Raw genomic sequence first — 57,102 nt, forward strand, 5'->3', positions numbered from 1 at the left:
CGATAAACAGACGGAAAATCAAACGGACAACCTCGGCGGCTTCCTCGTCGATTATCCAAAAATCCTTGTTGTCCGGGTCTTTGACATAGCCGTAAGGGGCTTCGGTGACTATCGGCTTTCCACTCATGCCTTTGGTCTTAATGCCCGTTTTCACTTTCTTGCTGATGTCCTTTGCGTACCATTCCGACATGATGTTGGAAAACTGGTTGACCGCATCTTTGGTGTTATGGTACAGCCACGCCATTGATCGCACCATTTTGTAATTGGTCAGAGAGGATACCGACCATTTTTCTTCGCCCATGCGGAAACGGAGCATAGAATCCCAGATGAACGGATAGATGTATGTAGCATACTCCGCACCCTTGGCAGGATCATAGTCCATCAGCTTTTGGAGCATTTGCTCCCGGCAGGAGATCTTTATATCGATAAATCGGTCTGTGTCGTACAGATTGCCGCCGTCCACACTGAGAAAGCCTTTGATGCGCTTGTTGAGCTGCGTTTCGTAGTGGTGCAGAAAGAACGAAAAATATAGCAAATTCTTTTCCCGCAAAGCAGACAGGATATATTCATTCAGACTGTCCACCGCTGGCGGTTCCGGTTCCAGTTGGAAGATGCGCTCTGCCACATAGGGGATGATGCCGTCACCGTGTGGATTAACTTGGTGCTTCGGTATGTATCCGGTCATGTTCCACGAAAAATCATTTAGCATAGCGCACCTCCCTTCTAAGTAATCAGCGGGAATAATTAACCATAATTCCAAGTTTGTCTTGCAGCATTTATATTATCCAGAAGAACAGATGCAGGATTTGCCTCGTAATAGTACGTGCTCATATCCAAAATGCCTTCTTCCATTTCACCCCACTCTGCTGTGCGAGAAACAAAGATTCTATAATATACACACCAATCGCATGTGGTGGTGAAAGCAGCAATATCTGCAAAGTCTTTTGGAAATACAATTCTTCTTCCATTTGATGTTGGCTTAAGATAGTTCTCCATTATTTCTTTGAAATTCTTCAGATCATAATCCGTAGCGTTTTCCAAAGCTTTACAGACAATCAATTCTTCGTGCGTGAATTCTGTAAGTGTTTCTAAATGGTTTGCAAGAATTAGACCATAAATAACGCAAACCTTTGGGCATTCTGCATTTACGGTTTGTTTGAACAGATTGGCTACGATAATAGCCTTTTCCGGGCTGGAGTTTACATAGTTGTAAAGCTCGTTCAATCTTCTTTCGAGATTAAAGCCAGATGCAAGACCGTTCAGTAGATGGCCGAGTTTGAAGGTATTGTATTCAGATAGAAGATCATTTCCTATTCCGCCTACAATTCCCGCAACTGGGTTTACTACGCCCAACACACCAATAGAGCCAGAACGGATTATTTTGGTCATAGGATTGTCCATAACCCGGCTAAGCGCATTCCCAATATCAGTTAAATCATATTTCTGTGCCATTACATATTCCTCATTTCGTCCGTAATTTTGCTTCTTTCTTCAAAGCAGCCTGTCCCATCTCTTTTTCGTAATCACCTTTGGCATAAGCGACATTGCTCAGCGCTCGAAGCATTTTATCCTTTGCCAGCTTTTTCATAACCTCTGCAAGATCAGCGTCCAGAGTACCACGCTTCACATAGCGGTTTATGGTGTTCAGCCGTTTCTCATAAATCTGTTTCACCGGATGATCGTCCGCAAGCTCCCGTTGTTCTCTGCCTTTCAGGTTGCCGATCTGTCGGCAAGTGCGGTGCAGCTTGTCCCCCGGTGCATAGCCGCCGCAGTATTTGGTGTGCCTTGCGTTGGTGGTGAGGAACCACTTGCCGCAGATTTTGCATTTTTTCGGGGCATGACCAACACATAAGCCCTCAAAAAGATCAGACCGGAACATCCCTACAAAGGATACATAGTGCATCCGCTTGACCAGCTTCGCAACTTTTTCGCCGGGACGGATGACCGATATATACTGAACGGAATTATTCAAAGTAGACATCCAGGCATTGCCCTCCGTGATAGAGAACTCCGGCGGAAAATAGTCGCCGAACATTTTTGCAAAACCCTCTGCGGTGCGTTCTGCTTCATTGCCGTCTGATTTTTCTGCAAAATCAAGCATGGCCGTTTGGTATTCCCCAAGGGAGTATGCCAGATGCCCGAAAACTGCGGTATAGCGTTGGAGCATCATCGCATCGGCAAAGTTCTGGATTTCTTCAAATTGCAAAGAATTGGTTGCGGCTTTTATGGCAAACTCCACATATTTCAGCGCATTGTCCACAGTAAAGACTTTTTCAATCCGTTCTCTGTGCTTTGAGATATTCATATAGGAGAACGGCGGTGTTTGACTGAGAATATCAAGCATCGTCAGAGCAGCTTCCGTTGCAATAGGACAGAGTGCAGAAGCATCCTGTCCGGCGTTTAATATTCCAAGCAGCAGATTGATTTTCTCGCATTGCTCGTTCATCTTTGCGATGGTATCCGCAGGGACATTCAGCGCATCACAGGCAAGAGCGCCGACAGGAAGTGTTTTTCCCTCATATATGACCGTATCCTGCCAAAAATCCAATGTCATCAGTTCTTGGTTCATGCTTGCCCCTCCTGTCCTGTTTTTTCATTTTCTTAATTCTATCATGCTAATGTAAAGAAATCTACATCTATCCATAAGTTGTCCTGTTTTTTGAAACGGGGTTGTCCTCCGATTAGCCTGTTTTTTGAAAAATCCGGCATAACCATAGTAGAAGGAGCCAAACCCCTGCCAATCACGGCGGGTGTTTCGTGCTTTCTAAATACTATGAACGGAGGTTTTTCTATGACAATCTATGAAATCATCAAGGCGGCAATCAGCGTAAAGCAAGCCGCAAAACACTACGGGCTGAATGTCAACCGCAATGGTATGGCTTGCTGCCCGTTCCACAACGACAGGCATCCGAGCTTGAAGCTGAACGAGGATTATTTCTTCTGCTTCGGCTGCGGAGCCAAGGGGGATGTAATCGACCTTGTGGCAAGACTGTTCGATCTGAGCAGTTATGAAGCAGCGCAAAAGCTGGCTGCGGACTTCGGGCTTGACCCGAAACCGCCCACTGCCGCAGCTATGGTCAAGCCAAAGCGTCCCTATATCCGTCAGTTCCGGGAGAATGAAATGCTGTGTTTCCGGGTGCTGACGGATTATCTGCATCTGCTGGAAGATTGGAAAATACGATACGCACCCAAGACACCGGAAGATGCTCTGGATGACCGTTTTGTGGAAGCCTGCCAGATGCACTGCTATATCGAATATATGGCAGATGTGCTGACGGTGGGTGATCTGGAAGAACGGGTGGCATTGGTGGACAAGCTGATGCAGGACGACAAAATTGCTTTTCTGCAAGAGTATACCGCACGAAAGAAAAAGGAGGTGGCGCACCGTGGCGAAGAACCGGAAAACGCCTAATATGAATTTTCCTGTCTGGTTTGACGGGCAGAACATCAACGAAGCTCTGTTTTGTGAAGAATTTCTGCATGAGCGCAGAATCATCTTCGCAAACGGAGCTTTTTTCACGCCCGATGGTCGAGTGACGGATGACCTTCCTCTGCGTGGGGAGATTTACGACAAGCTGAAATTTTGTGCCGTGAACAACATCCCACGGAAGATCACCAACATTCTGGAAGTGCTGAAACTGGAAGCGCAGGTGTCTGACTTCCCTCCGGAGCAGGATCGCATCCATGTTGCCAACGGTACGCTGCTCTTGAACGGCACTTTCACCGAAGGCAGACCGGCTATCGTGCGAAGCCGTCTGCCTGTCGGCTATAATCCCGATGCTCCTGCACCGGTGATCTGGCTGAACTTTCTGGATGGGTTGCTTTACGCCGAGGACATTCCAACTTTGCAGGAGTTTATCGGCTATTGCCTGATTCCCTCCAACAAGGGGCAGCGCATGATGGTGATTAAAGGCAACGGTGGCGAGGGTAAATCTCAAATCGGTGCGGTGCTGTCCACCATCTTCGGCACGAATATGAAAGACGGCAGCATCGGGAAGATTTCTGAAAACCGTTTTGCCCGTGCCGATCTGGAACACATCCTGCTGTGCGTGGATGATGATATGCGGATGGAAGCTCTGCGTCAGACCAACTATGTAAAATCCATCGTGACTGCACAGGGCAAAATGGACTTGGAACGCAAGGGCAAGCAGAGTTATCAGGGCTGGATGTTTGCCCGGTTGCTGGCATTCAGCAATGGTGATCTGCAAGCCTATATGATCGCAGCGATGGTTTTTACCGCAGACAGCTTGTGCTGACCACCAAAGAAAAGCCCATGGACAGAGCCGATGATCCTGACCTTGCAGAGAAGATGAAAGCTGAAGCCGAGGGTATCTTCCTGTGGGCATTTGAAGGCTTACAGCGGCTTGTTGCCAACAACTTTAAGTTACGGAGAGTGACCGTATCCAGAAAAACCGGGAAGCGGTCAAGCGTGACAACAACAATATCTTTGATTTCATGGAGTCGGAGGGATACATCCGATTGAAAGCGGATGCTTCCATCAGCTCTAAGGATTTCTATGAAATCTACCGGATGTGGTGTGAGGAAAACTCCCTTGCACCGCTGAAAGCCCGTAGCTTCAGCGATGCCATGATTGCCAATGCCGGGAGATTCAATCTGGAGCATTGCAACAACATCACCAACTCTGCCGGACGGCGGGTGTGGGGCTTTATGGGCGTGGAAGCTGTGGCAAGACCTCATATAAATGGATTTTACGATGTTTCGCCGTGTACGTACGTACCGGAGGACTGGCGGGATTGATTTTGCCAGTCATGCTCTGTACGTATGTACGCAGCATTTACCCCTGTTTTCTTCCGTTATAGGAAACAGCAGCTTTCAAAGCTGACCTGTTTTCGGGCATTAAAAATCAATGGTAATGGAAACAGCAAAGTTTTTGACCGCAGGACGAAACTATTTCACGAAATCGTGCTTCTCTGAACCGTGTACCCTGTTCACGGAACAATGGGTGTTTTCACTGTTCCAGACCAAACCACACAAAACGGCAAAGTGGGATATGGTCATATATGGACAGGACATCACAAGCGAAATTCTGAACGGATTTCGGAGATTGCAGATTTTTCACTGTTCGGTGCATCCACTCCACCTTGGAGCGCAGAGGTTGCACCGACACATGAACTGAATTATGGAGGATTTTATCAATATGAATATACGCAACGAAATAAAGGCACAGATCATCCGTGCCGGGATGACCATGCAGGAAGTTGTTGACCTGCTCTCGGACGAGTACGGATGGAGCGACAGCGTTTCCAACCTGTCCGCAAAATTACAGCGGGAAAGTATACGATACAAGGAAGTATTGGAGCTTGCCGCTGTGCTTGGTTACGACATCGTATGGCAGAAAAGACGGGAGAAGTGATACCCCGGCAACAGCCCTCCGCATCTCCCGTCCCCATAGGCGCACCGCAGTGCTGCCCATGGACAGGCAGTGAAAGATACGGTTTTCGCTGCCATCGTCTGCAAGAAATGTTCCGCAGAACAGCTTCATGCAGACGGGCTGACCAAGGTAAAAGGCGCAGACATTTTGCCTTGGTCAGCAGAGGTCACCGCAGTGACCGCATTCCCCCTCGGGAGAGCCCTCGGAGAGCCCACGGCACTTTGTAGCCAGCATGGATGAAAGTGTAATAGTGGGTTATTACACTTTGAAAAAGTGCCGTTCCTCAGCCCTCCGCTGTCTGCAAATCTTAAAGAAAGGACAAAAATCTATGGCAAGAAATGATGGAATTGATCGTACCTTAGCCAGAAATCAGGACTTGGAAACTCCGGATGATGTGACAAAAGTACAGGAACACAATGAGCGTGAAAAAGACCGTTATTCCAATGTGGACATCGTGCCGGAACGTACTGCGCTGAATGTTCACTTCAAGTCTCCCACTGACGATTATGTAAAAATGTTTGAGCAGATGGAGCAGGACAAGATCATCTCCACCAGAGGGCTGAAACCGGATGCCGTCAAATATGGCGAGTTGGTTTTCGATGTGAACTCCGCTTATTTCTACAACCACGGCGGCTATGAGTTTGCAAAACAGTTTTATGCCGATGCCTATAAAGCCGCCGTGGAGATCGTGGGCGGTGAGCAGTATATCCTCTCCGCTGTAATGCATGCCGACGAGCGCAACCGGGCAATGTCGGAAGCTCTGGGTGAGGATGTGTACCACTATCACCTTCATGTGGTTTATATCCCGGTGGTGGAGAAACAAATCCTGTGGTCGAAGCGATGCAAGGATGAATCCCTCCGGGGAACGGTAAAGGAAACGATCACACAGGTCAGCCGCAGTAAGAAGTGGGAATCCAAACCCGTTCTTGATGAAAACGGAAATCCTATGTTGAACGCAAAAGGGAAAAAGATTTTGAAGTCGTCCTACAGTGTGCTGCAGGATGACTTTTTCAATTTCATGCGAAACGCTGGTTATACCGATGTAGAGCGTGGAGAATGTGGCAGCACCGAAGAACATCTGACGGTGACACAGTTCAAGGTACAGGCCGAACAGCAGCGTTTGGAAGCTGTGACCGGACAGGTGGCACAGGCCGAGCAGAGCTTAGCGGATGCCAAAGCTGCCACGGAGAAGCAGAAAAAGAAACTGGAAGCTCTGAAAAAGGAAACTCAGGCTGCTAAGTCTGTTGCTATGACTGCACATGAGATTGAGTCGATGGGCAAGAAAAATCCCATTACGGGAAATGTTACCATGACGGCGGATGAGTGCCGCACGCTAAAGGATTATGCGGTCAGCAGCTTTGCGGAAAAGTCTGAGAAGCTGAAATACAAGCAGAAATTCGAGCAGGCAGATAAAAACGCAAAGATATGGAAAGACCGTTTTGAAAAACTGAACAAAGACTATGAGGAGCTGAAACAAAAAGCCCAGCCTTTCCTGGATGCGATTGAGATTGCATCTGAAAAGGTCTGGGCTTTTATCAATGCCATCCTCGCCAGGGGAAAGGAACTGTATGAACACAAACACCCTGCCCGCAATCGTGGACAGGACATGGAAATTTAAGAAAGGAACTATTTGCCTATGAAGAAAACCGTAGATGAAATTAACAAGATGATTATGGAAGATGCCCCGATGGAAGAAATCAACGATGCCATCGGCTATATTGATATTTGCTCCTGCTTCGATCCGATTTTTGAGCCGCCTATTGATTTTCTGGAAGAATGCCGCAAGCGTTGGGAAGCGGCACAGTCCTCTTTCTGCAAAACCATTGAGTGCAAGATCGGAAACACATGGTATGTGATTGAAACGGAGTGTGATGGAAATGAGCCACTTACCGACAAGGTAAAACGGCTCATTTTTTCTGACAAGGGGGTGATTTGTTAATGACTGCGACACAAAAGCATGATATAATTCCAATATGCACAACGGTACTGTCGGCTGACCAACCACCGAAGGAGGATATTATGTTGGATCAGCAGAAAATTACCATTCTCTATTGCCGTCTGAGCAACGAGGATGCCCAGGAAGGCGAGAGTAACAGTATCGCAAATCAGAGAGAGTATTTAACCCGATATGCCCGTGACCACGGGTATACAAACCTGAAAATTCTGGTGGATGACGGTTATACGGGGACGAACTTCAATCGTCCCGGTGTGCAGGAAGGCTTTGAGCTTGTCAAGCAGGGGCTTGTGGGCTGCTGGCTGGTCAAAGACCTCAGCCGCTTTGGTCGTGACTATCTGACTGTTGGACAATATACGGATATTATCTTTCCGAGTTATGATGTCCGCTTTATCGCTATAAATGATGGCGTAGACAGCAACCGGGGAGACAGCGAGGCTTCGCCGCAATCCGTAATCTGTTCAACGAGTGGTATCCCCGTGATACCAGCAAGAAAGTCCGTGTCAGTTTGCGGCAGAGAGGAACCAGTGGGAAGCACATGGGCAAACCGCCCTACGGATACCGCTGTGACCCGGAGGACAAGGATCACTGGATTCTGGATGAAGAAGCGGCTCCGGTAGTCAAGCTCATCTTCGACCTTTGCATTGACGGCAAAGGCCCGGAGCAGATTGCAAGGATTCTGGAAGAAAAGCAGATTATGACCGCAAAGGCACTCTATGCCAAGCGAAAGAAAAAGCCGATGCCGGAAAGACCGTACCACTGGGGCAACCAGTCCATTGCAGGGATTTTGGAACGGCAGGAGTACACAGGCTGTACCTGCAACTTCAAGACTTATTCCAAGTCCTACAAGCTGAAAAAGCGGATTCCCAATGAGCCGGAGAATATGTTTTATCTGCCGGACACACAGGAAGCGATTGTATCTCAGGCACAGTTTGACAGGGTGCAGGAACTGAGGAAAAACAAACGCCGCCCCGCAAAAGCGGAACGGCAGGGATTGTTCTCCGGGCTTCTGTTTTGTGCCGATTGCGGCGGCAAGCTCCACTTTGCCACAAGCAAAAGCTTTGAGGGCAAGCAGGATCACTACGTCTGCAACAACTACAAGAGCAACCGTGGTACTTGTACTGCCCACTATATCCGGGAAGATGTGCTTCGTGAAATCGTTCTGGAACGCATCCGGGCAGTCAATGAGTATATCCGAAGCGATGTGGACGGTTTTCAGGAGGAATGGCTGCAATGCCGCAGGACTGACCAGGAGCGCAGCATCCGGGATGACAAAAAGAAGCTGGAACAGGCAAAGAAACGCCTTGCCGATCTGGATGTCATCATCGCCCGGCTGTACGAGGACTATGTTCTTGGAAATCTCAATCAGGACAGATACAGAAAGATGTCTGCGGACTATGAAGCGGAGCAGGAACGGTTAAAGCTCGAAATTGAAGTTATCGAAGAATGGGTGGAACAGCGGGAAGAAATGAACGACGGTCTGGATGCCTTTATCGCCCTGACACAGAAATATGTGGATGTGGAGGAGCTGACACAGACCATCGTGAACGAGTATATCAAGAAAATCATCGTCTATGCCCCGGACAAATCCAGCGGCAAGCGCAAGCAGAAAGTGAAGATTTTCTTCAACTTCGTGGACGATGTAGATATTCCCGTTATTTCCGAGCCTATCATCACGCAAACAACCTATGAACACAGAAAAACGGCGTGACCTTCGGGTCACACCGTTCTCTGCGACAAAATAGTTACTTGTCACTATTAATCCTTGATTTTCCGGGCTTTTTGAACCATTTTGATATAGCCTGAGCAGTCGATTATCGCTTGCTGAACTGCGGAGCGCGACGAGCTGCTTTGAGACCGTATTGCGCGAGTTTTTGAGCTGTTTTCCCTTGATATTCCGGGCTTTTCCGGCTTTCTGCCTCTCAGTTATCCGGTGTGCGGACCATAAAAAACGGCCTTTTTTCATTCAGCGACAGGCTGATGAAACGCACCATTTACTACCCCAAACAACTCCTCTGGTTTATTGTACTTCACTTTTGCATAAATGTCCATAGTTGTTTTGCTGTTTTCATGTCCGGCAAGGTATTGTACTGTCTTTGGATCAACGCCCGCATAGAGAAGATTGGTGATGTAAGTGTGCCGTAGCTGATGGGGTGTCACATCGAAGTCCAGCGTATATTTGATTTTGGGTTGATTCTTCTGGGTCATACCCAGCGTTGGAGTAACCGTATATTTGATACTCTCCCCATTTACATACTTATAATAGTTTCGGGGCTTGGTGGAGCGGACAACTACATACTGCCACACTCTTTGAAACTGCGAAGCAGCCAGCGGCTCTCCTTTGCTGTCAGCGATCACATAATCTGATATGGAATTTTCTTTCGCTTCTCTCAGACAATCCACCAAACACTTCGGTATCGGAATATCCCTTTTTGCTGCCGGAGTTTTTAGCACCGTAGAAATCACGGGTCTGTTATGCTCTGTACGCCAAGCCCGCCTTACCGATAGATAAGGTGTATCCTCGTCCAGAAATACACAATCCCATTGCAGTGCAAGAATTTCTTCCCGACGCAGACCGGAATACAAACCGAGCATAATAAACAAATATGGAGGAAGCCCCTTGACTGTATCCAGAAGCACGGCTACCTGCTGATCTGTCAATGCCTCCTTCTTTTTTGTCGGTTTTCCGCCTTTACCGGATATTCCTGCACAGGGGTTGTGTTCAAGAATTTGGTTTCGCTCTGCCGTATAAAAAATGCACTTGAGCAGCATATTGACCTTATTGTATAAGCCTTCTGATTTCTTTGACAATGGAACAAGAGCCAGCCGAATATCGTCAGCAGTCACTTCTTCCATATACATCTCTCCCAGGGGTTTGATGATATAGTTTGTCATATCCCTCGTATAACCTCTGAGTGTAGACGCAGACACCTTTGCCGACTGCATCAGCAGCCACTTCTCGCCATACTCGGCTACTGTCGGGTGCTGCCGGTGAAAGATAATCTCTTCCACCTGCTTCCGGGCCTCTAACTGCTTCTCATACAATTCTTCACAAGTAGCGGCATACAAACTCAACTCTTTGCCATCTGCATCCGTAATCCTGGTTCTGTAATACTGGATTCCTTTCAATGTAATGGTCCCATACTTCGGGATCTGTGCTTTCTTTTTTGCCATCTTTGATCGTCCTTTCTTGATAATGTGTAGTCTCCGTATCTACACTCTCTTTTTATCAGAAAGCCTCGATTTAATCAAAGATACGGCTGATGCAAAACAAAGAGCGAGACATCCTTGCCTCGCTCCTGCTTTACTTCCTATTTTATTATTACTGTGCTGCGTCCCAGCTTGCAAACGCGCAGCTCATTGATCTGACCAGCTCATCTGGTCGGTTGTACTTAACCTTCGCATAAATGTCCATGGTAATCTTGCTGCTTTCATGGCCTGCCAAGTATTGAACCGTTTTGGGATCTACCGACGCATGAATAAGGTTGGTGATGTAAGTATGCCGCAGCTGATGGGGTGTTACCTCAAAGTCCAGGCTGTAAACCACTTTTCCGTTATGAGCGGCCTTTTCTCCCAAGACAGGTGTGACAGTATGCTTTACTCTTTTTCCATCTTCATACCGATAATAGCTCCGCTCCTTGACCGTCCTCGTAACAATATACTGCCACAGCCGCTTAAACTGCGTGTAGGACAACGGTTCGCCATCCCGGTTTGAAACTACATATTCCGAAGTCGAAGTTTCCTTTGCTGCTTTCAAGCACTCGGCCAAACAAACAGGGAGGGGGATATTTCTCCCCGCAGCCTTGGTTTTCAATTCATCTGAGATCACCGGTCTGTTGTGTTCTGTATGCCATGCTCGCCTTACCGTCAGATATGGAGTATCCGTATCCAGATATACTGAATCCCATTGCAGAGCAAGAATTTCTTCCCGGCGTAGACCCGCGTACAAACCGATCATGACAAAGACATAAGGCGGCAAATCTCGGATAGCATCCAAAAGGCGCTCCACCTGTTCATCTGTCAAAGCCTGACGATCCTCTTGAGGAACACCGCCACCTTTTGTTGTCAGATAAATCGTTGGGTTATGGTCAATAATCCTGCTTTCCATCGCTGCGCGAAAGATAGACTTGTAAAGGATTACCACAGATTTATAAACCGATGTAGATTTCTTGGAAACTGGAACAAGGGCAAGCTGAATATCATCCAGCTAACCTCGCCCATCCGTTTATCTCCCAATTCCGCTATAATATGCCGCCTGACCTTTGAGGTGTAATCCGTCAAAGTAGTAGCTCGTACATGAACCGACTGCATCAGCAGCCACTTTTCACAATACTCTGCAACTGTGGGCGTTTTCCGATGAAAAGTAGCATTCTCAATCTGTTCCAACGCAAGCGTTTCTTTGTTATATAGTTCTTCAGGTGTTTTTGCGTAGAGAGCTACGAGCTTTCCATTCGCATCTTTGATTCTGGTCCTATAATATAGGACACCTCTTTTCATAACTGTGCCATATTGAGGAAGCATTATTTTTCTATTTGCCAATTCCTCCACCTCCTAAAAAAGATCTCCAGCGCTGTACCTTTGTTTTATCAAACATCTCTGATTCCATCAAGGATACGGACTGGCTCACGATCTTCCGCTTCGAGGCTTACGGTAAGTTGTGCTTCTCTCAACAGGCTTTGCCCTGTGCGTACATTTTGCGATATACTCCTGGAGACCCGCCGCAGTAAAATACACACAGCCATTCTGAACATACTGCACATAAGAGATCAAGCCGTTGTTACGGGCGGCATCCAGCGTTGCGATGCTGATTCCTAAGATTTCAGCCGCTTCTTTTCGTGTAATGAGTTTTTCCATAGACCATATTCCCTCCAATCTGTCAAGGTTATCATCGTGCTTTCAAAATCACATGAATACGCTGGCAGCCGAAACTGCCAGCGCATGGTATCTGATTTTGAGTAGAAAACGACCAACAAAGAAAGTAATCGCTTCCTATTTTAATATGATTCAATTCTCGTCACATTTGCCACGCAACCCTGACGCTGGGAACATAGCAGGTCTCCGCTGGCGCGGTTGTCATAACTCCGCAGCGTCGTTTTACTCGTGCGCCGCAGGGTTCCCCCCAAGTCTTTAGGAGGCCGTGAGGAAGTATCTTTAAGCCCCCGTGCGGTCCTCGCGCCGGATCTGCCACCATCCGTTTTGTGAAATCGTAGATCGCTCCGAAACAGCGTTGTTCATCACCTCCCTGGCTGCTCCATCTTCGCGGCGTTCCACACTCGCTCGTACACGGGTTATGTACCTGTTATGCTGTCTATGAAATTGTCAAAGTGCTGTTGAAGGGGAAAAACTTGTCCTTCTATTAACTCTGACAAAAAAAGCAAAAAACAGGCGCTTCAAACGAAATTTTATCAAAAATATTTTGCCAGCTGTTTCAAACCGCGCCGGATGCTGTCCCGGACACGGCTTGGGTCTACACCCTCTGCTGCGGCGATCTCTCCTACTCTCATACCCAGATAATACCGGGCATAAATCCGCTTGGCCTGTTTCTCCGGCAGAGCCATTACTGCGGTGTAGAGTTGTTCCCGCAGCTGTTTTTCCTCCAGGAACATTTCCGGCGTCTGGGGCTTCATCAGGACCGCATTTTCAATGCCGTTGTCGCTGTCCAGAGAGTAATGCGCCTTATAGCGATACATTCTCCGGTCATAGGCAGCTTCTGCACGCTCGGTGGCACGGATCGCCTCCAGCACATCTTCTGTTACTTCTACAAAGTGATCATTTTTGTAAACATCGGGATATAAGTCCCTAAGATTGACTTTTTTCATTATATACCTCCATTTCGATTCACGGGCGATTGTCGAGTGAATCGAAAGGAGGCGGAGATCGGCAACGACATACTTCGGGAGCTTTCCCGAAAAATCGACAGCAAAAAGCGCCAGCTCCCCGCAATGGGAAACTGGCGTAGCAAAAACACCTATTATTCTGCTGATTTAGATGGAATGATAATACTGATAGATAGTCATACTCTCCCGGAGGAGGAGCAAGGCTTTTTTTACTTGATGCAGCTCATGGCTATTGCGAATGACGAAAATTGACATGGCGGTATCCTCCTGTGTACCGCCGTGCCTTACACAATGCTAAAGTCCTCGAAGCAAAAAGAAACGGCGGCCTTGATCTACTCAAAACCGCCGTATCCGTCAGTGATACAGGAAAGCGCACGAAATTCTCTGCCCGTCAGCGGTTTTTTTCTTTTCCCCGCTGTGGAGGCAGATGTTTTGATATGTAGGTATGTTTCATGCCGCAAAGGTCAAAACATACCATGTTAGTCAGTCAATTTGAATTAGAGTTCAATTCTTGCTTTCGATGGCTTATCTTCACAATAGGTAACGTTAATCGTTGTTCCCTTGTCAGGGACTTTGTTTCCTGCGCCAATCCATTTTCGGCAGATGTAATCTTTTCCGTCTATCGTATATTTGACATTGATAGTATGCGGAAAGGCTGCGCCATCCATAGCGTGAGCGCGGACAGGTTTACGATTCACTTTTAACCACCATTGTTTTGTAACTGAAATTACAGTTCCCATTGTTTCTTTTTCCATAAGTTACCTCCAATGATATTTTTGATTGATGATACCTATTTTCTGTTCAACCTTTTCTTTGTTTGTAGTAAAAGCGGAACGCTGCTGCGCCGGTGGCCACCAACTGCACCAGAATCAGCACAGCGAACAGGCCGAAGCTCTCATAGTAGAACAATTCATCCCAAAACAGGAGAACATCACAGAGAGCAGTCAAGGCAACCACCCAGCGGATGTGCCGGGCCAGCCATTGCCAGAACACCAGCACAAGGGTAACGGGCGGGACGATCAGCAGCGCCAGATTCAAAATCAATGTCGGAGTCAATTCCATTGCGTCGCCTCCTTGCCTTTGTTGATAAGGGTATTGTAAAACCCAAATGTCCGCAAAATGTTACAGCGACTAAGAAATTTCAATGAAAATCGGGGTGAAATGTTACGATGCTCGGACATTTTTATATTAGTCGGGTCTACTTCATTAGTCTACAATCCGTAATCTCTCAACCAACGGAGTTTTTTGTAAACTGTAAAAAGCGGAAATAGTAATCGTCAAAATAATCAGAACTACCACAATGCAATATACAGTAAACAATGTTAATGGAAATGTATATGACAAATAGAAAATCCCTGCACTTATCAAGCCTTTTATCAATATCTGCCCTAAAATAATTCCCAATATCAGAGTAAGTATCAGGCTCCCTACAGCCAGTACACAACTTTCGCATAGTGCCATTTTTCCTGTTTGTTTCCAAGTCATACCGATGGATTGAAGCATAGCGTATTCTCGCTTTTTTGTTGCCATATTTGTAATAATTGTGTTTGCAAAAGTGATGATACTAAAAAGCAGCAAGAATAGTGTTACTCCTATGATAGATATTCCTACCTGCCTGATAGTAGCTTCTTTTGAAGCAATCGCTTCCTGCATAGTCGTCAGTGTTAATCCATCTGACATATCCACTAATTTCTCTAAAGATATTATGGTGTGCTCCAATCCGGTATCATTTGCCTTTACGATCAACCTGATAGAAACATCAAAAGAAGCCGAATTTTCTGTTATCAATTCAGCAGGCATTAAAAACCAGCCGCCATAAATTGCTGTATTTGAATACAGATCACCATCTAATACGCCTCCCACCGTATAAGTTTTTTGGGTGCCATCCCCAAATGTAAATTCTACTGTATCGCCTTTAGAAATACCTTCTACACCATTTACAGCAACGATCTGGTTAGATTGAACAAGCTGTTGATAATCCAAATCGCCTGATTCTCTGAATTGCTGAATAGAGGCAAAATCATTATCGGTAATAATAGAAAGTTGATCTTTGCCTGTGCTATTTTTCCCTGCCCAACTAATATCTGTTTCAACAACTTGCTTTATATTGCTAATGTTTGGAAGCTCCATTATCTTTTGTTTGAAGTTTTCAATTTCCGAAACTTTCTCACTGTATTTACCAGTAGTATCAATCACAAATTGTCCATACTGGTAGACATCTTTTTTTACAATAGATTCGGGATCAATGGAAGCGGTATATGTTGCAGCTAAGACAAATAAAAGCCCGCTTAGGCCCAAAGAAAGCACAGAAACTAAAATGCTTTTCCAGTGTGATGTTATGCTTATGATTGCCAGCCCCAAAGAAGATAATTTTCGTTTTTCTTTGTTAGTAACCTTACAATCAAAGCGTTCCATCATATATTTGCTGGAAAGGATCGGGGAAATGCTGAGGGCTATTTTTGTAGGTCTATTTAACGATACTTTTACAACGAAATTGATGATAACACTAATGATTATCCCCCAGACTACCGCAGCGATCCAATCCCAACCATCAGGTTGCAACAAATATCCAGCAAGGCCACCAATTAGTAGACCAATCGGAACCCCAATTCTACATAAAAATTTTCTTTCGTAGCGCATGATTTTCTTTGTTTGCTGCTGTGTCATTCCGACAGTACGAAGTTGCCCAAATTGCCGCACCTGATTTACAACAGATAAATAGAAAACATTGTAAATTACTAAAGCACTCACAATTATAATGAAGATTGCCACCCCCATAAGAACCATGTTTTTCTGATTTAATAGTCCTCCGTTGGGCAAACTATCCATGAATAAGTCGTTTCTTGTTACATGATGAATGTCATATTTTGAAGATATATTATCGACCGCAGAAGAAAAACCATATTGCGTCATTTTTGTGGCATCAACAATGGTAATTGAAGCATCATATCCATTTTCTGTTTCAGTTACTTTGATGGATTCGATATTTTCCTCCCAATACAACAACTCGATTTGCTGCTGGGAAAGATCATAAAAAACAACTTGTGGTTGCCCTTCTGCCATTCTATCTTTTGTAGTTTCATATCCGCTTTCAAACATAACCAACATCATGAGTAGTGCTGTTGCAAAGACTATCGTAGTAAGCGAGAAAACTTTTTTAACTCGGTTTTTATCTATATCGTTTTTAGCAATTTTTTTCGTGATCGCACTGGTGTCGTTCTCAAAAGGCCATGTCATAGCTTGCCACCTCCTTACTCCACAATCTTGCCGTCCTCAATGCGGACAATCCAATCTGCAAGGCGGGCAATGTCATCATTGTGGGTAATCATCACTACGGTTTGCCGGAACTCCGCACTGGTGCGCTTGATAAGTCCCAGCACCTCGGCACTGGTCTTGCTGTCAAGGTTGCCGGTCGGCTCGTCAGCCAGCACGATAGCCGGTTTGGTAATCAGGCGCGGGCAATCGCCACACGCTGCTGCTGTCCGCCAGAAAGATTGTTCGGCATATTTTTCAGTTTATCTTCCAGCCCCAGCAGGTGAACGATCTCGTCCAAAAACTTCTGATCCACCGTGTCCCCGTCCAGCTCCACCGGCAGTACAATATTCTCATACACATTCAGGATGGGAACAAGGTTATAGTTCTGGAAGATAAAGCCGATGTTGCGGCGGCGGAAGATGGTAAGCTGTTCATCGTTCTTCTTTGCCAGTTCTTCGCCCCGGACGATCACGGTTCCACTGGTGGGGGTGTCCAGTCCTCCCATCATGTGAAGCAGGGTAGACTTGCCGCTGCCGGAGGTTCCCACAACGGCCACAAATTCGCCGTCCTCCACGGAGAAGTTCACGCCGTCAAGGGCGCGGGTAATGTTCGGCTCTGTGCCGTAATACTTTTTCAGATCAATCGTCTGCAAAACGCTCATACTCAAAACTCCTTTCAAGGCTTTCTGCCTGTTGATAAGGCTATTGTAAAACCCAAATGTCCGCGAAATGTTACAGCGGACAAAAAATTTCATTGAAAATCGGGGTGAAATGTTACAACGCTCGGACATTTCAAAAAATTTACGGCGGGCAGCCGGAAATGGCCGTCCGCCGCGTTCTATTTTGTCGGCAGCATAATAGAAAATTCCGAACCCTTGCCCGGCTCCGAAACCACTTTGATATAGCCGCCCTGCCGCGTTACGATCTCGCGGGCCAGATACAGGCCAATGCCCACGCCCTGCTGTTCGTGTACTTCTTCCTCACGATAAAAGCGCCGGAAGATGGCGGCCTGATTGCTTTCGGAAATGCCCTTGCCAGTGTCGGTCACTTTGATCTCCACATACATTTCCCACAGCACCACCGACACAGCGATTTTGCCGCCTGCCGGGGTGTACTTCACCGCATTGTCCAGCAGGTTAAAGAGGGCTTCCGATGTCCACTTGCTGTCATGGGAAACGGTCAAATCCTCCGGGCAGTCCACGGACACGGCAATTTCCTTTTTCTCCGCTGCATACACGATCCCACTCATGGCCTGTGCCACGGTATCAAAGAGGCGGCCCGGTTTCTTATCCAACTGGATCACGCCCGTTTCCAGCCGGGAGGTTTTCACAAGAGCCTGAAAGAGAAAGTCCAGCTTATCCGTCTGGCTGCGGATTCCCCGGATAAAGTCGGTGCGCTCCGCCTCGGTCATAGGCTTTTCCAGCAGCGTGTCCGTCGCCATTTTCAGATTGCTTACCGGCGTTTTCACCTGATGGGAAATATCCGATACAAGGGTCTGCAACTCCTGCCGTTCCTCGTCCACCCGGCGGCGATTCTCCTGCATGATCTGGTAAAGCCTTGCCAGCCGGTGTCCGATTCTGGCAAGCTGGGTTTCGCTGTCCTCCGGGCGCTGGGGCGCTTCATTTCCGGCAATCATGTGGTCTAAGGTCTGGCACAAGTCAGCGGTAAACTGCGACAGCCGCTTTCCAAACGCCTGCGTCAGTACAAAAATCCCCACAAGGGCGCACAGCAGCAGCGCCCCGCCCGTCAGCAGCACCGCTGTCTGTTTTGTCACAAAAAACAGGGCTATGGTGATCCCGGACATAGAGAGGACAAGCCCTATTGCCACCCGGCCAAACAGCCGCTTTACCGAGAGGTTCTGAAACTTCATTTTGCCTCGCCTCCCGTCCATTGATAGCCCATGCCGTAAACGGTCTTGATGTAGGGCGCGCCGCCGTCGGCTTCAATCTTGCTACGAATCCGGCTGATGGAGGTTGTCAGGGTGTGTTCGTCCACAAACCTTTCGTCTATATCCCACAGCTTTTCCAAAAGCTGCCCACGGGTCAGCACTTGCCGGGGATTTTTACGGAACAGGTTCAGCATTTTGTACTCCATCGGGGATAGGGTCAGGGGCTTGCCGTTTAAGGAAGCCGTCTGCTCCGAGAAGTCCAGAAACAACCGCCCGTCGTCGTAAATGTCCTTGGCCGGTTTGTGGTGTTCCAGCATGGCGAACATGGCTTTGATTTTCCGCTGCAAGGCCCCGATCACAAAGGGCTTTGTGATGTAGTCCACCGCGCCCACCTCATAGCCCCGTATCTGGTCGCTCTCCTGATCGTTGGCAGTCAGGAAAATTACAATGGCGTCCGGGTGCTGGGGCTTGATCAGCTTGCACAGCTCAAAACCGTTCCCATCTGGCAGGTTAATGTCCAGCAGCACAAGATCAAATTCCCGCTGGCGGATAGCGTCGGCTGCGGTTCTGGCATTTAGGGCAGAAGTCACACCGTAGCCATCTGCGGTCAGGTTATAGGCCAACATCTTATTCAAAAAACTGTCGTCCTCGACAATTAAAATCTGCTTCATATCCTCACTTCCTTTGCTTTTTGCAGATAGTATAACAGGCAAATGTCCGCGAAATGTTACAGCGGACGGATTTTTTCAAAAAATCTATCAGCAAATTATAGCTCTATTAAAAAGCAGCACCAAAGAAGATATTTTCATATTCCTCCTGGTGCTGTTTATATATTATTTCAGCTTATCCTTATTGTCTTCTTGTTTCTTTTTATCCCGATATTTCCGTATGAGTTTATTACGGATAGGAACGCCAACACCAATCAAAAGCACAACTGCCAAAATTGTGAAATCCATACAATCACCTCACATTTCCTTTTTCTTCATAACCCGAATGGACAAGAAGATTGAAACCGCATACATCACGACAATAGCAAAAACCGCAAGGAAAACGAGAAGTATCGGAGAAGATTCAACGACTGAAATAATTGAGTTCCCGATAGCTGGCATTTTAGAGAGAAGAAGTAAAGTCACTAAAAAACCGGCCACTGGAATATACATAAATACCCGTCCTTTGATTGAGCCGTACTTGTAATATCCCGGAATCTGGAACACGGTATAGAGTGCAAATAAGAATACTCCTGCAATAGCGGCAGTTACAATATCAAATACGCCAACTGTTTCACCCAGCATTTTCAAGACAAGCGGCTGTGCAATCAAAGAAATAATCAAGGAAAGAAGCCCCATTGCAAGGACGAAAACATAGCGTCCGATCACAAGCTCACTTTTATGAACAGGTAAAATACCAAACAGACGATCCATACTGTTTTTTTCTGTGATGGAAAAGGTATATCCCGTAGTCATGGCAATAAAGCACATAGCAAATGATACCCCTGTCAGCAAAGAACGATTGATTGCGGCAAACACAATCGGCAGAAGCAGGGTGAAACAAATTGTCTTAAAATATGGTTTTACCAATGCAACATCTAATTTTGTGGATTTCAAAATATTACTCATAATCGTCACCTTTCTTGCTTGTAAACACTACAATCTCATCAATGGTGGCAGGCTCAATGGTCAGGTTAGGGAAACCGCTAATATCTTCGGTTTTCATCAGTGCCTCAAATCCCGTAGGGAATGTACGAATACCAGCCGCCTTATTTTTCAGATCATCGGACAGTTCCTCAATTCCACCTTTTACAATGCGGAACATATCTACAAAATCATCTTTGCTGCCAGTAAAGTACAGCTCGCCATAACTGATGTAGGTAATATAATCGGCTGCACGCTCCAAATCACCTGTGATATGGGTGGAGAACAAAACACTATGTTCGCCATCTTCAATATACTCTGAAAGAATTTTCAAAAGTTCATCTCTGGAAACCGGATCAAGTCCACTGGTCGGCTCGTCGAGGATCAGCAGTTTGGCGTCGTATGAAAACGCACAGGCAAGCATTAACTTCATCTGCATACCTTTGGAAAGTTCTTTTACCTTTTTGGTTGGTGCAATGTGAAATTTCCGTAACATATCCGCAAATTTCTGGCTGTCCCAATTTGGATAAAATACCGAAATGGATTTTTCAACCTGCGACACTTTCCAATCATCACTGAAATAATTTGTATCGAAAACAACGCCCAGCTCTGATTTTACTTTTTGTTCTTCTGTGATATTATCCAGCCCCATCACTTTGACTGTGCCGCCGGTGCGCTTGAGCATATTCAAAATCAGTTTGATTGTCGTTGTTTTGCCAGAACCATTCGGGCCAATCAAGCCCATAATATATCCCTTTGGCAAAGTAAAGCTGATATTGTGAAGCTGAAAAGAATCAAAAGATTTTGAAAGATTTGTTACCTCTAAATAATTAGTCATCTGTTTTTACCTCCGTTAAAATGTCCAAAAGGCGATGTAATTCCTCTGTGGATAGATTTGCCATTCTTGCAGCTTTTATTGCTTCAGTGAGATTGTTTTCTACTTTGCAAATAAGCTGCTCCTTAATCAGTTCTGAACCAGACCCCATTACGAAACATCCGCGCCCCTGCACATTTTTGACAAAGCCCTCTTGCTCTAATTCTGTGTATGCCTTTGTCACTGTTAAGACGCTGATCTTTAAGTCTTTGGCAAGTGTTCTAAGGGAGGGCAAAGTTTCTTCGGCTTGAAGCTCGCCAGATAAAATAGCCGCCTTGATCTGCTGTTTAATCTGCTCATATATGGGGACGCCAGATACATTTGAAATAATTAGTTTCATTACTGCATCCTCCGTGTGTTTTAGCTGTTATGGTGTTGTGTATAACAGTATAACATACAGAACTTCAAAAAGCAACATAGTTTAAGAAAAGTTCTTAATAGCAAAATAGACCATCAAGGTCACAAATGAAAGTATTCTATATTTCAAAATCGGCATAATCAAGCCTATCGACCAGCATAATAAGGTTATTCCTTTGTGCAAATCGGCACGATAGAATATACTTGAGGTGAATGATTATGCCGATTGATGATTTGACTGCCTTAGGGCAAAAAATGCGGGAAGCCCGAAAGAAAAAAGACCTGACACAGCAGGAGCTTGCGGATCTGAGCCATGTATCTGTCAAGCAGATTGCCAGCATCGAAAAGGGACAGATAAATCCGTCCTATTTGATTTTGAAGGCATTGGCAAAGGTGCTTCCGATCTCGCTGGACTCTCTGATCAATCCAGATGTTTCTCCAGAAGATGAGGGAGCCAATCAGATGAAGATGCTTTATTGTAGCTGTCCGTCAGAAATGCGTGAAACCCTCTTGCACCATACGCAGGAGACCGCGAAAGAACTAACAGAACTATCCGAGAAATTTGAAACGAATTGAGCCGGTGAGTGAAATTTGACTGTTTCCTCACTGGCTCCTTTCATTTCCGGGTAAAAAGGGGCAAGCAATGCCTGTGTTAATACACACAGGCCCGCAGAGAAGAAAATCCCTCCGTGATTTTCCTCTCCGCTTGCTTGTTGAGGGCAGCGCCCCCAAGCCCCTTTGAACACAGAATTTCATTCTGTGGCTGCGCGTTCTGCGAACGCTTTTGACCAGGACCAGCTTACCGCTGGCCGTGGTCTTTTTCTTTTTCAACATCCTGTTCTACCTCCATTTTCAGCACTCGATCTACATTTGCCTTTGCCGTTAAAAGCTCCCGCATTTCCTCACGGGAACGCCGGTACTCGGCATAGGTCTTTTTCTTTTCTTCCAGCAATTTCGCGTACTCCGTCTGCAACTCTTTGACCGTGGGAAGCTTCTTGACTCCCATCTCATCAAAGGCATTCTTAGCAGCCTGGTGGAGCAGAATTTCTTCCTCATGTTCTTCCCGGAATTTCTTAGAGTAACCCGCCTTGCGGTATGCCACATAGACCTCACGGGTCTTGGCATAATTTACGATGTGAGTACGCAGAACAGCGATCTCTGCCATGCGCTTTTCAGCCGCTTTGATCTGCGCCGAAAGATCATTGTGATGTGCCGTGCAGCCGCAGCCTTTTCTTCCAAAACCGCATACTCCAGCAGATTGTTCTCTGACAGGTAATTCATGGTCTGCGCCATTTGTTTCAGATTAAAAACTTTAGCCCATCGAGCATAGCCAGCACCTTTTCCAGCCTGCAATTTTGCCTGAATGTCCACCAGCAGATTGACCTTCGGCGGCTCTGCCTGTGTGACGCTTTCCTTTCGCGGGGTATGTGCTTTCTTCCCTAAGAGAACTGCCCGCAAATCTTCCAATCCATATCCTTCGCCCAGACTATCCATGCGGGCGGCTTTCTCCCAACCAGAGAGCTTCAGTCGATACGATTTTCCGCGCTTTGAGACTTCACAACCATACTCTTGCAACAGCTTCAGCAGTTCTTCAAAGTCAGCAGGACTTTGTGATAATCGCAAATTTCAAACTCTGCACCTTTCCCAGCAGCCAGATCGCAGCCAGCGGCAGCCCCATCGGGCTAATCAAAAATGCCATAACCAGCAAAATCACACCATTCTGCGGGGAATAGGTAATCAGCACAGCCACGCCAAGCAGAGCAATTACTGTGCTTAGTAGACCAAGCACCAGACCGGATATGTAGATCAGCCCCGTGCAGAGCCAGACAAAAAGCGTCAACACCAAAACGACCGGTGCAGTTACGATCATCAGCAGACATTTCAAAATCTTCATTCCTGTTCCTCCTTCCAACGCTCCAGATGCCGTTTGCACAGGGCATCCGCTTCTCTCTCATCATCTTCCGTCACTTCCCGTTTTCCTTTGGTCAGTTCAATCTCCAGATAAGTCCGGTAATCATCGGCTAAGAGGTCGAACAGTTCCTTGGGAGTATGGCACACCTCGCCAGAGCAATAGTGAAAATCTTGGTCAAATTCAACTCTTACACATCCATGGCGGCTGATATAAACTTCTATGGTCTCGTCTGCGGTCAGGTAATCCGCAAAAATCTCCAGCACCTTTTCAAAGGTCAGCATCTGTTTTCACTCCTTTGCTACGCTTCTTATTCTACTCATATTATCCGGTACGGACAGGCAAAAGACAAGGATACAGACAAAAAGAAAAAGCGGAGGAAGGTGCGGCGAAGAAACGCCGTTCCTCCCTCCGCAAATGGAGTATCTATCCCTGTTATGAAAGTTTGGAGAGTTGGGTAAGGATTTCCTTCACACCCTCCCACAGTTGTTCCTGCCGCTGGGATATATCCTCCAAGTCAGCATTATAAACCCGCCCGGTCTCATGCACTTTGCGGGTCAGCTGGTTCAAGTTGTTGCTGCTTCGGCGCAGCAGGGATACCAGTTCTTTCAGTTCCGGCAAATCCAGCTGCACCACATAGCCGTCCACAGCCATTTTCCGCAGATAGGCGCTCAGGTTTTTTGTCCCAAACTGTGCCATTTTCTGCTGAATCAACTCCATTTCATCAGCGGATACCCAAAACAGAACCGGCACATCCCGCTTGCGCTTGGGGCTGCTCATCGCTCCAGCTCCCGTTTTTTCGGGGCGACAGGCTTGCGGGCAGGCGGTTCCTGCTTGAGCTTTTGCAGGACAGAGCTTTTCTGCTGTTCTTGAGCGACTTTTCGGAACTGTCTGGTGAACAGGTCGGTCAAACCGGGATTGACCCGATCTACCACCAGATAGGCACCGTGGCGGAAAGCGTCGCTGTCCTCCAGCATGGGAATAGTTTTTGCCCAGGCTTTATTGTCCTGAGAGATACGCCCGTCATGGTTCTTGTGCTGGATGGTGTTGGCAAGAATAAACTGTACCCGTTCCGTCCCGAACTTTTCCAGCACATCTTTGACCGCCGCCTCCGTATCCAGCCGATTCTCTGCATAGTGGGCGCTGATGGTCTGCTCAATGGCTTCTTTACAGGCGCTGTTCGCCTGATATGAGAGGTTGTACTGTGCCATTTCCCCATGCTCGGACGCATAGGCAGCAGAATGGGGATAGACCGGTGTTGTTCGCAGTTCCTCTTTGGCTCTGCACACATCGTCAGCACGGTTCTCAATGCTGTCCCGGATCACATCCATGTAGCCGGTCTCCAGCTTTTCAAAATAGCGGTACACATCCGCCAACGGAGAGGGAGATTCCAAAAGTGCCTGTGCCTGGGTGTCGGTCAACTCCAGTTCCTCCATTGCCATCACGATGTCCTCGCGGATGGTGTACTCATAGGCATGGTTTAAGACTTCTTCCGGGGGCTGGCTTTTCAGCCAGTCCCGGAACTTGTCCTGTTCAGCAGTCATCTTTTCATAAAGGGCTGTATTCAGATTGTTGGTATTCATGTTATCGCACCTCCTCATGCTGTTTTGGTTTCTTGTCTGTACTGCGGGCCGGCACCGGGCGCTTCAGGCTGTCCAACACCGAAGTCCGTGTGCTTTTGGCAACAACAGCCTCTGCGTGCGCCTGTCCCTTTCCGTCGATGTTGAGCAAAGTATCCAGCTCCACCAGACGGGCGTTTTTGCTTCTCAGTTCTTCTTCATAAAGGAATGGCTTTCCGACTTCCTCCTTTGCGGCAGCCTGCTGCTGATAGAGGTTATCCAGCTGGGCCTTTGCCGCCTCCAGACGCTGGGGCATCTGGGCGAGGGCATTGTCGATACGGGTAAGATTTCCGCGAGGGTCTGTACCAAGGGTTGCCCGGTGGGTCATCTGTCCTTTCAGCAGGAGCGTATACTCCTGTTTCCAAGCGGAAAATTCCACGGATATGGCATAGCCCGGTAGCTGCCAATCTGCACCGGATCGGAGGTTTTGACCTCCTTGCAGGCATCCAGAAGTGCTGCACCGGCATTCTCCTTATCGGTCAGCAGATCACCTCGGATTTCCATACCAGCAAAACCGTCCTCCGGGTGCGGGTGCGCTGCCAAAACCTCCAGATCGGATTCAAAGCCCTTGATAAAGCCTTTGTGCTTTTCAATCTCCTCCGGGAAGTATTTGAGCAGCTGGTCCTCCAGACGATATTGCTTGCTCTGGTGGTCGGCTTTCATCAGCTTCAGGCGGGATACCTCCACATCCAAATCCATACGCTCCTTGATACGGGGATCTCCGGCACACAGAGCCTTGATCTCGGCAAAGGAAAGTGCTGTTTCGTCCACATCATCGCAGGAGCGCACCGGCGATTTAGAAGTCATGATCTGACTGATGAATTTTTGCTTATTCTCCACCGTCTGCCAGAGGTATGCGTCAAAGGTTCCTTCGGTCACATAGCGGTACACATGGACAAGAGGATTCTGGTTACCCTGGCGCTCGATACGGCCCTTGCGCTGGGCAAGGTCTCCCGGTCTCCACGGACAGTCCAGGTCATGAAGTGCCACCAGACGGTCCTGCACATTGGTGCCTGCGCCCATCTTTGCGGTGCTTCCTAAAAGGACACGAACCTGGCCGGTACGGACTTTAGAGAACAGCTCCTTTTTTCGCACTTCGGTATTGGCTTCATGGATAAAAGCGATCTGGTCGGCAGGCATCCCCTGGGCAATGAGTTTCTGACGAATATCATCATATACCGTAAAGACCGGTTCCTGCTCCGGCAGAGGCACAGAGCCTTCCAATGCGTGAAGCAGTGGATTATCCAGCGTTTTCGCCGCCTTGCTTGCAGGAGCTTTTGCCTGCGGTGTAGAAATGTCGCAGAACACCAGCTGGGTCAGCTTGTCAGCTTTGCCATCCCGCCAGATCTGCATGATGTTGTCCACGCACTGATTGACCTTTGTGCCAGGTTCATCCGGCAGCATCTGGTTGACGATCCTCTGGTCCAGCCCCAGCTTGCGGCCATCCGAGGTAATCTTGAGCATATTGTCCTGGGATGGGTCAACGGTTCCGCTGTGTACCAGCGATGCGCGTTCCGAAAGGGCCTTGACCATTTCCTGCTGATGTTCGGTAGCTGCGCCACGATGTTGTGGTATTCCACCTCCGGGGTGGGCAGGTTCAGTTGGTCGGCGGTCTTGATGTCCGCCACTTCTTTGAACAGGTTCATCAGCTCCGGCAGATTAAAGAACTTGCTGAATCTCGTTCTTGCCCGGTAGCCGGTGCCTTCCGGTGCCAGCTCCAATGCTGTGACGGTCTCTCCAAATCGGGAAGCCCAGCAGTCGAAGTGGGTCATGTTCAGTTCTTGCAGGCGTTCATACTGAAGATAACGCTGCATGGTATAAAGCTCGGTCATGGAGTTGCTGACCGGGGTGCCGGTGGCAAAAATCACGCCACGGTTTCCGGTGATCTCATCCATATAGCGGCACTTGGCAAACATATCGGAGGATTTCTGCGCGTCCGATGTGGATAAACCTGCCACATTCCGCATTTTTGTGTATAGAAACAGGTTTTTATAGTTGTGGGCCTCGTCCACAAACAAACGGTCCACACCCAGCTGCTCAAAAGTCACCACATCGTCTTTTCGTCCCTCGGCTTGCAGCTTTTCCAGTCTGGCTTCCAGAGACTTTCTGGTACGCTCCAGCTGCTTGACGGTAAAACGCTCGCCGCCGCTGGCCTGCACCTCTGCGATACCCTCGGTGATCTCGTCGATCTGCTCATAGAGAAGCCTTTCCTGACGCTCCCGGCTGATGGGGATACGCTCAAACTGGCTGTGTCCCATGATGATGGCATCATAGTCGCCGGTGGCGATCCGGGCGCAGAACTTCTTTCGGTTATGGGTCTCAAAGTCCTTTTTGGTGGTGACTAAGATATTGGCGGAAGGATAGAGGCGCAGAAACTCCGATGCCCACTGCTCAGTCAGGTGGTTGGGAACCACAAAGAGAGATTTCTGGCACAAGCCAGGCGTTTGGCTTCCATCGCAGCGGCCACCATCTCAAAGGTTTTGCCCGCGCCTACTTCGTGTGCCAACAGGGTATTTCCGCCATACAGCACATGGGCGATAGCGCTTTTTTGGTGTTCCCGCAGGGTAATGGCCGGGTTCATGCCGCCAAAAGTGATATGGCTGCCATCATACTCGCGGGGACGGGTAGAGTTCATTTCTTCGTTATACTGGCGCACCAAAGTCTGGCGGCGCTCCGGGTCTCTCCAGATCCAGTCCCTAAAGGCTTCCCGGATAGCTGCTGTTTTTGGGCAGCAGAGTGGTCTCCTTGGCATTCAGCACGCGGCGCTCTTTTCCGTCTGCGTCCTCTATGGTGTCATAGATACGGACATCCCGCAGGTTCAGGCTGTCCTCCAAAATCTTATAAGCATTGGCGCGGCTGGTCCCATAGGTGGTATAAGCTGCCACATCGTTGTAGGATACAGAAGATTTCCCCTTGATCTGCCATTCAGCAGTAAAGGAGGAATAGTTGACCTCAATGCTGCGCTGGAGATAAACCGGGGTGTTGAAGGTCTCGTACATAAACTGCTGGATGTACTCCTTGTCAATCCAGGTAGCGCCCAGACGCACCTCGATCTCCGACGCATTCAGGTCTTTGGGCTGGGCGGCGGTAAGGGCTTCCACATTGACTGCATAAACCGGGTCCTGCTGTGCCGCCCTCTGTGCCTGACGCAGTTTGCGGCGTACATTGCCGGAAAGGTATTCATCAGCAGTCACATAATGGGGCGATCCGTCCTGTTCCAGCTGTCCCGGTACACGGAAGATCACACCTTGCAGTTCTCCGGCCAGTTCTTCTTTTGTTTTTCCGCTAAGCTGGCTCATATAGCCCATATCTACGCAGGCTTTTTCCGAGATGGACACCGCCAGTGCTTCGCTTGCCGTATCCACAGCAGCCACTGCCTGATGGGGCTTGATGGTCCGTTTGGTGAACATATCCGCCTTGCGCTCCAGCTTTCCGTCCTCGTCAATAACTTCCAGCGCACAGAGCAGGTAATAGGAAGAATCGTCTGCATAGGCCAGGCGGTTTGCACGGTCATTGATGAGACCGTATTTGGCAGAAAAGCTGTCATAGAGCCGGTTCAGTTCCGCCTGTTTTTGGGTAATGGTGCTGTCTGGAACCGCTGCATCCATCTGAAGGTCGATCAGTTCCTGCACACAATCACGCAGTCCCACAAGACCTTTCACGCGGGCTTCGGCGGTGGCGTTGAGGTCAGGGCGCACCATGCGGCTGTTTTCCCGGTAGTACACCTGTCCGTCTACAATGGCATAGGAATAGTTCTTCACATTTGGGTCGGCAGGAATGGAGGTGTCAATGGTTTCGCCCTCGCCCAGCTCCGGCAGCTCTGCCTCCTGATAAGTGCCATGAATGTACTTCACAGCATCATGCAGCTGGTCGGAAAGCTCCAGTCCCTCGATGGGGTTCACGGTGTAGTCCATACCATGTGCAGTGCTTACCGGCTCCTGTCTGCCCAGCACCATTTCCGGGTGGTCGATAAAATACCGGTTGATGGCAAACCCGTCCTCCGTCTGTCCGGTCTGGGTCCATTCCGGCACGATGTCCAGCGGGCGATCCCGCTTTTGGAGAAAGATGATGTCGGATACCACCTCGGCACCGGCATTCTTTTTGAACGTGTCATTAGGCAGACGAATAGCTCCCAGCAGCTCGGCACGCTGGGCAAGATAGCGGCGTACGGTGGAATCCTTGGCGTCCATGGTATATCGGGAGGTCACAAAAGCTACCACGCCGCCGGGACGCACCTGATCCAGTGCTTTGGCAAAAAAGTAGTTATGAATACTGAAATTCAGCTTGTTGTAGGCTTTGTCGTTGACCTGATACTGACCGAACGGCACATTGCCGATGGCAAGGTCAAAGAAGTCACGCCTATCGGTGGTCTCAAAGCCTCCTACTGTGATGTCCGCCTTGGGATAGAGCTGCTTTGCGATGCGCCCGGAAACAGGGTCCAGCTCCACGCCGTACAGACGGCTGTTTCGCATTTTCTCCGGCAGCTTACCAAAGAAATTGCCCACACCCATAGACGGCTCCAGAATATTTCCGGTCTCAAATCCCATACGGTCCACCGCTTCATAGATGGCCTGAATGACCGTAGGCTGGTGTAATGGGCGTTGAGGGTAGAGCTTCTGGCGGCGGCATATTCCTCCGGGGGCAGCAGTTCTTTTAGCTGGGCATACTCTAAAGCCCATACCGGTTTCTCCGGGTCAAACGCATCAGAGAGACCGCCCCAGCCCACATATCGAGAAAGAACCTCCTGCTGTTCGGGGCTTGCCTGCTGTCCGGCAGCTTCCAGCTCTTTCAGCAAACGAATCGCATTGACATTTGCCTGGAACTTGGCTTTCGGACCGCCTTCGCCCAAATGCTCATCGGTAATGCGGAAGTTTTTTGCATTGCGGCGCAGGTTAGCCTTGTATTCCTCATAAGATGCTTCCTCGGCAGCTTTGGCATTGGGAAAGGTCTGCCACTGGCCATTGACCTGAATGGAAACCGAGTGTTCATCAAACACTTCCTCAAAGGTTTTCTCCGGCTCAGTCACAGGGGCTGGTGGCTCCGGCTCCTCGATATGCAACCGTTCCACCACCACATCATAAGGTAGATGGTTCTTATCGCCCGGATAGACGGCCACGGTCTCGGAATGAAAGGCTGGGGATTCGGCAGACGGTTGGGGCTGTTCTTGTCCAAAGCCATCCAGCTGACGGGCATACATCCCGCGCAGCAAAGGCGCAACCTCATCCCAGCGGAAATACAGCACAGCCAGACGCTTTTCCTCTGCATCCATGACTTCCAGCTCCATGCCTTGTGTCGTGGTACGGTAATCGGCAATATCGCCGGTCTCCAGATTCAGGGTCTCGATCTCACGGGGATAGTTTCTACTCAGCCAGTAGGCGATCTCGCTGTTGCTCCTGCCGGATTGCAGCAGCGTGAAAACCTGTTTTTTATCTGCTTCATCCATCAGTCCATGGGACAATGCATCCCGCAAGTCTTGATTTGCCTTGTCCGGGTCAATGGGAAGAAACTCGGTATAGTAAGCATTGCGGCGGTCTGCCCGAAGCAGCTGCTCGAACTGTTCTTTGCGCTCTGCCCGATAGATGGGATATACCATGCCGGTAGGCAGAAGCTGCACGGTGTCATCCCGTAGCTCGGTGATCTGATAGGCGTCATCCTCGATATACACGGTATCGCCCACGGCATAAACCGGGGCGGCAGGATCATAGGAGGTTCTTTGCGGAGTCGGGCGGCGAACTGCATCATATTCCTCATCGGAAATGGAAACCTCGGAAGTCTGTTCTGTCTCGGCAGCTGCGATCTGCTCGGCATCCGACATCACCTGTTGGATAAACGGGTCATTGTCCAGTTTTTCCGGGTCTGCCACCTGTCCGTTGACGATCCCTCTTTCCTCCAGGGCTTCCCGGATGGCGATAGGGTCGATATTGTCAAAACGATCCTGTTCTTCTTCGGTATAGAACCGGTCCTCCTGAATCAGCTGGGCAAGCCTGCGCTGTACCTTCGGCCAGGGCAGCTGTGTTTCCTCCGGGCTTCCGGCACGGACAACGAACGGGCTGTTGCTGCCACCGTATTCCTGAGCCAGCCATGCAGCGGTATCCTTCTCTCTTGCATGGTCTTTCATATAACGGACGACAGCGTGTTTACTCTCGATATTGCCGTTCCATGCACAAAGGGCAGTATCAATATCTTCCTGAGAAAGAGGGCGCAGAAGCTCATGGAGCTTTGGATAGGTTTCGTCGATCACTTCCCGGTGCAGGCGCTGGCGGAACTCCGGCACATCAGAATAAAGGCGGATCAGCTCCATATCCTTAGAGCCAAGAACCGCACGGCGCACAGCGGCATTGCCCTCGATGACAGCATTTTCACGGTCGGAATGACCGCAGGCATTTCGATATGCCACATCCTCAGATATGGCGGCAGTCACCACAGGCTTATACTGCTCAAACTGCTCCCGAAGGTAGGCTTTGGCGTTTCTTCCTCTATCTCCGGCTGCTGGGCTTGAATGGCATCTTCTTCTGCCAGATCCTTTTCAGCCTGGATCTTGTCATACTGCGCTTGTTCCTGTTCGGTAAGATAGCGGCCTTTCTGGACAAGTGAGGTAATGCGCTTGGAAACCTTTTCCCAGTTCAAGTGAACATCCGGGCAGTCCTGCTTTTTATAGTGCAGTCCTTTCCCATCGTGATCTTCGCCGCTGTGTGTTGCGCCGGACAGGGCATGAGAGCGTCCGCCAATGCCATACTCGTCTTTAAGGAATCTCACTTTTTCCTTATCCGTATGGTTTTCCATGAAGAACGCATAGATACGGCCTTTTCCTCCGGCAAAACTGCTGCCGCCGGTCATGGCGGTGTCGATCTCATCCTCTGTAATGAAATGCTGGACGGTTGGCACTTGGGAAAGGTCCGAAGAAAAAGTCCTGCGGGGCAGGTCAAGGTCTTTCAGGTTCTCCCAGATTTCCCTTGGCCTATGGTAATGAAAGCGCAACAGGTCACGGTCCTGCTGATAGGCAGTCCAGAAGGCGGCGTATTCTTCCTTGAGTGTCTGGCGGAAAGCCGGGTCATTCAACTGCTCCGTCAGGCGGCGGGTCTCCTCCGGGAACCCATTGCCTCTGATTTCTGACAGGCAAGACAAATATCCTGCTTCTCTGGCTTCCTCGCTGAAATCGTGGTACAGATACCAGAGCTTTTCTGCAAGGAGGGAGCGTTCATAGCCTGCCGCTTCTGCAAGCTCCACATTGGAGGCAAACTGGCCGCTCTCCAAAAGCTCCCCGATACGCTCTGCGGCGCTCTCCCAGGAAATGACCTGGGCAGACCTGTCATAACGGACAGACTTCCCGTGGGAAAGATGGATACCATCCTCGGCATACCATGCGCTCACACTGCCAAGGCCGTTGCCGCCGTGGTACAGCGTTTTCAGTATCTCGCAATCTCAGCGGTGGTTTTTTGCTTTTCAAAGGCAGCAACCACACGCTCTCTCTGGCGGTCTGTATTGCCGCCCAAACGCAGCACATGGTCAATATCATTTTGGGCAAAAGAAAAAGCAGAGGATGTATGCGCTACATTCTCTGCTTCATCTATGGATTGGATCTGCTCCGCTTCGGAGAGGAACAGGTTTAGGGTCAGCTGTTGATAAGCTCCGCCATCAGGATCTCCTCTGCCTGGGCTTTGCAGGTGTTCATCAGGCCCACCCACTTCATGGGATCGCTGGCTTTCAGTTCCTCGGTGGCTCCCGCTTCCTTCGCCAGCTGGGGCATCATCTGTTCCAATCTGCTCTGGGCGGTCTCGTCGATCTCGATGAGGTGCGGGTACAGCTTCTCGCTCAGCAACATCTGGTTGTAGAGGATGGGACGGTGTTCTTTCAGGTAGGTTTTCCTCATCCTGCCGTACTTGCCCAGGGGTTTCTCTGGCTGCTGGCTCAGCTTCAGGTCGGGAATCTGATAGTCTCCGTTCTGGATGTAGGTCATGGGATTGTTCATCTTGCTTGCTCCTTTCTTGGTTGGCTTCGCGCTCTGCATTTCGGACGGTAACGCCGATCTGCCGCAGCACCTGCTGGTTGATCTGGCTGACCGCTGTTCCCAGCGCCCCGATGGTGGACGGGGTGTTGAAATCAAAGATCGCCATGAAATCTTCGTGGTCGAAGTAGCGTTCCGGCTCCAGTCCACAGCGGGACATCAAAGCGTAAGTGATGCTGACGGTGGCGGCTGCCTTGAACTGCACTCCGATGTTATACTCATCATATTCCTCCAAAAAGGAACCGTCAACGATATAGAAGAAGTCCTGCTGATGCTCCGTCCAGTATTCCTCGGCCAGTTTTCCGGCTACCTCCGTGAGCTGTCCGGCAAGGTCATCACCGGAAACATCATAGGTGCGCTCCAGCATGGTCTGCACGGAATCCAGATGGCGCTCCTCCAACTGCCACAGCCAGGGAGTGCGGGAATGTTCACGGGTTCCGGTGTCGGAAATGTCAAAGACATAACGCAGGCGAGGTCTGTCCCCGGAATCATCCACCAGAGCGATTCCCTTGGAACCGCGCCTTACATAACGGCCCATCTTTTCATTCCACAAATCGTACTCCGCACAGGCGGTGGCGTCCGGTCGCTGGGCATAGATCATCAGCTGCTCATGGAACGGGTACTTGTAAAGGCGGGAAGCAGTAGTGAGAAACCCTGCCCATTCCTGCCAGCTCCCCGTGAGCTGTGTTGCCACCTTGTCCGCCATCTGCGCATATAGTTCAGCTTTGGTTGGCATAGTGTTCTGTCCTCCTTTCAATTTTGGGGTAAAAAGGCGGGGTGGCAGATCGCCACCCCATCCCTGCGGTTATGTTGTTTACTGGTCAAAATCCGGGTACAGCTCCAGTTCGGCAAACTTCTCATCGGTCATCGCACAGAGCTTCGTAAGGGCGCTGTCGGTCAACTCTCTCAGCTCCGTTTCCTCCGGCGAAAGCTCGCCGCGCATCTCACGCAAACTGTCAATCAGCCCGGTGCGGCTGCCGGTATTGTAAATGCACATCAGGTTCATTTCCTCAAAAGTAAAGTTTCCCATATCAAATCTCCCTTTCCGCACTCTTTTTGGGTGCTGTCTTTTTGTGTTCTGCCTTGGGCTGGCTTTTCAGCTGCTCCATGACGGACTTTTTCTTTTCCCGTTCCTCCCGATGGGCAGCGGCAGCCAGATCCATCAGGGAAATGGGCTGACCGCTGCGGGCCTGCTGTTCCAGCTCTGCCACCGTAGGCTCTTTTGCGCCATTGTTGATGATACCGTCGATCATGCCGTAATCGTCCTCCACGTCCATCTCCGCATTTTTCAGCGGATTTTCCGGCAGGAATCCGGGGATCTGGGTAAAACCAACACTGTCACAGTAATGACAGGATACCTTACCATCCTGCTTGATCGCAACGATGTCGCTGACACTCATGGAGGGACTGTGAAAGTCCACGGGCTTTTCCAGATTGAATTGCTGATAGAGTTTTTCCAACTGCTCCGGCACCGTGCCAGACGCACTTAGCGGAGCTGTGTAAATGAGGTCATAATTGCTGCGGTCTATGGAAATGTCATGGGACTTTAACCAATCCAGATTCATAAAGCGCACATTCTGCGGATCGTCACGACTTACCTGATAGATGGCAAAGCAATCTCTGTTCTGAGAGAGAAATGCCTGTTCGCGTTCCTGCTGATGTTCCTGACGCTCCATGACCTTTTCGTGGAACTGAGGGCTTTTCTCCCATTCCTCATGGTCCACACCGAAAAGACCGCCATGATCCATGATTTCCTGCGGATCAAACACCATGCTCTCCGTATTGTCCTCATGCAGCACATAGACGGTCAACCCGGCGGCATCCAGTTCCAGCGCCCGTTCTCTGGTAACAGGGAGCATCCCATCATAGGAGTAGCCATATTCCTGCATATCCGGTGTGGAGACCTGCTCATCAGGCATGGGGTATTCATCCAGTGCCTGCTCCTGTGCCTCCGGCAACTGGGAAGAAGCAATCATCTGACTGGTCTCTGCCTGCATTTGCTGATAGGCCGCTTCCTGCAAGGTCTCAATCATGGACATAGGAGCGTGTCTGAGCGAAGTGCTGTCCAGATTGTTGTCATCACAAATCTGGAGAACTGCATTTTTGCGGGAAAGCTCCGGCATATCCAGCTGACCACCATCCAGCTCTTTCATGGATGCAGCATCGTAAAGGGTGTAGTCCCAGCCGCTGTCACAAGGCTGGATATGAAGATAGGTAGTATCGTTGATCAGAAACAAAGCCTCCTGCTGATTGGCGTCCGCCCCCAGCACTTCCATTTCCGGCATTGCCGCAGCCAATTCCTTTACCGCTTTTTGCACCAGAGGATTATCGCGGTAATAGTCGATTGCCTGGATGGTGTCCAGGTCAATGGTCTGGCCGGTCAAAATCGGAAACGGTCCTTCATAGTCGCTTCCATCTTTCAGCTCAAAACCAATGCCCTTGATCCCGTTCATTCGTTCTGCCGGAATCTCCTGATAAATGCGGATTGCTTCCTTCAAAGACAGGTTATCGTGGTATTCTCCGAGGTTTGGAAACTCCATGCACTCTGCTACATAGTAGGTTAGATTGCCGGTCGGCTGCTCTATCGGGGCGGTTTCTGGCTCTGCCTTTGCATTGGGGTCAATTCCACGCTCTTTGCAGATTTCCTTATAGTGGCGCTCAATGTCAGAGATCAAAGTGCCGGAGGTCTTATTGATGGTCTCCAAACTGGCTCTCAGCTCTTTCAGTTCCTTGCCCTGACTCCAGCTTGCAATATAGCCGAAGCTGTTTTCTCCGGTCTCAATGCCAAAATATTTGCAGACCGCATAGGAGATGCTTTCAGCCTCCACTTCCTCCGTGTGGCGGTCTTTCCTCTGTTCTTGCAAAAACTGGGTGAGGGTAGAAAAGCCGCCAACAAAATTCAGCCCTTCTTCCTCGGTCAGGATCAGGCGTCCATCTTCCGCCAGCTCCAGCGGCTCTGTCAGCAGAACGGAACCTGCATGGTTTACAATCACTTGTTCTTCTACACAGACCGGCTCTCCGGGGTCGTAGTCAGAACCGCGCAGGTCATAGCAATAAACGCCCTCCGGCAGATTATCACGGACAATCCGCCCATTGGAGAACAGACCGGATTTATCAAACAGCTCGATTTCCTGATATTGCTCGTCATTGGCAATCTGAATCTTTTTCTGATTGTGGAGCTTGCTGTGGGCAATCTCGTGTACTGTGGCCGAAACCGTCTGCACCTCACTCATGCCCTGACGAATGGCAATTTTCTGATGATCGGCAGAAAAATAGCCGTCCGTATCGGCGGCCATTGCTTCAAAAGTAATCGGCACCGGTGCGCTGCGGCGCAGGGCCTCCATGAATGCCTCATAATTTGGCACATTGCCGGAAAGGGAGGAAGCAAGCTCAGGCAAAGGTTTCCCGTCGGTCTGGCTCACATCAAAGACCTTGACCGGGCGAAACATGGGGATCTCGATTTCTTTTTCCTCTGTGACGATCTTTCCGTCTTTATCCAAAATCGGAGCCTTGGTATCCGGGTCCAGTTTCTGCTCCTCGATTTTCTTCTTATATGGTGTGGGAGCAATGATGGTAATACCATGCTCGCCCTTTTTTACATGACGCTCAAACTGGTCTTTCCACTTATTGTATCCGGCTACCAATGTAGCGTCCGGCTTCTGCATATAGATGAGCATGGTGTTGTTTACCGAATAGCGGTGGAAGCGGGACATGACGGACAGATAGCGCATATACTTTTCACTCTCAAACAGTTCTTTGATCCCCTGCTCGATGCCATCTGTGATTTCCCTTAGCCGCTCTCGGTTGGTGGGTTTGTTCTCAGCCATGATTTTCAATCTCCTTTCCAAGTGTGTGATTTCTGCTGTGTGTTCTGCAATCCATGCCCTTTGTTCTTCTTCACTTTCATACAGAAAAAGGTCCAGCAGGTACTCTACATAGGCTTTTTTCTGGATTGCTTCCACAAAACGGGGGTGCGGTTCTTCCTCCAGTGTCCGGGGAGAATTGTCGGCCTCCCATTTTTTCAGCAGATAGTAGTAATCGGACAGTACGCGATAACACCGCTGCCGGTCCTCCCGAAACTTTTGTGCCTCGGTTTTCTGCCGGACATATCTCCTGCGGGGAGGGGCCTGACTGTCATAGATCAGGCCAAAGTCCTGTGCCAGTTTCTCCGCCGCTTCTTTTGGGGAGAGGTCAAAGAGCTTTGCGGTAAAGTCGATCACATCCCCATCTTCACCGCAGCCAAAGCAGTGGAACCGCTGGTCTACCTTCATGCTGGGGTTCTTATCATCGTGAAAGGGACAGCAGGCCATGCCATTTCGTTTGACCTCGATCCCATAAAACGCTGCCGCATCTCTGGTGCTGACCGACTGCTTGACTGCTTCAAATACATTCTCTGTCATGTGCCTTTAACTGCCGGACTTTCGCATAGGAGGCTGGTATCCGGCGGCTTTCGCACGCTCACTGGCGGCTTTGCGGCGTTCTGCGCTATATGGCTCCCGGACTGATACACACCGCTTTGGGACGGTAAAGTTATGGGCGTCCTTTCGGGTGATCTGGTCGGGGTGCTTTTTTGCCAGCAGTTCCAGCTTCTCCATCAGACGGGGATCGTGGGTGTAGACCTCAGCCATTGGTTCTGCCTGGTTATAAAGGAGAATGGTTTCCCGTTCCACTAAAGAGAGCTTCATCGGCTGCCTCCTTTCCGCTGATCAAATTCCAGCTTAAAGTTGGCGTACTGTCCATCGTCCTCCAAAACCACAGCGGCATCGTAGGTCTTGCCAGTTTTCTCAGAATATAGGCCCGTTACACGGACACGGCCATCTTTCAGCAGTGCAGACACCACAGCCTTGGTCGGCTGTTTTTTCTTGGCAGCCCACCATTTGTTATTTTTCCAGATTGCAAATTTGCAAGAATCATTCTGACAGAAGAAGCCTTTTTGCAGTTCTGCAACTTCACCGCCGCAGCGAGGGCATTTGCCTACCACATCACGGGGCGGGGAGAACAGGTACTCGGTTCCCTTGATGACCTGATAAGTTCCCACCAGATCTTTCAGCATGGTGCTGATCCCGTCCAGAAACTCCTCCGGGGCAAGCTGCCCGCGCTCGATCTCTCCCAGGCGGTACTCCCACTCGGCAGTCAGAAGCGGCGATTGCAGCTGTTCCGGCAAGACTGTTATCAGGGAGACTGCATCGTGGGAAGGGAGAAGCTGCACCGTTTTCCTGTTCTTTTTTCGTTCCAGAAAACCGGCAGATACCAGCTTTTCCAAAATACCGGCACGGGTGGCCGGTGTCCCCAGACCTTTTCGCTCGGCGTCCTCCGGCATATCTTCTTTTCCGGCAGTCTCCATTGCGAACAACAAGGTATCCTCCGTAAAGTGCTGGGGTGGACTGCTTTTGCCTTCTTTGACGATTGCAGCAGCAACCGCAAGGGTCTGTCCTTCAGTCAGCTCCGGCAGGGCTTTCTCTGCACCATCTTTTTTCGGCTCTGCATCTTTCATTTTGGCACGGTAAGCGTCCTCCAGAGCTTTCCATCCGGGGTGCTTCACTGTTTTTCCTTTGGCGGTAAACTCCCCACCACACGCTGCAATCACAACAGTTTCCGAATAGATATGGGGCTGGGCTACGGCGCACAGCAGACGCAGGGCCACCAGCTCCAGCACCGCTTTTTCTCCCGCAGGAAGGGCAGAAAGGTCTGCATCCTTGAGATTTCTGGTAGGGATTACTGCGTGGTGGTCAGTTACTTTCTTATCGTTGATGACCACATGGGGGTCACAGGTAATGGCGATCCCTTTGCGAAACGGCATAGCATTGGCAACCAGATTGACCAGCACCGGCAGGCTGTCTGCCATATCACCGGTCAGATAGCGGCTGTCAGTACGGGGATAGGTGCAGAGCTTCTTTTCATACAGGCTTTGCAGATAGTCCAGGGTCTGCTGGGCTGTAAATCCAAGCAGGCGGTTGGCATCTCTTTGCAGAGTAGTCAGGTCATAGAGGGCAGGCGGCTTTTCGGACTTTTCCTTGCACTCCACCTTTTTGATTGTGGCAGCTGCACCCTGACAGGCTTCTTTCAGCTGCTCGGCAGCAGCCTTATCCGCCATGCGCTCCCCGGATACGGTAAGACCGGGCAGCTCCAGCGCCACGGTATAAAAGGGAACTGGCTTAAAGGTGTCGATCTCAGCTTCTCGCTGGACAATGAGCGCCAGGGTTGGGGACATCACGCGCCCGATGTTGAGGGTGCGGTGGTACAGCACGGAAAACAGCCTTGTGGCATTGATCCCCACCAGCCAGTCGGCCTTAGCGCGGCAAAGAGCAGCATCCCGAAGCCCGTCATAGTCCGCACCGGGGCGCAGGTTTGCAAAGCCTTCCCTTATGGCGGAGTCCTCCATCGAAGAAATCCAGAGGCGTTTCATGGGCTTTTGGCAGCCTGCCAGCTCGTAGACGCTGCGGAAGATCAGCTCGCCCTCGCGTCCGGCATCGCAGGCATTTACTACCTCCGTCACATCCGGGGCGTTCATCAGCTTTTTGAGAATATCAAACTGCTTTTTCTTATCCTTTCCCACCACCATCTGCCAATGCTCCGGCAGAATAGGCAGGTCATCATATCGCCACTTGGCGTACTTGGGGTCATAGCTGTCTGCGTCCGCAAGACCGGCCAGATGGCCCACACACCAGCTGACACGCCAGCCGTTGCCCTCCAGATACCCGTCCTTACGGGCAGTTGCACCGATCACCGCCGCCAAACTCTGGGCAACTGATGGTTTTTCAGCAATCACCAGCTTCATATTCTTCAACCTCCCATTCTTCCCGCACAGGCGTGTGCAGTTTTTTCTCAATGCTGTTTTCCTCATCCAGAAGCAGGTTATAACCAAACCGGTAGTCATAGCGGTACAGTTTCCCCAGCAGGTCATTGATGATGATGCGGCAAGCCAAAATGACACGAGTTTTATCCACCTGCATCAGCTGGTAGCGTTGATAATTGCTGTAATATTCTTCATGGCGGTGGGTATTGCGGACAGCATCTTCAAGCAAACTTTCTACTGCATCCTGACAACCATCCTCTTTTTCACCCTCCATACAGTTCAGAAGTTCCATTACCATAGGAAAGCTCTGTTCATCCATAGGAGCTTCTGCTGCAAGAAAACCGATCAGGGCAGATAAGAGCAGACGGGCTGCTGCCTGTTCCTGGTCCGTCAAAACAGCCATCGTTTTCTCCGCATTTGGCAGAATCTTATCTTCCACAAAATCTGCCGCGTCACCGGAATAAAGCTGACGGACAGAATCTATGGATAATGAAACCATCACGGCATCCTGAGAAAAGTCAAAGGAATCTTCCTGTTTTGCTTTTCTCCGAAGTTTGTTTAACATGGTAGAAAGAATGTCGCCGCCAAAATACACGGCGATCACCAGCAGGTCAAAAACAGCAATCAGCTTGATAAATATAATCAGAACACTCATTTTTTTCGTTTCCTTTCTTTGAGCCATCGTTCCATCTCACGGTGGCAGACACCTACGCAGGGGCTTCCATAATTTCCGCAGCCATAACAGGGGTGGCTTTGGGGCAAAGAGGGAGGACGGGAAGTTTCCTTCCCGCCCTCCGGCCTGCGTGTCATCATGCGTTCATAGGACTGTCTGTGAAACGGGTCATTTCACGCTGTCCTCGTCATCTTCTTCTGCGCTGCCCCCGTCAGCATCCGGCTCGTCCGACTCCTCATCCTCGGTTTCCCATTCCTCGGAATCTTCCTCGCCATAATCATAATCGTCCAGACTGTCATTGCCCTTGGTCTTAGGCTTGTTCTTAACGAGCTTCAAGTAGGCAAATACACCACCTCCACCAAGCAGAGCCAGCAGCAGGATCAGCGCAGCCGGGTTCAGTCCGGCAGGCTTCTCTTTTTCTGGCTTCGGTGTTTCTGCCGGAGGTTCCGGTGCTTTTCCCGTACATTTACTCTTATCCGTTACACAGACCGGACAGGCCGTATTGACTGCCCCTGCTTCACATTTTGTCGTGCAGCTGCACACCGCAGGCGGCTCCTCTTTGGCATTTCCATCTTCCATCAGCGCCATCAGGTCCGCTTCATCCACCTGGTTCAGAAAGTGAACAGCAGTCTTTTTATCCTCATTGGCCCTGTCGATCAGGATATAAAAATAGTTGCCTGCCTTGGTGGTAACGGTAATGAGCTGCTTGTTGCCACCAAAATCATCCACCAGAGCGGCGTTACCCTCCGGGGTCAGCGGAGGTGCTTTTTCGGGTTCTTCCACCACCACATTGCTGTCATTGGTGGTATCCTCTGCCGGGGGCGGCGCTGCGCCCTGGGCAAAAGCGGGAATGGTAAAGCCCGATGCCAGAACCAGCGTCAGGCAAAGGGCGGAAAGTGTTCGGAGCAATCGTTTATTCCTCATAGCTGTTTTCCTCCTGTTCGTTGTTGTCATCCATCATACTGCCGGAAACTGCGCCGCCGGACAGCATGGCGCTCAGCTGGGCAGGGGTCATACGCAGTGCGCGCACCATCTGAACGATCTCCAGATTTTCTGCCTCGGTTTTCTGTGCCTCCAGCGCCTTGAGCTTTTCCTGATACTCTGCGATCTTCTCACGGACCTTTGTAATCTCCTGGTCAATGCGCTCAATTTTGTTCTTTGCCATCGTCTATCACTCCTTCTTAAAAATCTCTGTTACCAGTTCATCAGGCCGTAGCCCTTAATGCTTTGATAATTCAGGTCATAACTTTTGATCTTGCAGGCATCGCCGGAATTTCCCTCCACGGTATAAACACGGCTGCCATCCGTACCGATCACGATACCTACATGGTCTGCTGTCCCATCCAAATCCCAGTCAAAGAAAATGGCATCACCGGGGGCGATGTTCTCATATCCTCGTGCGCCCCACTGTCCATGAGACTGGAACCACGGAACACCCTGCCACTCACAGCCTGCAAAGCGCGGCTCACTTTTTCCTGCCTGGTTATAGCACCAGGATACGAAGCAGGCGCACCATTCCACGCGGCTGTCAAAACCGTACCAGCTCCAGTAGGGATAACCGCCCACATTGCCCACCTGACTTTTCGCCAGTTCCACCAGCTGCGGATTGCCGGGGCGGGTGCCGTTAATGAACTGCACACCGGACAGATCTTCCGAGCCGCTGGTATCAGGGGAACCGCCGCCAAACAACAGCGGCTTATTGCCCATGGTCTGTCGGTAGACCTGATACATTTCCATCTGCTCCGGGGTCAGAAGTTCCGACGCCACAGCGGAAATGGGCTTGCTGGTGAGTTTCACATTCAGAATGTAATACTCATAGGGGACTTCTTCTGAGGTGGTCTCGCCGGTCTCCGGGTCGGTGGAGGTCTCCGTGCGGTAGCGAATCTCCACTTCCTCAGTAAGCGTCAGCTGATACTGTGCTGCAAACACACGCGCCAGCTCTGCCTGAGCGCTCTGCCGGGTGTAGCCTTGCAAGACGGCAGAGAGAAATGCTGCCAGCTCATGAGGGTCATGGCCGATCATACCAAGGTCATAGCGATACTCGTCATACCCTGGGTGACTGCTTTCAATGTTGTCGATTTCCTCCTGCAACTGGGCTTCTCTGGCTGCATAATCTGCCTCCACCGCCAGCATTTCCGGGTCATCCGACGGATAGGTGGTGCCGGAGAGAACGGAACCGATGCTCTGCGCCATCATGGAGCAGGAGGACATGGTATTCATCAGCATACAGGTAATGAGGAACAAAACCCCTGCCATTAGGAAACCCTTCTTGTGGCGCATGACGAATGCCCCTGCCTGCTGTGCCTTTTCTTTTACCGTCCTTGCGGCTTTTCCTGTTTTAGATGCAGCCTGGGCGGTATTTCCAGCAGTCTGACCGGCGTGTTTGGCGGCGGCATACTGCTTTTTGATGGCCTGCTTTTGCTGCCAGCGGGAAAGTGGATTGCTGGCAAACTGGGGATTTTCCTGCAAAGATTTCTGGTACAGAACATTTACATTTGCCTTTTCCAGTTGGCGCTCTGCCTGTGCTGCTTTGCGGTACGGCTTCAGCTTGTGGCTGCGATAGCCTCCCGCACCAGATAAGCGCCGGTCTCCACCGCTTCCTCGGACTTGTGGGCGCTTTCCACGCCCACATTGTCCTGTTCTGTTTCCCGGATCTCTTTGTGGAGTTTGCCCGCAACCAGATGGACGGGAGCTTCCTTGACCCCTTGAGAAAGTTTGGAGGGTGGCTTTTTCTTGTCCTCAAAGGTCAACTTCGAGGTCTTTTTTCCGGTATCCGGGTCGATGACCGTCTGCCTGACCTTTTTCTTTGGGATATTGGCCTGCGCCTTATCTGCTCTGGCCGCAGCTTTCTCCGCTTTACGGATCGGCTTTTCCAGTGCAGGGTCCGACCGTTCCTCATCAGTAAAGCGCAGGCGCGGCTCCTTATTCAAACCATTCTCCCAGCATGAGGGAGGACATCATGTAGTGCAGCTCTGCATAAATGGCCATTCCCACAGGATCGTTGAACATACAACCGGACAGGTAGGCGTAAAACTGTGCCACCACATCAGACAGGATCTTCGCTTCGGTTCCTTCCAGAATCAGACCGCCCATGCCTTCCTTGGCACGGATGGCGCTCCAAATCTCTGCCAGACGGAGAAGCCCCACCTGACCGGTCTCATTCAGTTCGGCTGCCTGATCTGCCGCCGTGCGGCACTCACTTACCGCATCGGCCATGACCGTAAGCAGCTGGCTGCGCTGGGCATTTACCGCCCTGTCAAAAAACATCAACGGGTTTTGATTCAAAATGTTGGGGTTCATCATCATTCATCCTCCTTCTTTTTCAGTTCCTGGGGTTTGGTGGTCATAATGCGGTACAGCTCGGTACTCTTCGGGAAGTGGTCCACGAAAGGCAGAATTGTGGAGCCATAGAACAGCAGGCCCTCGCCCTCACCGGAGTGGGTCACATAGCTAAGCTGGTGCGTGGAAATGCCCAGCTGCTTGGCAAGTATCTGACGGTCTCCGCCTGCCTGGTTGAGCATATACACGAAGTCGGAGTTTTCAAAGATGTTCTCTACCTCGCGGCTGCTCAAAAGGTCTTTGACATTCTGGGTGATACCTGTCGGAATACCACCCCATTTACGGAATCGCTTCCAGATTTCCACTGTATAGGCAGCGGTCTGTTCCTCCTTCAAAAGCAGGTGCATCTCGTCGATGTAGTAGCGGGTAGACTTGTGAGCGGCACGGTTGATGGTAACGCGGTTCCACACCTGATCCTGTACCACCAGCATACCGATTTTCTTGAGCTGCTTGCCCAGTTCCTTGATGTCATAGCAGACAATGCGGTTGTTGATGTCCACATTGCTCTGGTGGTTGAACACATTGAGGGAGCCGGTTACATAGATTTCAAGGGCCGTAGCGATATACTGGGCTTCCTTTTCCTCCTGTTCCCGAAGCAGGTTATATAGGTCCTCCAAAACCGGCATATTCTCCGGGCGCGGGTCATTGAGGTAAGTCTGATAGACCAGGCGCACACAGCGGTCGATGATTGTTTTCTGCACCGGCTGCAAGCCCTCCTTACCGCTCACGATCAGCTCACACAAGCTGAGGATAAAATCAGACTTGAGGGACAGTGGGCTTTCATCATCCGAGTAGTCCAGGTTCAGGTCCATCGGATTGATGTAGTTGGTGGAGGTAGGCGAGATCTTGATGACCTGCCCATGCAGACGCTCAACAAGAGGTGCGTACTCCGCTTCCGGGTCACAGATGATAACATCATCATTGGTAAGCAAAAAGCAGTTGGCGATTTCTCGTTTTGCGCTGAAGGACTTACCGGAACCTGGCGTACCCAAAATCAAGCCGTTGGGGTTTTTCAGCAGCTTTCTGTCTACCATGATGAGGTTGTTGGACAGGGCGTTTATGCCGTAGTACAGAGCTTCTTTGCCGTTCTGGAATAATTCCTGTGTGGTGAACGGTACAAAGATAGCCGTAGAACTGGTGGTCAGTCCTCGCTGGATCTCAATCTGATTGAGTCCCAGGGGCAGACAGCTCATCAGCCCTTCTTCTTGCTGGAAGTCCAGCCTGGTCAGCTGACAGTTATACTTCTGGGCAATGGAGCCTGCCTGAAAGATGTTGTTGCCAAGCTGACGGGGATTGTCCGCTGTGTTCAGCACCAGAAAGGTTAAAAGGAACATTCTCTCGTTGCGGCTCTGCAAATCCTGCAAGAGTTTTTTCGCTTCACTGCCGTAGGTAGCAAGGTCGGATGGAATGATGTCCATGTCGTATCCGGCACGAACTGCTTTTTTCTGTTCCTCGATCTTACTGCGGTCCAGGTCGGTAATCTTGCGCTTTACCGTCTTGATGGCTTTCACCTGATCCACCGACTGAATGTGCATACTCACAATGAGCGAGCTTTCCATATCCAAAAAATCAGCCAGCAGACGGTCATTCAGCTCCGGTGCGAGAATCTGCAAAAAAGAAACAGCCCCGTATTTCTTGCCCATACGGAACTGCTTGCCGGTGCGGAACTCAAAGGAGCTTGGTGCAATAAAATCCTTCGTGGACAGACCGGAAGGAGCCAGCCAGTCCCATTCAAACTGAAATGGGAGCTGTTCATCCATGTGGAATACTGCATGAAGCTGAGAAAGCCTTTCTTTACCGTCCAGCGTTCTGGCAGCTACACCAAGACGCTTGAAGTTATTAAGTATATCGGTCTCAATACGCTCCAGACGGGGCTTGGCAGCTTTGATGCTGTCTGCGTCGATACCAAAAGTCAGGTATTTGGTCTTGATGAGACCGTTGTTACCTCTGGCCAGCTGATTTTGCAGCATTGTGGTGTATTCCTCGCGGATACTGTCAAAGGCATCCCTCTGGGGCGGGATGGAAATGGAGTTAGCAAAGGTCTCCTCCGATGCCGCAAGGTTCAAAAAAGACAGCTGGAAATGAATTGAGCTGTCAAAATAATTGAGGAAATCACACCACCCCTCAAAGATTGCCGTCTTATCTTCGTTTTGGGAGAGCTGATAGTTGATGTCCTGAAACTGGATGGTCTTTGTGTAGTGGCTGTCCGATACTCGGCAGATTCCATCCGGCCACATCCGTTCATAAGGGATACTGTCCTGCGCAGATTTTCCTTTTTTGTCCGTGCGGTTAGCGCGGGCAATGGCCGCTTCGATCTGCTTCTTATCGGCGCGGGACAGCTTTTTCTTTGTCTTTACCGGCTGCACAGTTTTTTTCTCGGTTTTTCCGAACATCCGATGCAGCCATTTTTTTATTGCGGTGAACAATGTCATACACCTCCTTATCGAGCATTTCCTGCCGCTTTAATACGGCATAAAAGTTATTGGTCTGGTAGGGACGCTGCTTTGGACGGATCACAGCTACTTTGAGAATGTTGCCCACGATCTTTTCCAGGGGCTGTCCATGCTTTTCGTACATAGCCAGCAGGAAGAAGGGCATCATGACCAGCATCATACACATGGCAGCCATGCTGTTTCCCGCAGGCTCACGGAGCCACAAGAACAGCGGTACGCCTACAAGCGCCCCGGCGGTAAAGCAGACCAGCTGCCTTCGGGTCAGATTGAACATGACCTTTGTTTTGACTTTTGTTAAGTCCTTGGGTACGGGTACATAAGCCAATGTAGAAACCTCCTTCCGTTTTAGTGCGCCTGAAAGACTGATTTGGCGAGACTGCCGGTTTTGAACAGCGTAAAACATAGCAGTACGGTGTAGCCCACGCAGCTCCAGATTGCCATGATGATGTCATCTTCCAGAGCGATGTTCTGCACCAGCACAGCATAAATTGCCACGCAGACGATAATGAGAAACGCCTGAAAGCCCAGCGCCAGCAGGGATCGGAGGTAATTCTGTCCCATACCGCCCCATTCTTTACCCATCATTGCAGCCATTGGAACGGGAGCCACCGAAGTCACAAGGTAGATTTCGATCATACGGCCATAAATAACGATAAAGATACAGATATATAACGCCCACATAGTAATGCCAATAAAGAGGGATTGGAACCACAGTCCGAACAGCGGTCCCAGATCCATTTCCATCAGCCTCGGTTCCAGATCGGTCATAACTGAGGAAATGTCAATGGACGCATCCGAATTGATAATCCCTGCCGCCTGCGCCACTACGCTCTGCGCCATATCAAAGACGCCCATCACGATATTCCATGTGTTTGTGACAATGAGGATGGCGGCAGCTGATTTGAACACCCACTTGAAAATCATCCAGGTATCCACATCATGCAGGTTGTTCTTGTCTGCAATCATCTGGATCAGGTCTACGGTCATCACGATAGCCAGAATCACACCTGCAATCGGCACCATGATGGAGTTGGACAGATTCTCAATCATGCTGAAAATACTGCCATTCCATCCCTGTGGGGTCTGGCCTACCTGTACGGATATATCCGCGACCTGCTGATTTACACTGTCAAACATCCCCGAAAGGTTGCTCATAATACCGCCCACCAGCATTTCTTTCAGCCAATTTGTCAGGGCTTCAAGTAAGAAATCCATACGGTGTCAACCTCCTTTCCGCCGCCCCCGCAAAGCTGCGGGAGCGGCAAGGATTTCATACGGAGACGCTTAGACAGAGAAAAGCCCGGAGAGCAGAGGTACAAGGACCATGCCGACTACGGCTACACCAGCACCGGCCATGAGCTGCTTCATGCCCTGGCTCTTTGCTGATGTGTGATAAAGAAGTAGTAGAAGTGTAAAAAATTTTGCCGTTCCTATCCGGCGTTTGCGCATTGCGCCGGATAGGTCGGGCGGTCATTCGGGCAGGTCTACCTTGCCAACGAAAGAGTAATAAATATCAATGTCCTGTCTGCGTGTGCCGTTCTCGTCATAGCTGCACTCATGCACAACGATTTTCTCCACAAACTCACGCAAAAGGGTAGGGGTAAGTTCTTCAAAGCTGGTGTACTTGCGGACAACATTCATAAACTTTTCTGCGTTTACCGTGGCTTCCTGCGCTTTGGAAAGCTCTGCCCGGATAGCGGCGGCTCTCTCTTTCAGTTCTTTCTGCTCGGCTTCATAGTCTGCCGACAGCTCCGTGAAACGCTCGTCTGAAATGCGCCCGGTCACGCTGTCCTCATACAGCCGCTTGAAGATAGCGGATAACTCGCTGATACGCTTCTCGGCGGCTTCCAGCTCCTTTTTCCTTGCGGCGTTCCTGCGCTTGCCCCCGTCCTCGTTCTGCTCGATCAGCAGCTTCATAAACCGGGCTTCGTGCTTCGCTGCATAGCTGGTGACTTTCCGCAGATTGTCGGTCACTCCGGCGGTCAACAGGTCGGTGCGGATAAAGTGCGCCGTACAGTCACGGGTACGCTTCTTGTAGCTCCCGCAGATATAACAATCCTGCTTGCGGGTGGCGTTCTGGTAACGCTGCTGGTAAAGGACGCTGCCGCAGTCGGCACAAAAGAGTATGCCGGAGAATAAGCCCACTTCATCATAGCGGTTCGGGCGTTTGCGCTGCTTGCGTAACTCCTGCACACGCTCCCACATCTGGGTGTCAATGATAGGCTCATGGTGGTTCTCGAAAATCGCCTGTTTCTCAATGGGGTTCTCTACGCTGTGCTTGGTCTTGTAGGACGGCTTCTCCGTCTTGAAGTTTACCAGACAGCCCGTGTACTCCCTGTTTTCAAGGATATGTACCACGGTATTGGTCGCCCACTTGCACTCATAGCCGGGGTGGTAGCGGCGGGTGCTTCCCGTCCGACGGTATTCCAGCGTTCCCGGCGTGGGGATCTCCTGCTCTGTGAGCATACGGGCTATCTTGGTCGGCCCGTTCCCGGCAAGGCACAAGCTGTAAATCTGCCGCACAACAGGGGCGGCTTCCCCGTCAATGATAAAATTTTCGTCCTCGTCCATAAAGTAGCCGTATACGGGTTTGCTCGTGACGGGCTTCCCGCTCATACCCTTAGACCGTTTTACTGCTTTGATTTTCTTGCTCGTATCTCTCACCAGCCATTCGTTAAAAATGTTCCGCAGAGGGGCAAAATCATTGTCGCCCTGTGCGCTGTCCACTCCGTCATTGATAGCGATAAAGCGGACGCCTTTCTGTGGGAAAATCATTTCCGTATACATTCCCACTTGCAGATAGTTTCGCCCTAACCGTGACATATCCTTGACGATAACGGTGCCGACTTTTCCGGCTTCAATGTCCGCAAGCATGGCTTGAAAACCGGGTCTTTGGAAGTTCGCCCCAGAATAACCGTCATCTGTGTACCATTGCAGATTGGAAAAGCCGTTCTGCTTCGCATAGGTTTCAAGAATACGCTTCTGGTTTGAAATAGAATTGCTCTCACCTTGCAGCTCGTCCTCGTGGGATAATCTCGGATAAAGGGCGGTAATAAGGTTTCGGGTGGTCTGTCTTAACATAGTGTCCTCCATTTCCGACAGCCAGCCCCACTATTCCGTATGACTATCATACCACACGCCGGGGCTGGCTGTACAGTCCTTTCTGCTTCTTTACGTCCCGTCAAATTGCCGATTTTTGTGTAGCAGCTTCCGCTTCCAGCACTTTCAGCATTTTATCGGCGGCGGTGGCGGTGGTGTCCTGCTTGAAATAGCCGGAAACGACAAGGACAGAATTACCTATGCGGATTTCCGTCACGCAATCCGGGCGGCGGGTGCTGCGGTCATTCTTTGGGGTGTTGGTCATAGGCGGCTCTCCTTTCTGTTCATCAGCTTTTTCAGTTGTCCCATTTTCTCCTGCGCCGTGGCTTTTCGGAAGTTGCTCCCGGTAAAGCGGACAGGAGAACACATTTCAATCAGACGGTCATAAATGCGGGCGTGGGCGGTGTCCTCCGGGTGCTGCAAGTCCTCCAGCGTGAGATTAGTCGTGACGATCAGCGGCCTGCCGCTGCGGTAACGGCTGTCAATCACGTTGTAGACCTGCTCTAAGCCGTATTCCGTTCCCCGTTCCATTCCAAAATCGTCAAGGATAAGCAGCGGGAAGCTGCAAAGTCGGGAGATATATTCATTCCTGCCCTCAAAGCTGGCGGCAAGGTCACCCAATATCAATGCAAAGTTTGTCATGCACACGGGGATTTCACGCTCCATAAGGGCATTTGCGATACAGCCCGCAAAATAGCTCTTGCCTGTGCCAACGCCGCCCCATAGCAGATAGCCAATGTTGCGCTCTTTCATGGTTTCCCAGTTCTCCACATAGAAATGGGCGTGTTCCATTTGCGGGCACTTGCCGTTGTCGTTCTCAAACGTCCAGCCCTGCATAGCCGGGTCTGTAAAGCCCCGCCGCTTCAACCGCTCGACAGTTTCAAGGTGACTGCGCTGTTTCTCTGCGGCTTCCCGTTCCTCACGCTCTGCCCGCTGGCAGTCACATTCTGCCGGGTGGCGGTCACGCCCCAGCCATGCGGCGGTTTCTTTGGGGAAATAGCCCTCTTTGGGCTTGTGGCACTTCCCGCAGTATAAAAGCCCGTCCTCGCCGGTGTAGTCCTCCGGCTCCGGCGTGGTGTCGGTCATATTCAAAATCATTTCATCAAATCCATTCGTCATAAGCTCTCGCCCTCCTTACAGGTATAATCGGGTATGCCCTTTTTCGGGGCTTTCTTGGCTGCGTCCTCCTGCGCCCACTTGAAAATCGTGGCTGCATGGCTCTTGTATTTCCTCCCGCTGGAAGCGATATGGCAGGATAGGCGGTCAATGTAATACTCCCACTTGCCGGGAAGCTCTGTTTTCAGCCCGTCAAGCTCCGTATCGGAAAGAATGACATTGTGGTATCTGCCATAGGCGGCGGGGGCGGGGTGTCCCGTTTCTAACTCTCTCTCTTTTTCTATTTCTATATCTATCTCTTTCTCTATCTCTATCTCTGGTGGACAAATGTCCGCTCGATATGGTGGACATTTGTCCGCCCCTGTCTGCGGCAGGGCTTTTTGTTCCTGCAAAGCCAGCCGCGCCCTGCGCTTGCGCTCCCCCTCGGTAGAGGACTGGCCGATTAAAAGCTCAATGTTGCTCATGTAGAGTGCGCCGCTTGGCAAAGGCTCCACAAGCCCCAGCTTCATAAAGATTTTCAAAGCTCTCTCTACGGTACCTACCTGCTGGCGGGTAATGGTCGCAATCATCTGGGCGGTGTAGGGGATATTCTCGTCAAGCTGCAATTTCCCGCCGTTTTTCAGCGATTTCAAGTACAGCTTCAAGAGAATGTTGGAATAGATAACGCCGTCCTGCATACTTTCCAGCAGAACGATTGCATCATCGTCAAAATAGCTCTCTTTCAGCTTGAGGTAGTAATATTTGCGGTTATCTGCCATAGGCTGCGTCCTCCTTTTTCCAGCGTTTGGAATAATAGCGAGGGCATAGTATGATAACCGCCCGGAAGCTCTGTTTGCAGTCACGGGTGCAGCCCCGGCATAGGTCGTTGTAAGTGATACGGTTGCGGTGGTTGAGGAAGAAAGACCATTCCAGCCGCCGCTTCTTGCTCATTCTCGGCAATGGTAAGCTCCTTTCTGCCGTTCCTATCGGTGTAGCGGGATAGGGGGCATTTTCTGTATGTTCTCGGTATCATTTTCGGGCTTTTTCTGCCCTGTAAGCCCCGTTTGGAAGTCGGGGAGTATTGCGGTAAGGGTTCATATCATACCTGTATTTTTGTAGGGTTTCGGTATCATTTCGGGGCGGTCTTTAACGCTCCTGTTCACGCTTTTTCTGCTGGCTCGGTGCGCCCCTTAAAATCTGGTCGATATTGCGTCTGACTGTCTGAAGCTCCTGCGCCCGCTGGCGTTTCTCCCGGTAGTCGTTATATCCGGCGTTCTTCTGGACGGTAAGCTGCTCAATCTCCCTTTGCAGGGCTTTGCTGGCTGGCAGCTTGGTTATTCCATGCTCCCGGAAATAACGGGCGGCTGTGTCCGCTATGATAAAATCGCTTTCGTGCTGTTCCCGGTAGGCTCTCCGGGCTTTCTCCGATTTCTGCGCTTTCAGACCGTCACGGGCGGGCTTCGTGCCGATATAGCCCAAAAGGTTGCGCTGCAATTCCTTTTTCTCCCGGATAGCGGCTTCCAGCCCTTTCAGTCCGGCAAGGCTCTCCTGCGTGGCGGTGTTGGCTGCGGAAATGGCAGCGTCCAGCTCGTCCGGGGAAGAAAAGCCATACTGCTGGTAGAGCATGAGGGTAGCCGACATCTGTTTGAGGTTGTGCATGGTCGCCCACTTCTCATAGCCCCGTCCTTTCCCCTCGGCTCGCTTGGCGGCTATGTCTACCATGCGCTGTACAGCGTCATTGTTCGGGGCGTTTTTCGCTTCTTTTTTCGTCCGTAAGCGGTCTTTGATACTGCCGGGGTATTCCGCTATGGCTGCGGGTTTTTCGGCGGCTCTGGCGGCGTTCTGCTCCAAAACGGAGAGGACAGCAGCCCGGTCAAAATCGTCCCCCAGCTTCCGGGCGGTAATTGGCTTCGTCCTGTCCGGCGTGAGGTAACTTAGCCGCCCCCGGCTCTCCTTGACGGTCACACCATGCCGGAGAAGCAGGGCGGCAAACTCATCAAAGCCGGAAGCAGCGGCAAGGGCTTCCCGGATAGTCCGGCGCAGCTTCGCCTTATCCGTTTCAAACTTGGTCTGCCGGGGCGCGATACCGTCCGCAGCAATAGGGGCGTTGGCTCTGTCAAGGGCAGCCTGTCCTTTCTTCTGCGCCCAATACTCACGCTCGGTAATGCGTTCTTTGCTGCCGTTCAAAAGGTCTATCTGGTAAAGCCCCTCGCTGTGGCACATCTCCATGACTTCGGCTTTCAGATAGTTCATAGCTGCGTCCGTACAGCGGTGCTTGCAGCCTGCTTTCCTGTCCGCTGGCCTGTCCATGTGGGGCAGCATGGGAACCTCCGCAATCCGCAGACTGTTAATGACGATATGCACATGGATATTTTCGGTGTGGCTGTGTCCGTCCGGGTGGGTGCAGACAAGGGCCTGGTGTCCGGGGAAATGCTCGGCGCAGAACTTCTCGCCCAGCTCCTGCGCCCGATCAACGGTCAAGCCGTTGTCCGGGCCGTCCCGTGGGTCAAAGCTGATGATGTAGTGGTGGCTCTTTACGTCCTCCCGTTTCTGGTTCTTGCCGTAGCGGAGATTGGAGCGCATACAGGCAACGGCAAAATCCTCCCCGCCACAATTCAGAGAGGATATGCGGTAGTCTACCCTCGGTATGAGCCGCCCGTCTGCGTCAAGGGTGGGCTTCATGGTAAACTCGTCATGCTCGAATGTGAGGTATTTTTCAGCGTCCCCGTAGTTGGCATTTTTAGAGCTGATATGTTTGAGTATCGCCAACGGCTTCACCTACTTTCTGCAAGACTTCAAACTTCAAGGCGGCAAGGTCGGCGGCGGCTCCCCGCACTTCCTTTTCCAGCCCCCGGTAGGGGCTTCCGTATTCGTTCAGGCTCCGGGCAATCTGGTTTAAGTTGCCGCCGATTTTCCCGTACTCTGCCGTGAGCTTGGAGAGGGCGGCAAGCAGCCCGTCATTGACCGGGGAAACGGTGACAATGGGGCGTATGGTCGCTTTCCGTATGGCTTGCCGGATAAACTCGGACTGGCTGATTTCATAAGCCGCCAGCCGCCCGGTGAAGTCGGCGTATTCTTCATCGGTCATGCGGGTCTTTACCACATGACGGCGGTGGGGCGTATTGTATTTCTTTCGCATGGTCTGTGACCTCCTTTCTCGCCCGACAGGGCGCATAGCAGGGTTTGGGGAAGGCACTCCCCAACAAGATTTACCAAAGGGGCAAAACCGCAGATATGCGGATTTTGGCACCGTGGTAGAATCTTGCTCTGAAAAACTCCGGCGTTCCCCGGCTCCCGTCCTTTCCGCTAACAAAACGTTTCAAAAGGGCTTTGCTACCCGCTATTCCGGCTTATCTTGAAAATTTTCCTTTCACTACCTACAACACCACGCAAAGCAAAATGGACGGAGATTTTTAGAATTTCCCCTCTATTCCCTACAACACCACGCAAGCCGGAATAGGCGGACAATGGCAGTATTTTTTTCTTTGATACCCTCTACGGATAAGTAAGGGATTTTGCCAACTGCGGCGGCTATTTTCCCTTTTGTTTTTTCATACTGGGGATTTTCAAAAATGCCAAACAGGAACGAAAAAAAGCAGCAAATCTGTTGAATAGATTTACTGCTTTCTGGTTGCCGGCGAAGCGGCGGTTATTCAGTTGTAGGCGGTAGGGCTATCTCCCAAAGCGGAACTTGAAAATAGCTGTGAGAAGCGTCTGGGTGATGTAGTCCTCTGTATCTTGGTCTACCCGTCCATTCACACGGGCGGCACATTGTATGCGGCGGCGGTAATACTGCAATACAGTTCCCACCGCTTCCGGCTCCCCGCTGGCGGCTTGGACGATTGTTTCATAGGGGAGAAGCCTATTATTTCTCATATGCCATTCCCTCCATTTCCGCTTGGAGCTGCCGTAGGGCTTTTCGGATATGGTAGCCCGCTGTGCTGCGGCTGCGCCCGTACTGTCTGCCAATTTCGTGCTGTGGAATACGCTTGAAAAAGGACAGGTAAATCATTTCCCGCTCCCGTTCGTCCAGCCGTGACAGGGCTTCCGCAAGTAAACCGCTGCTGAAAATGACCGTATCGCCGCAAAGGGTAAGTATGTATCCTCGTCCGGCTCCGGGGCTTGGAAATATTCATCTGTCGTGCCTAAAGGGTAGTGCTTTTCGTCTGTGAGGTATTCAAGGGATATTTCTCTTTTGTGCTTCCTGCTCCGTGTCCTCGCTGCGTTGATCGTTGCATTTCGGATAACGACTTTGCAAAAGGCATGGAAAGTGTACTCGATATGTTCCCGATATTCTTCTGTACAGGTCATGGAAAATCCCCCTTTCCTCCCAAAAGGGCTGTGGCTGGTTAGTAGTTGCTTTTTATGATAGTAAGGGGCGGCAGCACTTTAGGCTGTCGCTCCTTGACTGCCTAACTGCAAAACCGGGCGGGGCTGTCAACGGCGGGCGAAGCCGTTCATCTTGACCGTTGACTGGCTCGGCCGGGTTTGCTATTTATCCGGCAAACTTGAATTTATTTTAAGCTATCACGTTTTACCTTTTTAAGCCTTACTATCATTACCATAGGAATTTCTTTATTGTTTTTGAAACATTCTTCATAAAATCCATCAATGACAAATCCAGCTCTGAAACAAAGGTTAAAAATATCTTGTATGGAACGATGATAATAAATCTGCTCCTCCGGCTGCCCTTCGATCGCTATATCATAGTAACTGTGCGGTGTCATATATTTTTCAGTCAATGTGATAAAACAAGGGTGCTGCGTTGCAAAGACAAAAATCCCGTTTTCCTCCAATAGTTCATAAACAGCCATAAAAAGCGGTTCAATATCCGTAATATCCATAATTGCCATATTAGAAACTGCTTTCGTAAAGGCTCGATTTCTTTTTAATCCTAATAAGCTTTCTCTATTGGTCGCATCCGCTACGCAAAACTCAATTTGTTTTGCATATTGTGATCGCCGTCTTTTAGCCAATTCTATCATTTTTTTGCTGTAATCAAAAGCGACGACCGAAGCGCCTCTCTGTGCAAGATACGAAGAATAATTTCCATTGCCGCACGCAATATCCAAAATGTAATCCGAAGGATCAGGAGAGAGAAGTTCCGTTACTTTGGGACGTACTACCTCTCTGTGAAATTCATTGGATTCGTCACCCATTGCATCATCCCAAAATTGTGCGTTTTTCTCCCAGATCTTTTTGCTTTCCTCTGTTCCCATGTTCTCTCCCACTCCCAAAATTTGCCTTTTTGCTTCCATTAAATCTTCCTTACTATATTCCATTGTTACCCTCCATAACTTCTGATTGTTGCCGTCTTGACTATTATGTATCTTTTCTTTCCAAAATGGTATAGGCTTTTATTTTTATAATGCTGCAAAACTTTTCTTCTGTAAGGTATTCAAAGGATATTTCCCTTTGCCGCCGCTATTGGAAAGCCAAAAGCAGCGGCTTTTTTACGCGATATGACCGAAAAGACTAGAAAGCAGGATATGTCATCATTTGTCATTTCTTCTCAATGTAATAACTGCATGGCATATCAAGCCAAATACAAGAGAAAAACAGCCACCGCCAAATAGTGATGCTCCCCACCCTGCACCCGACATTGTCATAAAACCGCCAACAAAGAAAATACCAATGCCAAGAAATATCCCGACACCATAAAAAAGTCCAATTGCCATATCATACTTATTAAATTGTCGTTTCTCTTTTTTCACATGTTTCCATTTTTGTTATTACCTCCTTCGCAAAATCGTCCATGTGGACTCCAAAAAGAAAACAAATTTTTTTCAACGTATTTAAATCGGGTTCATTAACATCTCTCTCCCAATTCGATAGCGCCTGCCGGGTAACATTCAATTTCCCAGCCAGTTCTTCCTGTGTCATTCCCGATTGTGTTCGCAGATGACGTATTTGCTTTCCTGTTGTAATATCCGTCTGTTTCTGGTTCAAAATGGTTCCTCCTCTCTGATGCTGATTTTATCAATGATATTTCGCAATAGCCAGCAATGAACGTTTGCATTGCGCAAGATGTTACATTATCTTCTGAAACATATGCCGGATCTTGTCTAAACGGCTGTTCGGGCGGCGTGGCTGAAACACAGGCTCGCCGGAAGTTTCCTGATACCCTTTTAATTCTGTAATGCAGACACTTCTTCCATTTGTATAAAAATTCAAATCATTTCTATATTCACCAATACAACGGGCAGGGATTTCCCCCTTAAAAATAACTTCATCTTTTTCAAGTCTGGTTGATTCAATGATTGCGCAATACTTTGGTGCGTCATTATAAGCCCGTGAAAGATATTCCTGCGGTGCAAAAAGGGTAAAGGAAAGGTATGGTTCCAACAGTTGTGTTCCTGCTTTTTTCAATGCCTGCTCCAACACGACAGGCGCAAGAAAACGAAAATCAGCGGGGGTGCTGACCGGGCTGTAATAAACTCCATAATCAAAACAAATTTGGCAGTCTGTCACTCCCCAGCCATATAAGCCCTGCTCCATTCCATAACGCACACCCTCCATGACGGCATTTTGAAAACTTTGGTTTAAATAGCCGAGAGATACCTCGCTTTTATATTGTGTTCCGCTTCCAACAGGAAGCGGTGTTACAGTCAAACCAATAGATGCCCAAAACGGATTCGGCGGCACTTCAATATGAATCGTGTAGCTCGCTTTTTTTTGCGGTCTTTCCAGATAAATAACCGAAGGCTCTTTCATAGCCACGCCCACATGATATTTTTCTTCTAATAGCGAACAAATAACTTCTAACTGTACTTTTCCCAAAAAAGATAATATAATCTCATGTGTAACAGTATCAATGTCAAAATGCAAAAGAGGGTCTGTATCAGCAATCTCTGTGAGGGCATTTAACAGGGCTTCCCTTTGCTCCGGCTTTTGCGGCTCTACCGTTGTCCGAAGTAATGGCATGGG

Annotated in this window: 52 protein-coding genes and 10 pseudogenes (1 of these 62 only partly in view); 12 read left to right on the forward strand and 50 right to left on the reverse strand. The window is 49.9% G+C overall.

The window, feature by feature from the left end; all coding sequences use genetic code 11:
- The 3 genes and pseudogenes from DWZ60_RS12775 to DWZ60_RS12785 form a co-directional block, all read right to left on the reverse strand.
- Nucleotides 1-709, reverse strand: a pseudogene (locus tag DWZ60_RS12775) (hypothetical protein); the annotation flags it as partial.
- 35 nt (nt 710-744) lie between these two features.
- On the reverse strand, nt 745-1,452 hold the full coding sequence (locus tag DWZ60_RS12780; RefSeq protein WP_117800652.1) for a hypothetical protein: 708 nt from the start codon (nt 1,450-1,452) through the stop codon (nt 745-747).
- Between the two features lie 10 nt (nt 1,453-1,462).
- Complete coding sequence (locus tag DWZ60_RS12785; protein WP_033121508.1) at nt 1,463-2,569, reverse strand: DUF6076 domain-containing protein; 1,107 nt, start codon at nt 2,567-2,569, stop codon at nt 1,463-1,465.
- 222 nt (nt 2,570-2,791) lie between these two features.
- Here DWZ60_RS12785 and DWZ60_RS12790 point away from each other — a divergent pair, with 222 nt between their 5' ends.
- The 9 genes from DWZ60_RS12790 (at nt 2,792) to DWZ60_RS12820 (ending at nt 9,057) form a co-directional block, all read left to right on the forward strand.
- A complete protein-coding gene (locus tag DWZ60_RS12790; protein WP_033121509.1) occupies nt 2,792-3,412 on the forward strand; it encodes a CHC2 zinc finger domain-containing protein in 621 nt (206 codons plus the stop codon).
- Nucleotides 3,387-4,256, forward strand: coding sequence for a DUF5906 domain-containing protein (locus DWZ60_RS21255; protein ID WP_330422326.1), 870 nt, complete (start codon nt 3,387-3,389; stop codon nt 4,254-4,256). Before DWZ60_RS12790 ends, DWZ60_RS21255 begins: the two co-directional genes overlap by 26 nt.
- Nucleotides 4,250-4,483: a hypothetical protein gene (locus DWZ60_RS21260; protein ID WP_330422327.1), complete on the forward strand. Its 234-nt coding sequence runs from the start codon at nt 4,250-4,252 to the stop codon at nt 4,481-4,483. The genes DWZ60_RS21255 and DWZ60_RS21260 overlap by 7 nt, the downstream gene beginning before the upstream one ends.
- Entirely contained in the window at nt 4,480-4,758 is a 279-nt protein-coding gene (locus DWZ60_RS21265; protein WP_330422328.1) for a hypothetical protein, read from the forward strand. Before DWZ60_RS21260 ends, DWZ60_RS21265 begins: the two co-directional genes overlap by 4 nt.
- A 400-nt stretch (nt 4,759-5,158) precedes the next feature.
- Nucleotides 5,159-5,374 (forward strand): hypothetical protein, encoded by a 216-nt coding sequence (locus DWZ60_RS12805; protein ID WP_055228675.1) that lies wholly within the window; start codon nt 5,159-5,161, stop codon nt 5,372-5,374.
- 346 nt (nt 5,375-5,720) lie between these two features.
- Complete coding sequence (locus DWZ60_RS12810; RefSeq protein ID WP_033121833.1) at nt 5,721-7,010, forward strand: plasmid recombination protein; 1,290 nt, start codon at nt 5,721-5,723, stop codon at nt 7,008-7,010.
- An 18-nt stretch (nt 7,011-7,028) separates the two neighbouring features.
- A complete protein-coding gene (locus DWZ60_RS12815) occupies nt 7,029-7,331 on the forward strand; it encodes a hypothetical protein (RefSeq protein WP_033121834.1) in 303 nt (100 codons plus the stop codon).
- Nucleotides 7,332-7,411: 80 nt separating this feature from the next.
- Nucleotides 7,412-7,966: a recombinase family protein gene (locus tag DWZ60_RS20230; RefSeq protein ID WP_330422329.1), complete on the forward strand. Its 555-nt coding sequence runs from the start codon at nt 7,412-7,414 to the stop codon at nt 7,964-7,966.
- Nucleotides 7,885-9,057, forward strand: coding sequence for a DUF4368 domain-containing protein (locus tag DWZ60_RS12820; RefSeq protein ID WP_199664674.1), 1,173 nt, complete (start codon nt 7,885-7,887; stop codon nt 9,055-9,057). Before DWZ60_RS20230 ends, DWZ60_RS12820 begins: the two co-directional genes overlap by 82 nt.
- A 251-nt stretch (nt 9,058-9,308) precedes the next feature.
- Here DWZ60_RS12820 and DWZ60_RS12825 read toward each other — a convergent pair whose 3' ends face one another.
- From DWZ60_RS12825 to DWZ60_RS12845, 4 genes and pseudogenes are all read right to left on the reverse strand, one after another.
- A complete protein-coding gene (locus tag DWZ60_RS12825) occupies nt 9,309-10,520 on the reverse strand; it encodes a tyrosine-type recombinase/integrase (protein WP_119221765.1) in 1,212 nt (403 codons plus the stop codon).
- 148 nt (nt 10,521-10,668) lie between these two features.
- Nucleotides 10,669-11,885: pseudogene (locus DWZ60_RS12830) on the reverse strand (tyrosine-type recombinase/integrase).
- Between the two features lie 84 nt (nt 11,886-11,969).
- Nucleotides 11,970-12,200 carry a helix-turn-helix domain-containing protein gene (locus tag DWZ60_RS12835; RefSeq protein ID WP_002571063.1) on the reverse strand — a complete coding sequence of 77 codons (231 nt, stop codon included), beginning with the start codon at nt 12,198-12,200 and terminating at the stop codon, nt 11,970-11,972.
- A gap of 551 nt (nt 12,201-12,751) precedes the next feature.
- Nucleotides 12,752-13,165, reverse strand: a complete 414-nt coding sequence (locus DWZ60_RS12845) for a sigma factor-like helix-turn-helix DNA-binding protein (RefSeq protein WP_118626720.1) — start codon at nt 13,163-13,165, stop codon at nt 12,752-12,754.
- A 36-nt stretch (nt 13,166-13,201) separates the two neighbouring features.
- Between DWZ60_RS12845 and DWZ60_RS12850 the strand changes: the two genes are divergently transcribed.
- Nucleotides 13,202-13,435 (forward strand): hypothetical protein, encoded by a 234-nt coding sequence (locus DWZ60_RS12850; protein ID WP_119221767.1) that lies wholly within the window; start codon nt 13,202-13,204, stop codon nt 13,433-13,435.
- Between the two features lie 245 nt (nt 13,436-13,680).
- Here the strand turns inward: DWZ60_RS12850 and DWZ60_RS12855 are convergent, their stop codons facing one another.
- The 10 genes and pseudogenes from DWZ60_RS12855 to DWZ60_RS12895 all read right to left on the reverse strand — a co-directional run bounded on the left by DWZ60_RS12855 (nt 13,681) and on the right by DWZ60_RS12895 (nt 21,170).
- Nucleotides 13,681-13,938 carry a DUF3592 domain-containing protein gene (locus tag DWZ60_RS12855; RefSeq protein WP_119221769.1) on the reverse strand — a complete coding sequence of 86 codons (258 nt, stop codon included), beginning with the start codon at nt 13,936-13,938 and terminating at the stop codon, nt 13,681-13,683.
- 46 nt (nt 13,939-13,984) lie between these two features.
- A complete protein-coding gene (locus tag DWZ60_RS12860) occupies nt 13,985-14,245 on the reverse strand; it encodes a hypothetical protein (protein ID WP_118203965.1) in 261 nt (86 codons plus the stop codon).
- A 144-nt stretch (nt 14,246-14,389) separates the two neighbouring features.
- Nucleotides 14,390-16,420, reverse strand: a complete 2,031-nt coding sequence (locus tag DWZ60_RS12865) for an ABC transporter permease (RefSeq protein ID WP_119221771.1) — start codon at nt 16,418-16,420, stop codon at nt 14,390-14,392.
- A 14-nt stretch (nt 16,421-16,434) separates the two neighbouring features.
- Nucleotides 16,435-17,099, reverse strand: a pseudogene (locus DWZ60_RS12870) (ABC transporter ATP-binding protein).
- A 176-nt stretch (nt 17,100-17,275) separates the two neighbouring features.
- The gene (locus tag DWZ60_RS12875) at nt 17,276-18,307 is read right to left on the reverse strand and encodes a sensor histidine kinase (RefSeq protein ID WP_119221773.1); all 1,032 of its coding nucleotides are present in this window, start codon (nt 18,305-18,307) and stop codon (nt 17,276-17,278) included.
- On the reverse strand, nt 18,304-18,996 hold the full coding sequence (locus DWZ60_RS12880) for a response regulator transcription factor (protein WP_055171127.1): 693 nt from the start codon (nt 18,994-18,996) through the stop codon (nt 18,304-18,306). The genes DWZ60_RS12875 and DWZ60_RS12880 overlap by 4 nt, the downstream gene beginning before the upstream one ends.
- Nucleotides 18,997-19,158: 162 nt before the next feature.
- Nucleotides 19,159-19,281, reverse strand: coding sequence for a hypothetical protein (locus DWZ60_RS18710; RefSeq protein WP_262348839.1), 123 nt, complete (start codon nt 19,279-19,281; stop codon nt 19,159-19,161).
- 9 nt (nt 19,282-19,290) lie between these two features.
- Nucleotides 19,291-19,941 carry an ABC-2 transporter permease gene (locus DWZ60_RS12885; protein WP_119221775.1) on the reverse strand — a complete coding sequence of 217 codons (651 nt, stop codon included), beginning with the start codon at nt 19,939-19,941 and terminating at the stop codon, nt 19,291-19,293.
- Nucleotides 19,934-20,794 (reverse strand): ABC transporter ATP-binding protein, encoded by an 861-nt coding sequence (locus tag DWZ60_RS12890; protein WP_118267335.1) that lies wholly within the window; start codon nt 20,792-20,794, stop codon nt 19,934-19,936. The genes DWZ60_RS12885 and DWZ60_RS12890 overlap by 8 nt, the downstream gene beginning before the upstream one ends.
- Complete coding sequence (locus DWZ60_RS12895) at nt 20,787-21,170, reverse strand: GntR family transcriptional regulator (RefSeq protein WP_002578893.1); 384 nt, start codon at nt 21,168-21,170, stop codon at nt 20,787-20,789. Before DWZ60_RS12895 ends, DWZ60_RS12890 begins: the two co-directional genes overlap by 8 nt.
- Before the next feature lie 236 nt (nt 21,171-21,406).
- On the opposite strand from DWZ60_RS12895, the gene DWZ60_RS12900 reads away from it, so the two are divergent.
- Nucleotides 21,407-21,763 carry a helix-turn-helix domain-containing protein gene (locus DWZ60_RS12900; RefSeq protein ID WP_055195339.1) on the forward strand — a complete coding sequence of 119 codons (357 nt, stop codon included), beginning with the start codon at nt 21,407-21,409 and terminating at the stop codon, nt 21,761-21,763.
- Between the two features lie 223 nt (nt 21,764-21,986).
- Here DWZ60_RS12900 and DWZ60_RS12910 read toward each other — a convergent pair.
- The 7 genes and pseudogenes from DWZ60_RS12910 to DWZ60_RS12965 form a co-directional block, all read right to left on the reverse strand.
- A pseudogene (locus tag DWZ60_RS12910) lies at nt 21,987-22,804 on the reverse strand (relaxase/mobilization nuclease domain-containing protein); the annotation flags it as partial.
- On the reverse strand, nt 22,785-23,081 hold the full coding sequence (locus tag DWZ60_RS12915) for a CD1845 family protein (protein ID WP_119221779.1): 297 nt from the start codon (nt 23,079-23,081) through the stop codon (nt 22,785-22,787). The pseudogene DWZ60_RS12910 and the gene DWZ60_RS12915, both read right to left, overlap by 20 nt.
- Nucleotides 23,078-23,380 (reverse strand): hypothetical protein, encoded by a 303-nt coding sequence (locus DWZ60_RS12920; protein ID WP_007045794.1) that lies wholly within the window; start codon nt 23,378-23,380, stop codon nt 23,078-23,080. Before DWZ60_RS12920 ends, DWZ60_RS12915 begins: the two co-directional genes overlap by 4 nt.
- A gap of 151 nt (nt 23,381-23,531) precedes the next feature.
- Nucleotides 23,532-23,876, reverse strand: coding sequence for a plasmid mobilization protein (locus DWZ60_RS12930; RefSeq protein WP_007045793.1), 345 nt, complete (start codon nt 23,874-23,876; stop codon nt 23,532-23,534).
- Nucleotides 23,873-24,679: a DUF3848 domain-containing protein gene (locus DWZ60_RS12935; protein ID WP_119221781.1), complete on the reverse strand. Its 807-nt coding sequence runs from the start codon at nt 24,677-24,679 to the stop codon at nt 23,873-23,875. Before DWZ60_RS12935 ends, DWZ60_RS12930 begins: the two co-directional genes overlap by 4 nt.
- Nucleotide 24,680: 1 nt before the next feature.
- Nucleotides 24,681-32,400 (reverse strand): annotated as a pseudogene (locus tag DWZ60_RS20910) (SNF2-related protein).
- Nucleotides 32,328-32,672: a TnpV protein gene (locus DWZ60_RS12965; protein ID WP_425516118.1), complete on the reverse strand. Its 345-nt coding sequence runs from the start codon at nt 32,670-32,672 to the stop codon at nt 32,328-32,330. Before DWZ60_RS12965 ends, DWZ60_RS20910 begins: the two are co-directional and overlap by 73 nt.
- On the opposite strand from DWZ60_RS12965, the gene DWZ60_RS12970 reads away from it, so the two are divergent.
- Nucleotides 32,671-33,438: a hypothetical protein gene (locus tag DWZ60_RS12970; protein ID WP_118480942.1), complete on the forward strand. Its 768-nt coding sequence runs from the start codon at nt 32,671-32,673 to the stop codon at nt 33,436-33,438. The two genes, DWZ60_RS12965 and DWZ60_RS12970, sit on opposite strands and share 2 nt — an antisense overlap.
- A gap of 96 nt (nt 33,439-33,534) precedes the next feature.
- Here the strand turns inward: DWZ60_RS12970 and DWZ60_RS12975 are convergent, their stop codons facing one another.
- The 26 genes and pseudogenes from DWZ60_RS12975 to tet(32) form a co-directional block, all read right to left on the reverse strand.
- Nucleotides 33,535-33,750, reverse strand: a complete 216-nt coding sequence (locus DWZ60_RS12975) for a transposon-transfer assisting family protein (protein ID WP_003526257.1) — start codon at nt 33,748-33,750, stop codon at nt 33,535-33,537.
- 1 nt (nt 33,751) lies between these two features.
- The gene (locus DWZ60_RS12980; protein ID WP_119221791.1) at nt 33,752-37,120 is read right to left on the reverse strand and encodes an LPD28 domain-containing protein; all 3,369 of its coding nucleotides are present in this window, start codon (nt 37,118-37,120) and stop codon (nt 33,752-33,754) included.
- Nucleotides 37,121-37,126: 6 nt separating this feature from the next.
- Nucleotides 37,127-37,405, reverse strand: coding sequence for a hypothetical protein (locus tag DWZ60_RS12985; RefSeq protein WP_055224644.1), 279 nt, complete (start codon nt 37,403-37,405; stop codon nt 37,127-37,129).
- On the reverse strand, nt 37,402-39,498 hold the full coding sequence (locus DWZ60_RS12990; RefSeq protein WP_199669422.1) for a type IA DNA topoisomerase: 2,097 nt from the start codon (nt 39,496-39,498) through the stop codon (nt 37,402-37,404). Before DWZ60_RS12990 ends, DWZ60_RS12985 begins: the two co-directional genes overlap by 4 nt.
- A complete protein-coding gene (locus tag DWZ60_RS12995) occupies nt 39,479-40,171 on the reverse strand; it encodes a hypothetical protein (protein WP_024739085.1) in 693 nt (230 codons plus the stop codon). The genes DWZ60_RS12990 and DWZ60_RS12995 overlap by 20 nt, the downstream gene beginning before the upstream one ends.
- A pseudogene (locus DWZ60_RS13000) lies at nt 40,168-40,361 on the reverse strand (hypothetical protein). Before DWZ60_RS13000 ends, DWZ60_RS12995 begins: the two are co-directional and overlap by 4 nt.
- A complete protein-coding gene (locus DWZ60_RS13005) occupies nt 40,358-41,113 on the reverse strand; it encodes a DUF4366 domain-containing protein (protein ID WP_119221795.1) in 756 nt (251 codons plus the stop codon). The pseudogene DWZ60_RS13000 and the gene DWZ60_RS13005 overlap by 4 nt, the downstream one beginning before the upstream one ends.
- Entirely contained in the window at nt 41,103-41,354 is a 252-nt protein-coding gene (locus DWZ60_RS13010; protein WP_024739086.1) for a DUF4315 family protein, read from the reverse strand. The genes DWZ60_RS13005 and DWZ60_RS13010 overlap by 11 nt, the downstream gene beginning before the upstream one ends.
- 29 nt (nt 41,355-41,383) lie before the next feature.
- A pseudogene (locus DWZ60_RS13015) lies at nt 41,384-43,119 on the reverse strand (CHAP domain-containing protein).
- Nucleotides 43,112-43,492, reverse strand: coding sequence for a DUF3851 domain-containing protein (locus tag DWZ60_RS13020; protein WP_432764259.1), 381 nt, complete (start codon nt 43,490-43,492; stop codon nt 43,112-43,114). The pseudogene DWZ60_RS13015 and the gene DWZ60_RS13020 overlap by 8 nt, the downstream one beginning before the upstream one ends.
- Nucleotides 43,492-45,894 (reverse strand): VirB4-like conjugal transfer ATPase, CD1110 family, encoded by a 2,403-nt coding sequence (locus tag DWZ60_RS13025; RefSeq protein ID WP_119221797.1) that lies wholly within the window; start codon nt 45,892-45,894, stop codon nt 43,492-43,494. Before DWZ60_RS13025 ends, DWZ60_RS13020 begins: the two co-directional genes overlap by 1 nt.
- Nucleotides 45,851-46,306: a PrgI family protein gene (locus tag DWZ60_RS13030; RefSeq protein WP_024739827.1), complete on the reverse strand. Its 456-nt coding sequence runs from the start codon at nt 46,304-46,306 to the stop codon at nt 45,851-45,853. Before DWZ60_RS13030 ends, DWZ60_RS13025 begins: the two co-directional genes overlap by 44 nt.
- A 20-nt stretch (nt 46,307-46,326) precedes the next feature.
- Nucleotides 46,327-47,196 carry a VirB6/TrbL-like conjugal transfer protein, CD1112 family gene (locus DWZ60_RS13035; protein ID WP_004797480.1) on the reverse strand — a complete coding sequence of 290 codons (870 nt, stop codon included), beginning with the start codon at nt 47,194-47,196 and terminating at the stop codon, nt 46,327-46,329.
- 69 nt (nt 47,197-47,265) lie between these two features.
- Nucleotides 47,266-47,364: pseudogene (locus tag DWZ60_RS20260) on the reverse strand (Maff2 family mobile element protein); the annotation flags it as partial.
- 87 nt (nt 47,365-47,451) lie between these two features.
- Nucleotides 47,452-49,062 carry a recombinase family protein gene (locus DWZ60_RS13045; RefSeq protein ID WP_002605633.1) on the reverse strand — a complete coding sequence of 537 codons (1,611 nt, stop codon included), beginning with the start codon at nt 49,060-49,062 and terminating at the stop codon, nt 47,452-47,454.
- A 100-nt stretch (nt 49,063-49,162) separates the two neighbouring features.
- A complete protein-coding gene (locus DWZ60_RS13050; protein WP_002605634.1) occupies nt 49,163-49,345 on the reverse strand; it encodes a transposon-encoded TnpW family protein in 183 nt (60 codons plus the stop codon).
- Nucleotides 49,342-50,199 carry an ATP-binding protein gene (locus tag DWZ60_RS13055; RefSeq protein WP_002605635.1) on the reverse strand — a complete coding sequence of 286 codons (858 nt, stop codon included), beginning with the start codon at nt 50,197-50,199 and terminating at the stop codon, nt 49,342-49,344. Before DWZ60_RS13055 ends, DWZ60_RS13050 begins: the two co-directional genes overlap by 4 nt.
- On the reverse strand, nt 50,196-50,954 hold the full coding sequence (locus DWZ60_RS13060) for a phage replisome organizer N-terminal domain-containing protein (RefSeq protein ID WP_002605636.1): 759 nt from the start codon (nt 50,952-50,954) through the stop codon (nt 50,196-50,198). The genes DWZ60_RS13055 and DWZ60_RS13060 overlap by 4 nt, the downstream gene beginning before the upstream one ends.
- Nucleotides 50,944-51,135 (reverse strand): hypothetical protein, encoded by a 192-nt coding sequence (locus DWZ60_RS13065; protein WP_006058351.1) that lies wholly within the window; start codon nt 51,133-51,135, stop codon nt 50,944-50,946. The genes DWZ60_RS13060 and DWZ60_RS13065 overlap by 11 nt, the downstream gene beginning before the upstream one ends.
- 186 nt (nt 51,136-51,321) lie before the next feature.
- Nucleotides 51,322-52,944, reverse strand: a complete 1,623-nt coding sequence (locus tag DWZ60_RS13075; RefSeq protein WP_002602093.1) for a relaxase/mobilization nuclease domain-containing protein — start codon at nt 52,942-52,944, stop codon at nt 51,322-51,324.
- Nucleotides 52,916-53,314, reverse strand: coding sequence for a plasmid mobilization protein (locus DWZ60_RS13080; protein ID WP_002602094.1), 399 nt, complete (start codon nt 53,312-53,314; stop codon nt 52,916-52,918). The genes DWZ60_RS13075 and DWZ60_RS13080 overlap by 29 nt, the downstream gene beginning before the upstream one ends.
- 533 nt (nt 53,315-53,847) lie before the next feature.
- On the reverse strand, nt 53,848-54,051 hold the full coding sequence (locus DWZ60_RS13085; protein WP_002602095.1) for a helix-turn-helix domain-containing protein: 204 nt from the start codon (nt 54,049-54,051) through the stop codon (nt 53,848-53,850).
- Nucleotides 54,041-54,486, reverse strand: a pseudogene (locus tag DWZ60_RS13090) (sigma-70 family RNA polymerase sigma factor). The gene DWZ60_RS13085 and the pseudogene DWZ60_RS13090 overlap by 11 nt, the downstream one beginning before the upstream one ends.
- A gap of 203 nt (nt 54,487-54,689) precedes the next feature.
- Entirely contained in the window at nt 54,690-55,457 is a 768-nt protein-coding gene (locus tag DWZ60_RS13095) for a class I SAM-dependent methyltransferase (protein ID WP_002602097.1), read from the reverse strand.
- 213 nt (nt 55,458-55,670) lie between these two features.
- Nucleotides 55,671-56,124 (reverse strand): annotated as a pseudogene (locus DWZ60_RS13100) (helix-turn-helix domain-containing protein).
- Between the two features lie 81 nt (nt 56,125-56,205).
- Nucleotides 56,206-57,102, reverse strand: partial view of a tetracycline resistance ribosomal protection protein Tet(32) gene (gene tet(32) / locus DWZ60_RS13105; protein ID WP_002602099.1) — the final stretch only. It continues 1,023 nt past the right edge of the window; the window shows 897 of its 1,920 coding nt (coding positions 1,024-1,920); its start codon lies off the right edge, out of view; the stop codon is at nt 56,206-56,208.

It is taken from the genome of Blautia sp. AF34-10, from assembly GCF_003477865.1.
Taxonomy (GTDB): domain Bacteria; phylum Bacillota; class Clostridia; order Lachnospirales; family Lachnospiraceae; genus Fusicatenibacter; species Fusicatenibacter saccharivorans.

What these genes read in the sequence shown, in the direction of transcription:
- DWZ60_RS12780 (WP_117800652.1), bottom strand. Translation starts at nt 1,452, where the DNA reads ATGGCACAGAAATATGATTTAACTGATATTGGGAATGCGCTTAGCCGG.
- DWZ60_RS12785 (WP_033121508.1), bottom strand. Translation starts at nt 2,569, where the DNA reads ATGAACCAAGAACTGATGACATTGGATTTTTGGCAGGATACGGTCATA.
- DWZ60_RS12790 (WP_033121509.1), top strand. Translation starts at nt 2,792, where the DNA reads ATGACAATCTATGAAATCATCAAGGCGGCAATCAGCGTAAAGCAAGCC.
- DWZ60_RS12805 (WP_055228675.1), top strand. Translation starts at nt 5,159, where the DNA reads ATGAATATACGCAACGAAATAAAGGCACAGATCATCCGTGCCGGGATG.
- DWZ60_RS12810 (WP_033121833.1), top strand. Translation starts at nt 5,721, where the DNA reads ATGGCAAGAAATGATGGAATTGATCGTACCTTAGCCAGAAATCAGGAC.
- DWZ60_RS12815 (WP_033121834.1), top strand. Translation starts at nt 7,029, where the DNA reads ATGAAGAAAACCGTAGATGAAATTAACAAGATGATTATGGAAGATGCC.
- DWZ60_RS20230 (WP_330422329.1), top strand. Translation starts at nt 7,412, where the DNA reads ATGTTGGATCAGCAGAAAATTACCATTCTCTATTGCCGTCTGAGCAAC.
- DWZ60_RS12820 (WP_199664674.1), top strand. Translation starts at nt 7,885, where the DNA reads ATGGGCAAACCGCCCTACGGATACCGCTGTGACCCGGAGGACAAGGAT.
- DWZ60_RS12825 (WP_119221765.1), bottom strand. Translation starts at nt 10,520, where the DNA reads ATGGCAAAAAAGAAAGCACAGATCCCGAAGTATGGGACCATTACATTG.
- DWZ60_RS12835 (WP_002571063.1), bottom strand. Translation starts at nt 12,200, where the DNA reads ATGGAAAAACTCATTACACGAAAAGAAGCGGCTGAAATCTTAGGAATC.
- DWZ60_RS12845 (WP_118626720.1), bottom strand. Translation starts at nt 13,165, where the DNA reads ATGAAAAAAGTCAATCTTAGGGACTTATATCCCGATGTTTACAAAAAT.
- DWZ60_RS12855 (WP_119221769.1), bottom strand. Translation starts at nt 13,938, where the DNA reads ATGGAAAAAGAAACAATGGGAACTGTAATTTCAGTTACAAAACAATGG.
- DWZ60_RS12860 (WP_118203965.1), bottom strand. Translation starts at nt 14,245, where the DNA reads ATGGAATTGACTCCGACATTGATTTTGAATCTGGCGCTGCTGATCGTC.
- DWZ60_RS12865 (WP_119221771.1), bottom strand. Translation starts at nt 16,420, where the DNA reads ATGACATGGCCTTTTGAGAACGACACCAGTGCGATCACGAAAAAAATT.
- DWZ60_RS12875 (WP_119221773.1), bottom strand. Translation starts at nt 18,307, where the DNA reads ATGAAGTTTCAGAACCTCTCGGTAAAGCGGCTGTTTGGCCGGGTGGCA.
- DWZ60_RS12880 (WP_055171127.1), bottom strand. Translation starts at nt 18,996, where the DNA reads ATGAAGCAGATTTTAATTGTCGAGGACGACAGTTTTTTGAATAAGATG.
- DWZ60_RS18710 (WP_262348839.1), bottom strand. Translation starts at nt 19,281, where the DNA reads ATGGATTTCACAATTTTGGCAGTTGTGCTTTTGATTGGTGTTGGCGTT.
- DWZ60_RS12885 (WP_119221775.1), bottom strand. Translation starts at nt 19,941, where the DNA reads ATGAGTAATATTTTGAAATCCACAAAATTAGATGTTGCATTGGTAAAA.
- DWZ60_RS12890 (WP_118267335.1), bottom strand. Translation starts at nt 20,794, where the DNA reads ATGACTAATTATTTAGAGGTAACAAATCTTTCAAAATCTTTTGATTCT.
- DWZ60_RS12895 (WP_002578893.1), bottom strand. Translation starts at nt 21,170, where the DNA reads ATGAAACTAATTATTTCAAATGTATCTGGCGTCCCCATATATGAGCAG.
- DWZ60_RS12900 (WP_055195339.1), top strand. Translation starts at nt 21,407, where the DNA reads ATGCCGATTGATGATTTGACTGCCTTAGGGCAAAAAATGCGGGAAGCC.
- DWZ60_RS12915 (WP_119221779.1), bottom strand. Translation starts at nt 23,081, where the DNA reads ATGAAGATTTTGAAATGTCTGCTGATGATCGTAACTGCACCGGTCGTT.
- DWZ60_RS12920 (WP_007045794.1), bottom strand. Translation starts at nt 23,380, where the DNA reads ATGCTGACCTTTGAAAAGGTGCTGGAGATTTTTGCGGATTACCTGACC.
- DWZ60_RS12930 (WP_007045793.1), bottom strand. Translation starts at nt 23,876, where the DNA reads ATGAGCAGCCCCAAGCGCAAGCGGGATGTGCCGGTTCTGTTTTGGGTA.
- DWZ60_RS12935 (WP_119221781.1), bottom strand. Translation starts at nt 24,679, where the DNA reads ATGAATACCAACAATCTGAATACAGCCCTTTATGAAAAGATGACTGCT.
- DWZ60_RS12970 (WP_118480942.1), top strand. Translation starts at nt 32,671, where the DNA reads ATGGGATTGTTCATCTTGCTTGCTCCTTTCTTGGTTGGCTTCGCGCTC.
- DWZ60_RS12965 (WP_425516118.1), bottom strand. Translation starts at nt 32,672, where the DNA reads ATGACCTACATCCAGAACGGAGACTATCAGATTCCCGACCTGAAGCTG.
- DWZ60_RS12975 (WP_003526257.1), bottom strand. Translation starts at nt 33,750, where the DNA reads ATGGGAAACTTTACTTTTGAGGAAATGAACCTGATGTGCATTTACAAT.
- DWZ60_RS12980 (WP_119221791.1), bottom strand. Translation starts at nt 37,120, where the DNA reads ATGACAGAGAATGTATTTGAAGCAGTCAAGCAGTCGGTCAGCACCAGA.
- DWZ60_RS12985 (WP_055224644.1), bottom strand. Translation starts at nt 37,405, where the DNA reads ATGAAGCTCTCTTTAGTGGAACGGGAAACCATTCTCCTTTATAACCAG.
- DWZ60_RS12990 (WP_199669422.1), bottom strand. Translation starts at nt 39,498, where the DNA reads ATGAAGCTGGTGATTGCTGAAAAACCATCAGTTGCCCAGAGTTTGGCG.
- DWZ60_RS12995 (WP_024739085.1), bottom strand. Translation starts at nt 40,171, where the DNA reads ATGAGTGTTCTGATTATATTTATCAAGCTGATTGCTGTTTTTGACCTG.
- DWZ60_RS13005 (WP_119221795.1), bottom strand. Translation starts at nt 41,113, where the DNA reads ATGAGGAATAAACGATTGCTCCGAACACTTTCCGCCCTTTGCCTGACG.
- DWZ60_RS13010 (WP_024739086.1), bottom strand. Translation starts at nt 41,354, where the DNA reads ATGGCAAAGAACAAAATTGAGCGCATTGACCAGGAGATTACAAAGGTC.
- DWZ60_RS13020 (WP_432764259.1), bottom strand. Translation starts at nt 43,492, where the DNA reads ATGATGAACCCCAACATTTTGAATCAAAACCCGTTGATGTTTTTTGAC.
- DWZ60_RS13035 (WP_004797480.1), bottom strand. Translation starts at nt 47,196, where the DNA reads ATGGATTTCTTACTTGAAGCCCTGACAAATTGGCTGAAAGAAATGCTG.
- DWZ60_RS13045 (WP_002605633.1), bottom strand. Translation starts at nt 49,062, where the DNA reads ATGTTAAGACAGACCACCCGAAACCTTATTACCGCCCTTTATCCGAGA.
- DWZ60_RS13050 (WP_002605634.1), bottom strand. Translation starts at nt 49,345, where the DNA reads ATGACCAACACCCCAAAGAATGACCGCAGCACCCGCCGCCCGGATTGC.
- DWZ60_RS13055 (WP_002605635.1), bottom strand. Translation starts at nt 50,199, where the DNA reads ATGACGAATGGATTTGATGAAATGATTTTGAATATGACCGACACCACG.
- DWZ60_RS13060 (WP_002605636.1), bottom strand. Translation starts at nt 50,954, where the DNA reads ATGGCAGATAACCGCAAATATTACTACCTCAAGCTGAAAGAGAGCTAT.
- DWZ60_RS13080 (WP_002602094.1), bottom strand. Translation starts at nt 53,314, where the DNA reads ATGCGAAAGAAATACAATACGCCCCACCGCCGTCATGTGGTAAAGACC.
- DWZ60_RS13085 (WP_002602095.1), bottom strand. Translation starts at nt 54,051, where the DNA reads ATGAGAAATAATAGGCTTCTCCCCTATGAAACAATCGTCCAAGCCGCC.
- DWZ60_RS13095 (WP_002602097.1), bottom strand. Translation starts at nt 55,457, where the DNA reads ATGGAATATAGTAAGGAAGATTTAATGGAAGCAAAAAGGCAAATTTTG.